A 57127-nucleotide genomic window follows, 5' to 3' on the forward strand; every position below is an offset into this window, starting at 1 on the left:
CCTTGAGCCGCGAGCCGGTCCAGTCGGGATGCTGCTGGGCCAGGATCGCCGCGGCTCCGGCGACGTGCGGGGTGGCCATGGAGGTACCGGAGACGGTGGTGTAGTTCTCGTCGACGACGGCGCCCATCGCGGTGCCCTGGGCGCGGGCCGCCGTGATGTTCACGCCCGGAGCGGCGATGTCGGGCTTCAGCGCGCCGTCCACGCGAGGTCCGCGACCGGAGAAGTCCCCGAGCTGGTCGGACTTGTCGGTGGCGGCCACGGTGAGGGCGGCGTCGGCGGCGCCGGGGGCGTTGATGGTGCCCGCGGTGGGGCCGTCGTTGCCGGCGGCGATCACGAACAGTGCGCCGGTGGCGTCGCTCAGCTCGTTCACGGCCTCGGAGAGCGCATCGGTGCCGTCGGAGGGCTGGCCTCCGAGGCTCATCGAGACGATCTCGGCGTCGGCCTCGCCGACCGCCCACTCCATGCCTTCGATGATGCCCGAGGTGTCACCGGAGCCGGAGTTGTCGAGGACCTTGCCGATGGCCAGCTTGGCTCCGGGGGCAACACCCTTGCGCAGGCCGTCGGAGGCGGCGCCGGAGCCGGCGATGGTGGAGGCGACATGGGTGCCGTGGCCATGACCGTCGGCGACCTCCTCGCCCGGCACGAAACTGCGGCTGGTGGTGATCCTGCCGGCCAGGTCGGGGTGGCCGGCGTCGATGCCGGTGTCCAGCACGGCGACCGTGGTGCCGGAGCCGTCCAGGCCCTTGCCCCAGGCTTCCGGCGCGCCGATCAGCGGGACGCTCTCGGCGAGGTTCACCGTGACCCTGGCGTCCAGTTCGACCCTGCGGATGCCCCCCTTCAAGGTCTTCGGGAGCAGATCGCGGCCGGTGGACGCGGCCGTGTCGGCGTCCAGTGTCTTCCAGAAGTCGCGCGCCCCGTCCTTGTCCAGGCGCAGGGCGGCGCCGTTGATGCTGGACAGCGACCTCTTCTCGGTGGAGGCAGGCAGGGCGCGCGCCTCGGCGGTGACTTCGGCCTGCGGGGTCTTGCCCGAGTACCGGACGATCAGCGGCAGTTCACCGGTCGTACTGTCGGCGTACCCGTGCTCGGCGAGGTACTTCACGTCGAACAGCCGGCGCTCCACGATTCCGGCGTCGACGGCCGGCTGGGCCTCGGCGGGGATGACGAAGACTCCGCCGGGACCTGCCTGGGTCCGGAAGAGCGGCATCCCGCCGCCGGGTCTTTCCGTACTGGTCACGGCGTAGGTCCCGGCGGCGTCACGCGTGAGGTGGACGGTGTCGCCGGTGATCAGGGTGACGTCCCAGGTCCGGGGTGCCTGTGTGCCGGTGAAGCGCTTCACATCGGCGTCCGGGGACGGCGCCGGCGCGTCGGCGCCCGCGGCGGGCGGTACGAGGAATCCAGTGGCGAGGGCCGCGAGCGTGACCGCACCGGTCATCAGCCGCCTGCGCGGTCTCGGCCGATGGCGGTCGCTCGGGACGGAGCGGGTGGGACGGGGCATGGGGGGAGTACCTGCCTTCCTGCGCGGAGTGCGCGGTGCGGGGAGACGGTTCGGGGCAACGGGTGGTGACGCCGTTCAGGCGGGCACCCAGCCGTCGTCGTCCGACGGGTCTTCCGGGTCCACGGCTTCGCCCGTGGTGTGGCCGTAGTCGGCGGGGGTGACGTCCGGCGGATCGGCGAAGGCGGCCGTCGTCGCCTCGCTCCGCGGACCGGATGCCTCGGCCGGTGTGGTGGAATCGCTCACGCCTTGCAGCGTCGCAGCGCACGTACGGGTGTGAACACGCGTGAAACCACGTGTTGTTGGGGCCGCGCTACGTGCTCCTGTCCGTGCCGGCTCCCGTACGCGCGCCGCCGTTGTTCGTCCGGCCCAGGTGATGGGCGAGTTCGGTGCGCGAGCGCAGGCCCAACTTGCGCAGCACGGAACGCAGATGGCCCTCCACCGTGCGTACCGACAGGAACAGCGCCTCGCTGATCTCCCGGTTCGTCCGTCCCGTCGTGGCGAGCTCGGCGACCTGCCGCTCGCGCGGTGACAGCCCGTCGCCGTAGCCACGCCGGGTGCGGCGGTGACGTGGGGTGGTGGCCAGCCCGTGATCGCGGGCCGCCTGCGTGGCACGGTCGTGGTCCCAGTGCGCGCCCAGTGCTTCGAAAGCGGCGATCGCCTCCCCCAGCCGGGCCGCTCCCGCCGTATCGCCCGCCGCCAGGTACATCCGGGCCGCCTCCTCCCGGACCTGCGCGGCCGCGTACGGTCTCGGGAATCCGTCGTAGCTCCGGGCCGCCTCGTCCAGGAGACGGGCCGCCGCCGCGAGATCACCGGTACAAGCGGTCAGCAGGCCACGGGCGTGCTGGATCGCCGCGCCGGCGAGGGGCGCCCGGAGAGGCCGCAGGGCTGTGGCGAATTGACGCAGGCGCCGGTCCGCCTCCGCCGTCCGGTCCGCGGCGACGAGCGCGCGCACCAGCGCGGGCAGCGACTGCACCGCCAGCGGCCAGAGGGCCTTCAGTTCCCACAGCCGGAAGGCCTCCGCGGTGTCGTCCACGCCCTGTTGCGGTCGCTCCCGGAGTACGTCCAGGCGCAGCAGGTCCGTCACGATCGGCGGGATCACCTCGTAGGCGTTGGCCGACAGAGCCGTGCCGAGCGCCTCGATGAGGCGGGGCCGCACTTCGCTCGACCCGCTGCGGGCCAGTCGGAGGCTCGCGGCCACGGACTCGGCCGCCACCCACATGTAGCGGCGGTCGCGCAGGTCCTCCAGCAATGCCGCGGCCTCGTCGTCGATGTCCTGCCAGGCGCCCGACGCGTAGTCCAGGAGCAGCGTGATGGCTCGTCGGGCCAGCTCGGCCTGGGACCCGATACGGGCATCGGGCACGATCGCCAGGACCCGGCGCGCGAAATCGTCGTGGCCGGCCAGACATGCCTCGCCCAGCGAGTACAGTGCGCTGCCCTCGGCAGGATGGGTGGGAGAGCCGTCGATGCGGGCCAGGACCAGGTCGGCGGTCTCCTGCCAGCGCGGGTCGCCCCGCAGTACGAGCTGCATCGCCGTCTTCCCCCGGACGAGGGTGGCGGCGCGGGGATCGTCGAGTACCGCTGCCGACGCCAACGCCCGGTCCAGCCAGGCGGCATGCTCGGTGGCGGGTACGTCGGTGCCGATCGGGAAGCCCAGGCCCGCCATGGCGTGTGCCGCCTGCTCCGAGCGGTCCCCGAGATTCTCCACCGCCGCCTTCAGGGCTCCTCTGAGCAGTTCCGGAGCGGCTCCGGCCGCCTCGTACTGGAGGGCGGTCCAGAAGTGCAGGCGGCCTCGTACGTCCCGTGGCACATCGAGAGCCTGTGCCCGCTGGAGCAGGTCGAGGATGTCGGGCGGACGTCGCGCGATGATGGCGAACTGCCCCAGCTTGTCCGTGAGCGCACCACGCCGCTCCGGTTCCGGTTCGGCGGTGCGCAGCACGTCCTCCAGGAGCTGGGCCGCCTCCGTGTGGTCGCCGAGCGCGGCTGCCTGGTCGGCGGCGCGCTCGGCGACGTCGCTCCAGACGTCGTATCGGTGCGCCTCACGCAGATGATGGGCCAACTGGCCGAGCAGGACGGGCGATTGTTGGGCCACGGCGTCCGCGGCCCGGCCGTGCAGGGTCTGGCGACGCGGCAGGGGTATCTGATCGTAGACGGCCTGCAGGGCCAGCGAGTGGCGGTACGCGATCTGGGCGCCCTGCTCCCGTATCAGGCCGGCTGCCAGAGCTTCGGTGAGCCCGTCCGCCGTCGCGTCGGCCGTGAGTGGGCTGGCCGCGGTCAGGGTGCGCAGAGGTACCGGCTCGCCCAGGACCGCGGCGACCTCCGCGACGGTGCGAGCCGTCTGCGAGAGGCGCCCCGTGCGTTCCAGGACCGAGTCGCGTACGCCCACGGGAACATCGAGGGCGTCCAGGGTGCGGCGGGCCCAGCCGCTGCCGCGCCTGACGAGGGTGCCGCGTTCGCTGAGCAGGGCGATCAGTTCACGGATCGCGAAGGGAAGGCCGGACGTGCGTACGCACAGGTACGCGGCGAACTCGTCGGTGATGGGCCGGTCGGCGCCGAGCAGGGCGGTGGCCAGCGCGCCGGTCTCGTCGGCGGTCAGGGAAGGCAGCTCCAGATGGACGTGGAAGAGGCCGTCGGGAAGGCGGGCGGTCACGGTGCGCAGCGTGGCGTCGGCCTCCTCGGAACGGTAGGTCACGATCACGGAGAGCCCGCCCGGAGCGTCGTCGAGGAGATAGCCGAGGAAGTCGACGGTCTGTTCGTCGGCCCAGTGGGCATCGTCGATGACCAGGAGGGTGTCGCCCAGTGCGCCGAGCAGGTCGGTGAGACCGCGGAAGACACGGTGGCGTGCGGCCGCGCGGTCGTCCAGCGGCTCGGGGCCCGGCGGAAGCCGGTGAGCCAGTTCGGGGAGCAGCGGGCGCAGGGCACCGGTGACGGGTGACAGGTCGCGCGCGTCGAGGAGTTCACCAACGGAGCGCAGGGCGTCGAGGATCGGTCCGAGGGGAAAGGGCTCGCGGATGCGGCGGCCCGCACCGGTGAGAATGCGATGCCCGGCCAGACGCGGGTCGGCGAGGAGTTCGGAGACCAGGCGGGTCTTGCCGATCCCCGCCTCACCTTCCACCACGGCGACGCCGGGTGCCCGGAGCACCGCCTCGGTCAGCCGGCGAAGCTGCTCGTCCCTGCCGACAAGAATGGAATCGGCTCGGTGCGCTGGGGTCGGCGGAAGCGGCATCGCGGCAGATCACCTTCACACGAGAGCGGACAGCGGTACGGGGCACGCGGGTCCAGCATCGGCGAGGAGCACGTGCAGGGGGCGAGAGGGAGCGGTGCACCGCTGTGGGGCGCGCCCGCCGCGTCCCAGCAGACCACGCCAGGCGGAGGCGCATTGGCCGAATCCCCTTTCCCGTCGGCCACATGCCTCTTCGCCTCACCGAGGCCACTGTTTCGTCGGGTCGTCGGGAGGCCGGCCTGTCGTCGTCACGGAACGGCCCGGACGCACCTGTCGGAGTGGCCCCACGGACACTCGGCCCGTCCCCGTTCCCGTCCCCCGACCGCCGGAAGTGGTACCCATGGCCGACGCAGCATCCGCTCCCCCGCCTCCCTCGCACCTCCGGCGCATCGTCGCCGCCCATATCCCTTGGCATAATTCGCGCATGTCGAGCCGTGACACCATCCAGTACGCCCCTGACGTGGGCCTCCTCATGATCCCGGGCGACCCGGCGAAGGACCACTCCCCGGGGTTCGCGGTCTTCGACGACTCCGTCCCCGCCCTGCGCGCGTTCGTCCTGGAACGGCTACGGAGGGAGAACATCAGGCCGGTGGCGCCCAAGGCGAAGGACGGTGCCGTCGTACCGGTACGCGTGGGTCTGGTCCCCCGGCCCGACAACGACTACGACACGCGTGCCGTGTCGGTCACCGCCCCGCCCTGCCACGGCGGGTCCGTCCTCGACCGGCACATGGGCTACCTCTACAGCAGCGCCCTGCACGTCACGAGCGAGAGCATCCGCGAGCTCACCGAGGAGACGGGGATACCCGTCGGCTGTCACGGATGGATAGAGCTCTACGACCTCGAGGACGACAGCCGCTTCTACGACGACGAGGGCGGTGAGGACGAGGACGACGCGGACTGGGAACCCAGCCGCCACGAGCTGGTGTCGTGGGCGGAGCAGAAGGCGTTCGGGTACGCGGTCGGTTCGGTCCGGGTCCTGCTGCCCGAGCGTCAGACCGTGCGCGCCCTGGTGGACGACTACCTGACCGCTCACCGGCGGGAGGCCGACCGGTGCGCGGAAAGGGGGCCGGTCCCGTCCGGTGTCGAGCGGGACCTGCGTCGGGCGCTCGCCGAACGGCTCGCCGTCCGGCTGCGCACCGGTCTGAGCCACCGCGCCGCCGGCGGGGCCTGGGGCCGGGAGACCGAGCGCGAGCGCGCGCGTCGGCGCCGGGACGCCGAGGCACGGCCGCTTCTGGATGCCTGGGAGGCGTACCGGACCTCGCCACACGGTTTCCGTGACCTGCGCGCCGTCACCCGGTCCGTCTTCCACCACACTCGGATCCTCATCCTGGACGGATCAGGCGTGGAGGTGGGGCAGTACCACGAGCCGGACGGCCCGCTCACCCTGGTGGATGAGCGGGTGCGCGCCGAGGCGCTCGACGCGCTGCGCGCGCACGGGGTGGACGTGGACGCTCCCGAGGACCTGGAGTCCCTCGACGGCTTCCCGGACGCCGTGGTCGTCGCGGGCGGGGACAAGTGGTCGATCCGGCTCTCCAGGCCAGGTGTGCCCCGGAGTCGACTTCCCGAGGCCGGCTGGTTCGACCCGAACTCGGGCTCGCTCACCGTGTACGCTGCGTCGCTCGCCGAGCCGTTGACGGTGTTGCTGCACCGGCACGGTGTGCGTCCCCTGCTCGTGACCTGGGGCACTCCGCACGAGGAGGTGGAACGGCACAACCTCCGTGCCGCGGTCGCGCCGGCCGAGATCAGCCCCCTCAGCAGCTACAGCCGGGTGACGGCCGCCGCGCAGCGGTTGATCCCGGAGCTCCATCGCCGGTGGCTCAACGCGAAGCCCGACGACGGGGAGGCGCTCGCCGCTCGGGCCGGCAGCCTGCTGCCGCCGCTCATCGACGACGCGGCGGAGAACGCGTACTACCGGCGAGCCCTGGAGGCGCTCTTCGGCGCGGCCGTGAACCTGGCCGAGCGCGGGCCGTGCCGGCTCTGCGGGCGCTCCGCTCAGTCGGCCCGCCCAGGGCTGTTCTACTGCCACGGCTGCTGCGCCCTGGCGAGGGGCGGAGTGCTGCGGGACACCGGAGTGGACGGGGCATGGACGGAGGCGACCGCGTACGCGCTGCGCAGGCTGGCGGAGGCCGAGTTCTCCGGGCCGCCGTCCCTCACCCAGCTGGACCGTGTCGGAGTTCCCTTCGAGGACCACGCCCTGGTCGACGAGGTGCTGCTCTGCCGTTTCCTGCTGCCGCGCCCCGGCTCCGCGGTGCTGAGCGCGCGCCCGCTCCGCCCGGCCCGCACCTGGACGGAGTGGCTGGCGCACGCGGGGCTCCTCACGGACGGGGTCCGTACCTCGTTGGGTACGACGACCAGGGCCACGGACGGGCATCTGTGCCGCTCCCTGTTCGAGCGGCACGTGGACGACTTCCTCCACCACCGGGGCGTGACGCACGAACCGGAGCCCGCCTATCCGCGGCACCCGGAGCTCAACACGACCGGTCTGCGGGCGGACTGGCGCCTGGCGGACGGCACGTTCGTCGAGGCCCTGGGCCTCATGACGCAGGATGCGTACGCCGCGAAGGTCGCCCGCAAGCAGGAACTGGCCCGCCACCACGGTCTGCGGCTCGTCACCGTCACGGCCGAGGACCTGAACCGCCTGCCGGAGATCTTCGCGGACTGGCTCCCCAAGGGCACGGTCGGCTGAGGACGGAGAAAGCCGGTTCCGTCGACTCGGAAGAGAGCCCGAGGCAGCAATCCGACCAATGAACCCCACCATGGCAGGGAACGTCATCGCTCACCGTGTGTCGCCCTCACCAGGGCACTGCATGTTGCCCTGGTCGTCCGACAGCCAGGCACGGCTACCTGATCTCGTTGCCGAGCCGGAGCCCACCTGCCAGTGGTGCGAGACGAAGGAGAATGCGTCATGACTCACCGATCGCGCCCCCGCGTGCACCTACTGACCGGCGGGTCCGACTGGGAACAGCGGCAAGCCACCGTGAAGTCGGCACCGTTCAGCAGACGGCAGAAGGAAGCTCGCAAGCCGCTGCTGGCGCTGATGGAGGAGCTGCGCGAAGCCGTCGAGAGAGGAGACTGGGCCTCCGCCCGCGCGGCCCGGTCGGCGGCCTGGGGCGAGGTGAACCGCCTCGCGGACAACCTCACGACGGAGGAACGCAAGCATCTGTGGCGGTACAAGCGACGCATCGTCGCCGGTGACCAGCATTAGCTACTTTGTGCAGGTCCTTACGGGCCTTCTTGTACGAGGTGGTGCCCCAGTGTGCGCACCATGCATGCGAACACAGGGCGGTACTCGGGTGAGAGCACCTTGACCTTTGATTGGACCCTGGCCGGATCTCGGTTTCGGGTTCGTGAAGATGGCCGGCGGCCACCCTGTCGGGGACGTAGGCCATGAGCTCGGACGTCCGGGGAGATCTCGAGCGCCTCCCGGATCTGCTGCTCGGTGTGGAGCGGGCCGCCGAAGTCGTTGGACTGCTCGGCACGGGCGTCAGCAGCACCCACCCCGGCACGGTGACCGCCACCGACATCCCGGTCGCCCTCTCGAATCGGTGGAGCACCGCCGCCAGTGGCGACGCCCAGCTAGCTATCACCACCGCCAGCTGGAACCGACCGCCGGCGACACCCTCGGCGACCACGGAGTCACCCGCCGGCAAGCTGGGGGCAAGGAACCCGGTGTTGACAAACACCGGGGTTCTGGGACGCTCCGAGAAGGAGATGGACAAAGCGACCGTGAGGCCGCCGGAAGCTGTCTCGGGTGGGTGCCACCGAGTACAGGAGTCGGGCATGAAACGTGTACTGCGGCTCGTCGTCGCGACCTTGGTCATGTGGGCCGGTTCGGTCGCCTTCCTGGCCCCGCCGGCCAGTGCGGGCGTGCTCGACATGACATGCACTCCGCCGACGAGCGTCCTCAACAGCTACAGCCCCGCGCTCACCCTCACGCCGCAGACCGTGACCGTTTCGACGACCGCCCTCTACGGGCCCTGCGTCTCGGCCTCGCATCCGGACATCACCTCAGGAACGCGCAGCGCGTCCGCGCTGACCACGACCAGCTGCGCCGACCTGCTCGGGCCAGGCACGTTCACATACACGATCACCTGGAACACCGGGCAGACCAGCACCCTCAGCACCAACTACACCCGGGTCGCGGCCGGTGGCGTCTACACCGTCACCGCCACCGGAGTCGTCACCGCCGGAGTGTTCGCCGGAGATACCGTCGTGGTCAACTACACCGGAGTGTCCACCGACATCACCCTGTGCACCCTCGGTCTCGGGACTGTCTCCAGCCTCTACCTCCCGGCGGGCACCCTGGAGCTCACGTCGCTGTGAAAGGGCCGGGCCACTGAGAGGCGGACGCAGCGGTGCGGGTGGCAGGGCCAGCGCCTGATGAACCGGCCGTTGGCCACGGTGCAGTTCGCGCCGGCGCTGTCGTTGGTGTCGTCGGGATTCGCCGGGCTGCTGCTGGTGCGAGTGGCAGTGGCCGGAAGGGCGCCCGCGGTGAGGACGCCGGTCTTCGCGGTGAAGGTGCTGGACGTCGTGGCGGTGGGGATGTGTGCGTGAGGCCGTTTGCCGACCTGCATGCAAGGCAGCGAGAGTACGGCCCCACGCACAGGATGTGTCAGCTGTCCGCGCTGCTGCCGGCCACGACGCAGGACTGGCTGTTCTCCCAGCCCCAGCCGTCACCATCGGGGTCCGACGAGCTGCCGTTGACGCAGTACGGGTAGCCATTGGGAGCTCTGCCGTCGTCGGTCCCGCCACCGCTGTCGGCGCTGCTGCCCGGGACGACGCAGGACTGGCTGTTCTCCCAGCCCCAGCCGTCACCGTCGGGATCGGACGAGTTGCCGTTGGCGCAGTACGGGTACCCGTTGGGTGCGGTGCCGCTGCCTGTGTCGCCGTCACCCGGCTCACCACCGTCGCCGTAGACGGTGGCAGTCTTGGAGGTGGCGGCGATGCCGTTGGCACCATTGATGAAGCGGTCGCCCCAGGTGGTCAGAGAGTCCGCGTCGAAGCCGTTGACCATGTCGAGGTACTCGACGCCGCTGCCGTTCCCGCTCCAGGACCAGCCGATGTAGCCGACGCCCAGTGACTGGGCTGTCGCCATGATGGCGTCCTCGTCCGGGTTGCCGTCGCTGTGCTGGTCGCCGAACTCGCCCACAACAACGGGGAGTTTGTTGTCGGTGAAATGGTGCAGGTAGTCCTGCACCTCGGCGGCGGTGTCGTACACGCCGTACATGTGAATCGAGAAGATGGTGTTGCGATCGGGGTCGGACGCGAAGACCGAGGCCGCGTTGTCCCTCATGGTCCCCGACCAGTCCTGACCCCAGTTGGGGGCGTCCACCATCAGTGCGTGGTTGATGCCGGCGTTTCGCAGCTTGCTGATCGCGTTCTTGGTGGCACCGGTCCAGGCTGCGGCGTTCGTGTTGCCGTACGGCTCGTTGCCGATGTTGACGACGACGTAGTCCTCCTGTCCCTCCAGCGCGCTCTTCACGCCGATCCAGTAGTCGGCGGCCTTGTCCAGGGTGGTGGCGGCGCCGTCCTCGCCGTAGCCGGTGGTGTCATGCACCTCCAGCACGCAGATGACCTTGGCGGCCTTGCACTGGCCGATGAGGGTGGAGACCTGCGATGCGGTCGTCTTCGTCCAGCGGTCGCCGCTGCCGAGGACGACGCGGACGGTGTTGGCGCCCGTGGCCGCTATGTCGGCGATGGCGGTCGTCTGCTCGGGGTACCAGGCGTAGGCGTGGTTGACGCCGCGCATGACGAACTCGTTTCCGTTCGCCTCGACCACCTGTCCGTTGCTGACACGAATGCCGGTGGGGGCGGCCTCAGCCTCGCCGGCCAAAGGGCCGGTTATCGAGCCCAGCAGGCCCAGGGCGGCGGCGAACGCCATGCCCGCCGTGGTGATCAGGGTGCTTCTCGGCTTTCGCATTTCTCTCCTCGGATACGCATGCGGGTGCGGAGACAGGTACGAAACGGGACGAGGTCACGGGGCGGGCGTCACCCCGTGACAACGATGTCCGACGACGGCATGCCCATGCGGGCGCGCTGGGTGAGCGCCGCCCGCCCTCCGGCGGTGATGTCACCGGAGGACAGGCTTCGCAGACGTCGTGATGGTGGGGGGGCAGCGCCGGGCAACAGACGTCGTCCAGCTGCGACTTCGGCCAGACATGGCTCGAACGGGCCGTCGCCACACCATGAGGCACCGGGTGTTACGTCCCTGTCAATAGCGAGTTCGCGATCCGTCCACCATGCATGAAACCCCTCGTTAAACTAAACCGCTAAACGCGCTGGCCAGACCCGCCACACCCCAAGAGAAAGTCATGGACCTGCGAAAATAGGGGCGGTTGGATTGATTGACAGCCACACGTCATCGCCTTACGTTCCTGCTCGATAAACCGGTACAGGGCAAGAGTTCCCTTGGTCGAGCCGCCGAAGCCGGCCCCGTCCCCCACCGCGCCCTCGAGGCTGCGGACCGCTCCCTTCGGACGAAAGAGACGCCATGCGCAGTCATCCCCCCGCTCGGGCCAGGCGGTACTGGCCCCAGGTGTTCCTGCTTCTGGCCGCATTGGCAGGCACCTGCCTGTCGCTTGTGCGCCCCGCCCCTGCCTCGGCCGCCACGGACTCCTTCGCGACACGGTGCGGGATCCGCTTCTGCCTGGACGGCAAGGAGTACTACGTCGCCGGGGCCAACGCGTACGACCTGTTCACCTTCGGTTCGGGCTCCGGCGACACCGAGACGGAGTACATGGACAAGGCCCGTATCGACGCCCACTTCGCCCGCATGCGCAACGACGGTGTCGACGTCGTCCGGCTCTGGATGTTCAACCACGAGGACTGGCACGGCTTCGAGAAGGCCGAAGGCGTCTACGACGAGCAGCAGTTCGCCCAGTTCGACTACATCATCGAGTCCGCCCGAACCCACGGCATGCGCCTCATGCCCGTGCTGGAGAACTACTGGGAGGCGTACGGCGGGATCGACACCCGGCTCAGGTGGGAGGGCCTGTCCGGCGGGCAGCCGGCCCGCGCCGCCTTCTTCGACAAGGACCGCTGCCCCGGGTGCCTCTCCTCGTACAAGAACTACGTGAGTTATGCACTGAACCGGACGAACCACTACTCCGGCGTCAAGTACAAGGACGATCCCACCATCTTCGCCTGGGACCTGATGAACGAGCCGAGGTACGAGGCCCAGAGCCCGGAGGAGAACGTCGAGGGCACCACGCTGCGGGCCTGGGTCGACGAGATGGGCGCCTTCGTCAAAAAGATCGACCCGAACCATCTGCTCGGCGCCGGCATTGAGGGGCACGGCACCCGGTACGGGTTCGGCGGCGACGAGGGCAACCCCTTCGTGCACCTCCAGCAGTCACCGTATCTGGACTTCACCTCGGCCCACCCGTACCCGACCGAGTCCTGGGCCGACCTGACGCTGGAGGAGACGAAGGAGCTGATCCGGACCTGGATCAGCGACTCCCATGAGAAGGTCGGCAAACCCTTCTTCATGGGCGAGTTCAATGTGCACAACGTGGATCGCGCCGCGTGGTGGAGCGAGATCTACACCGACTTCGAGGCAGCCGGCGGTGACGGGAGCGCCTTCTGGTGGTATCAGGACCGGGAGGTCGACGGAAAGTTCGGCGTCACCCAGGGCGACCCCGAGCTCGAGGTCTTCCGCGCCCACTCCGCCAACATGGCCACCAAGAGCGGACGCACCCCGGCCACCACTCCCTCCCCCACGCCGACCGGCTCCGCGGAACCTAGTCCTACCCCCACCCCCACTCCCGCCCCCACAGCCGCTGCGCCGTGCAAGGTGAGCTACAAGCTCTCCGATTGGGGGACTACGTTCAACGCGGACGTCACGATCCGCAACAGCGGCACCACCGCGGTCGATGACTGGGAACTCTCGTTCGCCTTCCCCGGCGATCAGTCCATCACCCAGATCTGGAACGCGACCCGCGCCCAAGTGGGCCGGAAGGTCACGGCGACCCATCCCACGGGCTACAACACGTCCATCACGCCGGGATCCACTGTGAACTTCGGCTTCAGCGGCACCTCACAGACCGGAACCAACGGCGTCCCGACGGGGTTTGCCCTCAACGGCAGTGCGTGCACCTTGGCCTGAGATCCGGGCGCTCCCTCGCGTTCAACACCAGGACCCGGTTGAACCGAGGAGGCCCTTCATGAGCCGTGTGCCTACGAATTCCGTCGGCACACGGCTCGGCCGCACCTCGCGCGGGTTCCACTCCCTACGCTCGATTTACTAAACATTGACCTTAACTAAACCGTTTACTAGACAACGTTGTCATGAGGGGTCAGAGTGTCCTCCGGAATGACGAATCCCATTGCTAGGAAAGGTGTGTGACGACTGTGTACGCAGCACTGGACATCGGCGGCACGAAGATCGCCGGAGCGCTCGTGGACGGCGCAGGCACGGTGGTGGTGCGTGCGCAGCGGCCGACTCCGGCACGGGAGTCCGCCGGTGAGCTCATGACGGCAGTGACCTGTGTGGTCGACGAGCTGGCGGCCCATCCGATGTGGGACGAGATCGCCTGCTTCGGTATCGCAAGTGCGGGTCCGGTCGACACGGCCGCAGGCACGGTCAGTCCGGTCAACATCCCTGCCTGGCGGCACTTTCCACTGATTGACGAGGTTGCCGCCCGCTCACGGCTGCCGATGGGGCTGAGGCCGGTATTGACCGGGGATGCGGTGGCAATGGCGGCGGCGGAGCACTGGCTGGGCGCGGCGCGGGGGTTCGAGAATGCGCTGTGCATGGTGGTGTCCACTGGGGTGGGGGGCGGCCTGATCCTCGACGGTCGGCCCCACACCGGCCGCACGGGGAACGCCGGCCACATCGGGCACATCACGGTTGACCTGGACGGTTCGCTGTGCCCCTGCGGCGCTCCCGGCTGTGTCGAGGGCTTTGCCAGCGGTACGGCAATAGCCGCACAGGCGCAGGCGGCTGGGTGGTCCGCGCCGGCGGGGGTGGCCCCGACTGCGGCTGCGGTTGCTGAAGCCGCCCGGGCGGGGAACCCTCAGGCGCTGGCAGCATACGAGCGGGCGGCCCAGGCCCTGGCGGCGGCCATTGCGGCGACAGCGGCCATCGTCGAACTGGACATCGTGGTCGTCGGCGGTGGTGTAGCGCAGGCAGGTGACACGCTTTTCACCCCCCTGCGCCGGCACATGGCCGACTATGCGGTTCTCGATTTCACTCGAGGATTGACCGTGGTGCCGGCGCTCCTGGCCCTTGACGCCGGTCTCATAGGGGCGGCGGCTGTCGCGTCTTCGCAGCCGGGCGCGTCCGTCCTGGCGGCGGGGAGGCGACCGTAGCCCTTTCCGCATTGCTTCATCCGTAGAGCTCACGAAGAGAGTGTGGGGGCTGCGCCGCGACCATGGGGTCCGGTCGGCGGGGCCCCGTGAGGGGACCACCGTATGGACTACATGATCAACACCATTCGCAACTACAGCTGGGGATCCACCACAGCCATCGCGGAGCTGACCGGAGTCGAACCGGACGGGACACCACAGGCCGAACAGTGGATGGGAGCCCATCCGACGGCCCCGTCCATAGTCCGTCGACGCGGGGCGAGTCGGCCTCTTGACCAGGTCATCGAAGAAGAGCCGGCTGCCGAACTGGGTGAGCACGTCCTGCGGCGCTTCGGTCCGCGCCTCCCCTTTCTGCTCAAGCTGCTGGCAGCCGAGGCTCCGCTCTCCCTCCAAGTGCACCCGGATCTGGCCGGGGCCGCCGCCGGCCACAAACGGGAGAACGCTCAAGGGATTCCCCTCGACGCCCCGCACCGCAACTACCCCGACAGCAACCACAAGCCTGAAATGATCGTCGCGCTCGGCACGTTCGAGGGTCTCTGCGGTTTCCGCACCCCGTTGGACTGCGCCGGACTGCTGAGTGCGCTGAACGTTGACCTGTTGGATCAACACTGCGCGACGCTGCGGTCGGCGTCGGAGGAGGCCGCGCTGCGGCAGGTCTTCTCGACATTCCTGGCCGAGGGGCCCTCGCTCGTGGACGCCATCACACGTGCTGTGGCGCGCGAAGCGCGAAGGTCCGGCCCCTACCAAGCTGCCTTCGACAGCTACTACTCCATCGCGAAGGCGCACCCGGGAGACCCCGGGCTGCTGCCCGCGTTGCTGCTGAATCACTTCCGTCTCACTCCGGGCGAGGGTCTGTTCCTCGGAGCCGGAATGCCGCACGCCTACATACGGGGCCTGGGAGTGGAGGTCATGGCGGCCTCCGACAACGTCCTGCGCTGCGGGCTGACTTCAAAGCACGTGGACTCCCAGGAACTCCTTCGCGTGATCGCGTTCTCCGCAGCTCCCGTCCGCGCTTTGCGGCCTACGGCCACGGCAACAGGCGAAGAGGTATTTGCCACCCCCGTGGACGACTTCCGCTTGTCGGTCGTCCGGCCTGGTCGGCATGGGGGCGCCGTGAGGCTCGACGCTTTTGCCCCACAGATCCTCCTGTGCACAGCGGGCGCAGTCTCCGTGACTGGTCCGGAAGGCGAACTGCCGCTGCCCGTCGGCAGTTCGGTCTACGCACCGGCCGGCGAACAAGTGACGGTCAGAGGGAGGGGGACCATCTACCGCGCCACCGTCGACGTGAGCTTCCCGTGAGTCACTGGCACGGCACGACCGCCAATTAAAACGAAGCTAAACTCAACCGGTTTCTTCAAGAATGACGAAGTTCCCAGCTCCTTCAGCCTCAACGGTGTCGCCTGTACCACGGGCTGATCCCGTTCTCGGCGTCACAGCCTGCGGAAAGGCTTCGTACGGCGAGGAGCTGTCTCTTTCCGCGCCCCCGATCCGCGGCCTCCCCGCACCGGACAGCACTGCGGCCTCCCCGCCCGGCCCCGGCGGGGAGGCCGCAGTGTGTCGCAGATGTCCTCTCAGCTCCGGGAGGGTGCCTGTGCGGTGGAACCGCGCGGAGTGAGGGACGGGGTCGGCACCTGTACGGGGCCGGTGTGCGCACCCTCTATGAAGGCGAACAGGGTGCGCGCCACCTGGGCCCCGAAGCCGTGCACGTCGTGGCTCATGGCCGACAGCGTGGGATGCGTGATCCGACAAAGTTGGGAGTCGTCCCAGGCGAGCAGCGAGACGTCGTCGGGGACTACGAAGCCCATCTCCGCGGCGACCCCTGCTCCCGCCACGGCCATGATGTCGTTGTCGTACACGATGGCCGTCGGACGGTCAGCAGACATCAGCAGTGAGCGAGTGGCCCGCGCTCCCTCGCTCCCGTCAAAATTTGTCGTAAGCTGCCGGCCCTCTTCCAGCCCCAGTTCCCGGATCGTGGCCGTGAAGGCGCTGGACCGGATGGCGCTGTGGCCGAGACTGACCGGACCTCCCACGCGGGCGATACGCCGGTGGCCGAGTGCCGCCAGGTACCGGACGGCCTCGGCTGCGGCCGTGGCGTCGTCGGTCCACACCGCGGGAAAGGAACCGGTGAGAGACGGATGCCCGACAGCCACCGCCGGCAGCCCGATGGCTTCCAGCGCTGGGACCCTCGGATCGTCTTCGTGGAAGTCGACCAGAATGGCCCCGGCGATCGTCTGGCTGCGCCACCAGGACTTGTAGAGGTCGATCTCCTCGTCGAGATCCCGCACCAGCCGCAGAAGCAGGGAGTACGACCGTTCGGCCAGGACGCTCTCGATACCTGAGATGAAGTCCATGTAGAAGGGTTCAAGGCCCAACAGCCGGGCCGGACGGCACAGAGCAAGACCGACGATGTCCACCCGCTGGCTGGAGAGGCTGCGCGCGGTGAGGTTCGGCGCCCACCCCAGCTCCTTCGCAGCCTCGAAGATCCGCTCGCGGGTGGCCTCCGAAACGCCCCGCTTCTTGTTGAAGGCCAGGGACACGGCCCCCTTGGAGACTCCGGCCCGGGCCGCTACGTCTTTGATGGTGACGCGTGCCGGACTGTTCACTTCGTATCCGCGCAGAACAGGGCGGCCCGAACGTCGTCGGCGGTCACGTCGCCACAGCCGTCGACTCGGATCCGCACCTGCTCACCCGGCAGCAAGGTGGTAAGACCGCGGTCGGCGGACGCGCTGGGGCTCAGCCGGTCCACCTGAAGGAGAAGGTCCCTGACGAGGGTGTGCGCGTTGACCACGACGTCAAGCTTACTGCCGCTGCCAGGGACGGGCTCCACCACTACGTCGAATGCGGGCTGTACGTAGCTGAACTCCTTGTCGGGGACCGGGAACCAGGTGGCCCGCAAGCCGTCCGCGTCGGCGACGAGGAACTCCTTGGCGGTGCATTCGTCCGGCACCAGGCCGGGGAGCACCTGGAGTCTGGCGACGGAACGCGCGGCAACGGTCACCTCGTGAGTGCCGTGGCCGACGGTCGTGCCGTCGGCCTCGACGCGGCGCAGGGTCACCTCGGTACGCCAGGGCGTCGCGGACTGATTGATCACCGCGAGCACGGGCCCCTCGTCGCCCGCGCCCGCGGGTTGCAGCGTCAGCAGCCGGTCCGCGTAAACCCGGCGCAGCTCGTGGTGGAGCGGCTTGAGGCGGCCGTCCCCGTCGATCGCGGCCCAGGAGCTGACCGGCCAGCAGTCGTTGAGCTGCCAGACGACGGTGCCGGCGCAGACCGGCCAGTGGGAGCGCCAGTGCTCGATGCCGGCGGCCACGGCACGGGCCTGGACGACCTGTGTCAGGTAGTGCCAGCGGTCGAAGTCGCCCTCGGGCAGGGCGAAGTGGCGGGCGACCCCGCGGTCGAGCTTGCCGTTGCCGTCCTCGGCCTTCTGGTGGTGGAGCATGCCGGGCGAGTCGGGGGCCAGCTCCTCGTCGGGCAGGGCGCGCCTGAGCGTGGCCAGGGCGGGCGGGGCCTGCCAGCCGAACTCGGAGACGAACCGGGGGACGTTCGCGCGGTACTCGGCGTAGTCCTGGCGGTTCCACACCTCCCAGGAGTGGTAGGTGCCGTGGTCGGGGTCGTTGGGGTGGTGGTCCCACGATCCGGACCAGGGGCTGCCCGCGCTGTAGACGCGGGTGGGGTCGAGTTCGGCGACGATACGGGGCAGCAGGCCGAGGTAGTAGCCCTCGCCCCAGGAGTCACCGGCCAGGCCGGGCTCCCAGTCCCAGTCGCGGAAGCCCCAGAGGTTCTCGTTGTTGCCGTTCCAGAGCACCAGGCTGGCGTGCGGCATGAGCCGGACAACGTTGTCGCGGACTTCGGCCTCGACCTCGCCGCGCAGCGGCTGCTCCTCGGGGTACGCGGCGCAGGCGAAGAGGAAGTCCTGCCAGACCATGAGGCCCAGCTCGTCGCAGGCGTCGTAGAACGCCTCGTCCTCGTAGATGCCGCCGCCCCATATGCGTACCAGGTCGACGTTGGCGTCGGCCGCCTGGCGCAGCCGGGTGCGGTAGCGCTCGGGGGTGATGCGCGAGGGGAAGACGTCGTCGGGGATCCAGTTGACGCCCCGGGCGAAGATCCGCTCGCCGTTGACGACGAGGGTGAAGCCCGTGCCGTGCGCGTCGGGGGTGCGGTCGACCTCGACGGTGCGGAAGCCGATGCGCCGGTGCCAGGTGTCGAGCGGGCCGGCGTCACCGAGCAGGGTGACGTCGAGGTCGTACAGGGGCTGGTCTCCGTACCCGCGTGGCCACCACAGCCGCGGGCCGTCCACGGTCAGCCGCAGCACGGCCTCGTCGCCCTCGAACCGAACCTCCGTCTCCTGCCCCGCCACCGTGGCCCGCGCTCGCAGGACGGTTGCGGTCCCGGCTTCCGTGCGCTCGACCCGGAGGCGTACCTCGACGCTGCCACGGTCCTCGTCCACGGTGACGAGGGGGCAGACGGAGGCGAGGCGGGCGGTGGACCAGTGCTCAAGTCGTACGGGGCGCCAGATGCCGGCGGTGACGAGCGTCGGGCCCCAGTCCCAGCCGAAGCTGCACGCCATCTTGCGGATGTACTGGAAGGGCTCGGGATACACGTTGGGGCGGTCCCCGGTGATCGCGCGGACCGCCTCGGCCTCCTCGTATGCGGAGGTGAAGTGCACCTCCAGACGGCCTGTCAGCCCGGTGGCGTCGAACCGGTAGGTGCGGTGCATGTTCCGGGTCGCCCCCAGTTCCCGGCCGTCGAATGCGATCCGGGCCGCGGTGTCCAGGCCCTCGAAGACGAGGTCGGTGCGCTCGTGTCCGCTCTCGTGGGACACGTCGGTGGTGTAGGTCCAGGAACGCCGGCCGACCCAGGAGACCTCAGTCTCGTTGCGGTCGAGGAACGGGTCCGGGATGACCCCGGCTGCGAGCAGATCGGTGTGGACACAGCCGGGGACCCGAGCCGGGAGCTGATCCTGACCGTGACGCAGGATCCAGCCTTCGGTGAGTGGGGTGATGTCCTTCATGTGCGGCTCCAATCGGCCCAGTACGCACGCTGACAGATGTACGACGCGGCACAACTTAGCCCGCAGATCGATCACTGTCTATAAACCGGTCTAGTCACCCATCGGTAACACGCAGACCCCGTCAAGTACGCGTGACCTGCACACCAACGCCGTTCAGTAACGATTCGGCATCGCCGAGGAAACAAGTGCTTTACCGGTTCACCCCCTCCCTGCCATAGTGCCGACATCCGGCGCAGACCCGAGCCGCCGTCCAAAGGAGCAGGGCACATGGGGAAGACCAGGACACTCGCAGGTACGTTTTTGGCCATCGCGACCATGACGGTCACCGGCTGCAGCGGCAGCGGTTCACCGTCCACCGAGACGGCATCCGCCCCCGCTGACGCCAGCAAGGCGAGCGGCACCATCACGGTCCTCACTCAGCGGACGGACCTGATCAAGAGCGGGGCGATGAATGCCTACGCGGCGGAGTTCAACAAGGTCTACCCCAAGATCAAGGTGAAGTTCGAGGGCCTCACCGACTACGAGGGCGAAGTCAAGATCCGAATGAACACCGACAAGTACGGTGATGTCCTGATGATCCCGGCGGCGGTCGCCAAGAACGACTACCCCAAGTTCTTCGCGCCGCTGGGTTCGTCCATCGAGATGGCGAGCAAGTACCGCTTCAGCGACAAGTCGGAGGTCAACGGCAAGACCTACGGCATCGCCCAGTTCGGTACGGCCAACGGCTTCGTCTACAACAAGGCCCTCTGGAAGAAGGCCGGCATCACCGCCTGGCCGAACTCCCCGGAGGAGTTCATCGCGGACCTGAAGACGGTCAAGGCAAAGACCGGGTCGACCCCTTACTACACCAACTTCAAGGACGGCTGGCCCCTGGTCCAGTGGTCCGCCAACATCGGCTCCGTAACCTGCGACAAGGAGGCCAACAACAAGTTGGCGGGCGCCGTCTCGCCCTGGAAGGCGGGCAGCGAACTCGGAGTGATCGACCACCTGCTCTTCGACATCGTCAAGGACGGCCTCTCGGAGAAGGACCCCAGCACCACCAACTGGGAGGCGTCAAAGAGCAAGCTCGCCAGGGGCGAGATCGGCTCCATGATGGTCGGCTCCTGGGCCATCAGCCAGATGCGGGACGCCGCCGAGAAGGCCGGGAAGAACCCGGACGACATCGGCTACATGCCGGTCCCCGTCCAGCAGGACGAGGGGCAGCAGTGCGCGACGCTCGTCTCGGACTACCAGCAGGCCGTCAACATCCACTCGGACCACAAGGAAGCCGCCCGGGCCTGGATCGACTGGTTCACGGAGAAGTCCGGCTACTCCGCCAAGGAGGGAGCCGTGCCCACCCTGAAGACGGCCCCCATGCCCGAAACCCTCAAGGAATTCGTTGACAACGATGTCACCTTCGTCGAACGCTCCGAGCGCAAGACGGGCGCGGTGAACGACATCGACAACGCCGCCGAGATCGGCCTCAACAAGCCCGACTACCGGCAGAAGCTGATCGACATCGCCCGCGGGGCGCAGAAGGGCAACGCCGAGAGCTACTTCGGCGAGCTGAACAAGAAGTGGAACGACGCCGCGAAGACCGCCGGTTCCTGACCCGGCACGGGCCCCGGCCGGGGGGAGACCGGCCAGGGCCCGTCCCGCGCACACCCGCATGACCGACGCGGACGACGAAAGGCCCGACATGACCGAGACGACCGAGGCGGTGAGCGTGAAAACGCACCGTGCGACGCCCCGCCGGCGCCACCCCTCCCCCAACGGCTTCGGCCCACGGACACGCGGCACCCGGGGCTGGTCGCTCCGCCGTGCCACGCCCTGGCTGTTTCTGGTGGCGCCCCTGGCCCTCCTGATCACGTTCACCTACGTGCCCGTAGGAAACATGATCTATTACAGCTTCACGGACTGGGACGGGGTCAGCCCCGACCGGAGCTTCACCGGAGCGGACAACTACGTCCAGATCTTCACCCGGCCGGAAATCTTCCGGGTGTTCTTCGTGAGCTTCTACTACCTGGCGGCCTCCGCGGTCCAGATCGTGATCGCGCTGTACTTCGCCACGGTGCTCAGCTTCGACCTGCGGTTCCGCAACCTGTTCAAGGGGCTGCTCTTCTTCCCCTACCTCATCAACGGCGTCGCCATCGGATTCGTCTTCCTGTACTTCTTCCAGGACGGCGGCACCTTGGACACCGTGGGCAACGTCCCCGCCAAACGTCCGGAAGTGGTGCCCATGGCCGCCCCAGCAACCTCCCCACCAGCACCCTCGCACCTCCGGCGCATCGTCGCCGCCAGCCTCATCGGCACCACCATCGAGTGGTACGACTTCTTCCTGTACGGGTCGGCGGCCGCGCTGGTCTTCAACAAGCTGTTCTTCCCGGACTCCGAACCGCTCGTCGGCACGCTGCTGTCCTTCCTGACGTACGCGGTCGGCTTCGCCGCACGGCCGATCGGGGCGCTGGTGTTCGGCCACTACGGCGACCGGCTCGGACGCAAGAAGCTGTTGGTGCTGAGCCTGCTGATGATGGGCGGGGCGACCTTCGCGATCGGGTTGCTGCCGACGCACGCGACCGTCGGTGTCGCCGCGCCCGTGCTGCTCACCCTGCTCCGGCTGATACAGGGGTTCGCGCTCGGCGGTGAGTGGGGCGGGGCCGTGCTGCTGGTGTCCGAGCACGGGGACGCGGAGCGGCGCGGGTTCTGGGCGTCGTGGCCGCAGACGGGTGCGCCGGCCGGTCAGCTGCTGGCGACCGGGGTCCTCTCGGGGCTCACCGCGCTGACCTCGGACGCGGCCTTCGAGTCGTGGGGGTGGCGCATTCCGTTCCTGCTGTCGGGGGTGCTCGTGATCCTCGGTCTGTGGATTCGTCTCTCTGTCGATGAATCGCCTCTGTTCAAGGCGGCCCTGGCCCGTGCCGACGAGCGCAAGGCCGCCGCGGGGGCCGCCGAGAAGATGCCGGTCGTGGCGGTGCTGCGGCACCACTGGCGCGATGTGCTGGTCGCCATGGGGGCGCGGATGGCGGAGAACATCAGCTACTACGTGATCACCGCGTTCATCCTCGTCTACGCGACGACCGCGGCCGACCTGAGCAAGCAGACGGCGCTCAACGCCGTGCTCATCGCGTCGGCCTTCCACTTCGCCGTGATCCCGCTGTGGGGCGCGCTCTCCGACCGGGTGGGACGCAAGCCCGTCTATCTGGTGGGCGCGGTCGGTGTGGGCCTGTGGATGTTCCCGTTCTTCGCGCTGATCGACACCCGGAGCTTCGGCAACCTGCTGCTGGCCGTCACGGTCGGGCTGTTCTTCCACGGGGCGATGTACGCACCGCAGGCGGCGTTCTTCTCGGAGCTGTTCGCGACCCGGATGCGCTACTCGGGCGCGTCGATCGGCGCGCAGTTCTCGTCCGTCGCGGCGGGCGCGCCCGCACCGCTCATCGCCACGGCCCTGCTCGCCGACTACGACAGCTCGACGCCCATCGCGCTGTACGTCATAGCCGCCGCGCTCCTCACCGTGCTGGCCCTGGTCTGCGCGAAGGAGACCCGCCACCGGGACCTCGCCGAGGTCGGGGCCGGTGCCACGTCGGAGGCGGAGGTGGAGGCGCCCCGGGACGCCGCGCGCACCGTCTGATCCGGGGTCCGGAAAGCGTGGGAGCCGGGCGGGCGGCCCGGCTCCCACGCTGTAGTCCCTACTGCGGGGCGGTGGCCTCGAACCAGGTGGGTCCGTCGGTCAGCGCCTGCTTGATCCGCAGCAGCGCGAACTCGGCCAGCTCGGGCAGCGCGTCCACGGAGAACCAGCCCACCTCCAGCGACTCGTCGTCGTTGACGCGGGCCGTGCCCCCGGTGGCGCGGCAGCGGAAGGTGATGTCGAGGAACTGGCAGCGGTCGCCGTTCTCGTACTGGATGGGCGGCAGTGCCTGGGTGAGGACGACCCGCTCCGCCACGCAGCGCACGGCTGTCTCCTCGTACACCTCTCGCTCCGCCGTCGCCGCGGGCTGTTCGCCCGGCTCGGAGATCCCGCCGATCACGGACCACTCGCCGGTGTCGGCGCGCCGGCCGAGGAGCACTCTGCCCTCGGCGTCGAAGACGACGGCGGTGACGCCGGGCAGCAGGAGCAACTGCTGCCCGGCGGTGGCACGGATCTCGCGGATGAAGTCAGGAATGGCCATGTGCCGACCCTACGTGGCGTGCCACCCGTTCAGCTGACCCGCCGGGCGCGCACCGCACGGACGCCCGCCCAGCCGAGCGCGCCCAGCGCGAGCAGGATCAGGATGCCCTCGGGCAGCGGCCCCATCCGGGTCGCGGGGGTGAGCGAGGAGCGCAGCGGCACCTCGTCCACCAGGGCGTCCGGGGTGAACATCTTCGTCTTCTCGGCCACCGTGCCGTCCGGGCGGATGATGGCGCTGACGCCGCTGGTGACGGGGACGACGACGGCCCGGCTGTGCTCGACGGCCCGCACCCGGGACATCGCGAGCTGCTGGTACGTCATCTCGCTGCGCCCGAAGGTGGCGTTGTTGCTGGGGACCGCGATCAGCTGGGCGCCGTGCTCGACCGTGTCGCGCACGGCGTCGTCGAACGCGGCCTCGTAGCAGGTGACGAGCCCGGTGTAGGTGCCCGCGAGGTCGAAGACGCCGACCTTCTTGCCGGGGCCGAAGTCGCGCTGCACCCGGTCGACGTCCGAGCTGAAGATGCGGACGAAGGAGCGCATCGGCATGTACTCGCCGAACGGCTGGATGTGCCGCTTGTCGTACGTGGCGACGGGGCCCTTGGCCGGGTCCCACTGGATCAGGGTGTTGCGCAGGGGGCCCTCGTCGGGCTCGACCACGGCGCCGATGACAGTCGGCGCGCCGATGGCCTTGACCGCGTCATCGATGACGATCCGCGCGTCGGGGTTGCGGTACGGGTCGAGGTCGGAGGAGTTCTCCGGCCACAGGACGAGGTCCGGCTGCGGGACCTTGCCGGCCTTCACGTCCCGGGCCAGCTGCTCCGTACGCTTCGCGTGGTTGTCCAGGACCGCGCGGCGCTGGGCGTTGAAGTCGAGGCCGAGGCGGGGCACGTTGCCCTGGATCGCGGCGACGGTCGCGGTGCCGTCCTCGGCCGAGTCGTCCACGAGCGGCAGCGAAGCGAAGGCCGCCGCCACGGGGACGAGGACGGCCGCCGCGGCCACGGCGGCCGCCCCACGGCGCAGCTGACCGGCGGACCGGTAGCGGGCGAAGCGGCGCACCGCCTCGAAGAGGCCGAAGCCGCAGAGCACCACGGCGAAGGAGAGCAGCGGGGTGCCGCCGAGCGCGGCGAGCGGCAGGAAGACGCCGTCCGCCTGGCCGAAGGCGATCTTGCCCCAGGGGAAGCCACCGAAGGGCACCCGGGCGCGGACCGCCTCGTCCAGGGTCCAGACCGCGGCCGCCCACAGCGGTCCTCCAGGGAGCCAGGAGACGGCCGAGATGCCGATGCAGCCGACGGCGACGAACAGCGCCTCGGCCGCGGCGAGGGCCAGCCACGGCACCGGGCCGACCTCCTCGCCGGTCCAGTGCAGCAGCGGCAGCATGAAGCCGAGCCCCGCGAGCAGCCCGAGCCCGAACGCGGCACGGGCGCGGCGCTCGAACAGCACCCAGCCGAGCAGGGCGAAACCGGGCAGAACCAGCCACCACAGGGGCCGGGGCGGGAAGCTGAGGTACAGCATCACGCCGGAGAGGACGGCGGCCCCGGGCCGCGCGAGGCGCTTCGGCAGCCCGCCCGGCCGAGGAGTGGGGGCAGGGCTCTGCGGTTCGCCGACCTGGGCGATGGTGGTGCTCACCCGGCGGAGTCTACGGTGACGGCCGGGCCACGCGGGAGCCCTGTCCCGATGGCGGAATCCCGACCACCGCATCATTTCTCCGCATCTTCCGCCCATATGACCGATGCGGCCGTTAACCTGTGCGCCAGTCCCCCGCCGACGGGCCGGCCCCGGCCCTCGCGTACGGGACGGTCACAGGCCGGGGGACGGACGTGATGGCTGAATCAGCGGGGCGGGGGCCCGAGCGGGGGAACGCCTCCGATGCCGCCGGCGCGCTGATCCTCGCCGCCTGCGCGGTCTGGTCGCTGGTCAGCGCGGCGGGCCGGGAGACCCGGCCCGAAGGCGTGCTGCTCGCGCTGCTGGCCGTCGCGGCGGGCTTCGCCTGCGGGCGCATCTGCGGCACGCTGCTGCCGGTGGCGACCGCCGCGGGCGCCGCGCTGACGGCCCTGCTCCTGGCCCTCCTCTGGCGGCACGGCATGCCGGGCGCGACGGCCGCCGCGGAGCACGCGCCGGGGCAGACCGGGGGCGCCGCGGCGCTGCTGGTCCTCGCCGCCGGGGCGGCGTGCTGCGCGGCGGCCGGGGCCGGGAAGCGGGTGCCGCGTGCGGCCCTGCGGCTGCTGGCGCTGGGCACCGCGGGTGCCTCGCTGGCGCTGGGTTCCGTAGCCGGCTTCGCGGCGGCGCTCGGGGTCCTGGTGTGCTCGCTGGCCGCGGCCCGGACGCCCCGCCGGCTGCTCGGGCTCGGCGCCCTCGCGCTGGTGGCCGGACTGGCCGTCGGCGCCTCGTGGGCCATGGCCGAGGAAGTGCTGCCCGACGGGCTCACGGTCTCGCTGGAGGGGCCGCTCACCCGGAACCGGGTCGAGCTGTGGCAGGACGCCGCCCGGCTCGCGAAGGAGCACCCGGTGCTCGGGATCGGCCCCGGCCGGTTCGCCGAGCTGAGCCCGACCGCGCGGCAGAGCCTCGGTTCGGACGGGAAGCCGCACTCCGCGCCGTGGCAGCAGGCCGCCGAGCAGGGGGTCGTGGGGGTGGTGCTGCTGGGCGCCGCGTTCGGCTGGCTGCTGTACGCGCTGTGGCGCTCGCCCCGGCCCACGGCGGTGGTCCTGGCGGCGGGGGCCACACTCACGGCACTGGCCCTGCTGGCGAGCGTGGGCAACGCCCTGAGCTTCACCCCGGTGACGGCGGGCGCGGGGCTGCTGGCCGGGCTGGCGTCGGCGCGGCGGCCGATCGGCGCGGACGAACCCTGCGAGCCGGACGGGCCGCAGGGCGAGGGCGGGGTCAGGCCCCGGCCGGGAAGCCCGAGGACGGCAGGTGCAGCCGGGCCCGGATGAAGCGCACGCCCGCCTCGGCGTCGTCCACGGTGATGGTGAACGTACGGCCGTCGCCGAGCCGCAGCACCAAGCCCTCGCCCCGGCGCACGACCACGGCCGTGCCCTTCTCGGGGCGCCAGCGGTAGCCCCAGCCGCCCCACTGTCTGGGGTTCACCTGGGGCGCGAAGTCGGCGGCCACCACATGGGTGAGCAGGATGCGGCGCCGTGGGAGGCCCATGTGTCCGCAGCGGACCTCCAGGGCATCGCCGTCGACGCGCACGGCGACGTTCACGAAGGCGAGGGTGCCGAACAGCATGAGCAGGCCGGCGGCCACGCAGCCGATCACCGACATCAGCAGCGGGGCGATGCCTGAGGTCCAGTTGGAGCTGACGGCGAGCTGGATGCCCAGGGCCAGGCAGGCGGCGCCCAGGGCGGCGAGGACCCACTGGGTGCGGTTGGTGGCCCGCCCGACCCAGACCTGCGAGTGGGTGCCGGTTCCGGTGCGCTTCGGTTCTCCGGGGTGCTCCCTCATGCCGAGCAGCGTACTGAAGAACGCGCGTCCGGGGAGGGCTCCGAAGGCTCCGGCCGGCCCCTCGGGAGGTCAGCGGACGGAGCCGACGGCGGCCAGTCCGCGCCCTTCCGGGTAGGCCAGAGCCGCCCGCGGCAGCTCCGAGACGCGCCCGCTGAGGATGACCGCGATGGAGGAGGAGGGTTCGGCCGACGGAGCGGGTTCGGCTCCGATCCGGCGCAGCGCCTGCGCGGCGACGGCCCCGGCGGACCCGTGCAGGACGACCGGGCGCCGGCCGGGCCCGCCGACGGCGTCGCGGATGCGCTCGGCGACGAGCTCGTAGTGGGTGCAGCCGAGGACCACGGCCCGGACGTCGGGCGGGGTGAGCGCGGCGGCGGCGGCGATCGCCTTCCCAATGGCTTCCTCGTCCGCGTACTGCACGGCGTCGGCGAGGCCGGGGCAGGGCACCTCGGTGACGGCGGCGGACCCGGCGAACTCGGCGATCAGTCCGCGCTGGTACGGGCTGCCGGTGGTGGCCGGGGTCGCCCAGATCGCGACGGAGCCGCCGGCCGCGGCGGCGGGCTTGATCGCGGGGACGGTGCCGATGACGGGCAGGCCCGGTTCGAGCTCGGCCCGCAGCAGCTCCAGCGCGTGCACGGAGGCGGTGTTGCAGGCGACGATCAGCGCGTCGGGCCGGTGCGCGGCGGCGGCCCTGGCCACCGCGAGCGCGTGGGCCTGGACGCCCTCGGGGGCGCGGCCCCAGGGCATGTTGTCCGGGTCGGACGAGAGCACCAGATCGGCGTCCGGCCTCAGCCGGCGTACTGCGGCGGCGGCGGCGAGCAGTCCGATTCCGGAGTCCATGAGCGCGATCTTCACCCGGTCACCATAGTCGACCGCCCTTGCGGTCCCCGCTCAGTGGTGCAGACTTCCGCCAATGAGCGCCGTTGCCTGGATCGCCGTGGGTTCGCTTGTCGCATGGGTGTGGCTGCTGCTGGGCCAGGGGTTCTTCTGGCGGACCGACCAGCGGCTGCCGAGCCGGGCGGCCCCGGAACGCTGGCCCTCGGTCGCCGTCGTCGTCCCGGCCCGCGACGAGGCCGCGATGCTGCCGGTGAGCCTGCCGTCGCTGCTGGCGCAGGACTATCCGGGGGCCGCCGAGATCTTCCTCGTGGACGACTGCAGCGAGGACGGCACGGAGGACGTCGCCCGCGCCCTGTCCGTGCGGTACGGGGGCCTGCCGGTGACCGTGGTGTCGCCGGGCGAGCCCGAGCCCGGCTGGACGGGCAAGCTCTGGGCCGTACGCCACGGGATGGCGCTGGCCCGGGCCCGGGAGCCGGAGTATCTGCTGCTCACGGACGCCGACATCGCGCACGAGCCGGACAGCCTGCGGGAGCTGGTGGCGGCGGCGGAGACGGGGGGCTTCGACCTGGTCTCGCAGATGGCGCGGCTGCGGGTGGCGAGCGTCTGGGAGCGGCTGGTCGTGCCGGCCTTCGTCTACTTCTTCTCGCAGCTCTATCCGTTCCGGTGGATCAACCGGAAGCGGGGGCGGACGGCCGCCGCGGCGGGGGGCTGTGTGCTGCTGCGGACGGAGGCGGCGGTGCGGGCGGGGGCCCCGGACTCGATCCGGCAGGCGGTGATCGACGACGTGTCGCTGGCCCGGGCGGTGCGGCGCTCGGGGGGCCGGATCTGGCTGGGGCTCGCGGACCGGGTGGACAGTGTGCGCCCCTATCCGTGCCTGGCCGATCTGTGGCGGATGGTCTCGCGGAGCGCGTACGCGCAGCTGCGGCACAATCCGCTGGTGCTGCTCGGCACGGTGCTCGGACTGGCGCTGGTCTACCTCGCGCCGCCGGTGACTCTGGCCGCCGGGCTGCTGGGCGGAAGTGCGGTGGCGGCGTGGGCGGGGGGCGTCGCGTGGGCGGTCATGGCGGGGACGTACATGCCGATGCTGGGCTACTACCGGCAGTCGCTGTGGCTGGCCCCGCTGCTGCCGTTCACCGCACTGCTGTATCTGCTGATGACCGTCGATTCGGCGGTGCAGCACTACCGGGGGCGCGGTGCGGCCTGGAAGGGGCGTACGTACGCCCGTCCCGAGGCCGCACCGGATCAGTGACTCACCGGCTCCCGGACGGGTTCACTTGCGGCCCGGGGTCCAGTTCATGCCCCAGCCGTAGGCGTAGTCGATGGTGCGCTGCGGGCTGACTCCGCGCTGCGGCACCAGATAGCGGGCCTCGCGCTGCACGGTGAGGTCGTTGCCCGTGTTGGTGATGAGCGCGAGGGCGCAGACCGTCGACGGGACCGTGCACTCGTCCAGCGAGAAGTCGATCGGCGCGCCGTGCTGCGGCTGGAGGGTGACGGTGGCGTGCAGGTCGGCGAAGCTGCGGGCGCCCTCGTAGATGGTGACGAAGATCAGGACCCGGCGGAGCTGCGCCTTGTGGTCGAGGTTGATCGTCAGGTTCTCGCCGGTGGCGACGGCACCGGTGCGGTCGTCGCCGTCTAGGTGGATGAACGGCGGCTGGTGGAGCGCGCCGAAGGCGTTCCCCAGGGCCTGCACGACTCCCTTGCGGCCGTCGGTCAGCTCGTACAGGGCGCAGAGGTCGAGGTCGAGGTCCGAGTGGTTCGCCACGGCGCGGCCCAGCTTGCTGCCCCAGCCCTTGAACTGCTTGCGCACCTCCCAGTTGAGGTTGACGCGCATGGCGCCGGACGTGCCGCCCTGCTTGGTGAGGGAGACGGACGGCGCCTCCTTGGTGAGCGTCACCTTGGTCAGCCGTACGGGCTGGGTGACGGGCGGGGCCGGAGGGGCCGGGGGCGCCGGCGGGGCCATCGGGGGCGCCATGGGCGCGGCGAGCGTCGGCTGCTGCGGCTGCGGGTACTGCGGAGGCGGCGGGGTGGCGGTGACCCGGGGGGGCTGGTGGGGCTGGGGGGCCGGCTGCGGCTGCTGGGGTTCGTCCACGGAGATCCCGAAGTCCGTGGCGAGCCCTTCGAGCCCGGAACCGTATCCCTGGCCGACCGCCCGGAACTTCCAGGCGCCCTGGCGCCGGTAGAGCTCACCGAGGATGAAGGCCGTCTCCACGGTGGCGTCGGAGCTGTCGAAGCGGGCCAGTTCGGCGCCGTTCGCCGCGTCCAGGACGCGTACGTACAGTCCGCTCACCCGGCCGAAGGTGCCGCCGTCGGCCGAGGCGGCCAGCACCACGCGGTCGATGGCCGGCTCCACCCGTGCCAGGTCGACCGCGAGGGTGTCGGTCGCCGCGCCGCCCGCGTTGCGCTTGCCCTCGTGGCGCACCGTGCCGGAGGAGTGGGACGGCTGGTTGTAGAAGACGAAGTCGCCGTCGTTGCGCACCTTGCCCGAGCCGAGGAGAAGAAGCGCGGAGGCGTCCACATCGGGTGTCCCCGGGGCCGTGCGCCACCCCATCTCGACACGCACGGCCTGGGCCGCCACCGGGACATTGGTTCCCTTTTGCATGGTCATGCTCGCCCCCATCACGAGTCCGCTTCCGAGACCTTTCCGGGTCAACCTACTGCCGGGCCCGCCACGGGACCCACCGAGGTACGGATACGGGCGCCCGGACCCGCGGACGCGGCGCCCGCCCGTACGTCGGCCGGATCAGGCGTCGGTGTCCTCCGGCCGCGTGCCCTCCTCGTCGTGGTGGACGACGCCCTTCGCGTCCAGGCGGGGGTGGAGGGCCATCGGCTCCACCATGGTGGCGTCGGAGGGCCGTTGGCTCTCCGGGCCGTCGAGCCCCCAGCGCACGAGGCGCCGTGAGCGGGCGATCCGGCACACGGTGTCGCCGACCACGACCTCGTTGAGCCGCCCCGCGCGCAGCCGGTCGGCCGCCTCGGCCAGGACCTTCATGTCGGCGAGGTCGGGGTGGGTGCCCTCGGCGACGACGCTGCGCGCGTCCACGTCCGGCCCTGCGGTGACCGGGATGGCGCCCGACTGCCGGGGCCTGAACCAGGTCAGCGAGAAGTCGAGGGCACGGCGCGCGTCCTGCGGGGTGGCGTGCAGGCCGCCACCGACTCCCCAGCGCTCGTCGCCGGTCCGTTCCACGACGACGAAGGAGGTCGGCAGGAGCAGGACGTCGGGGTGGGTGTCCACGGCGCGCGCGGAGTCGCGGAGGACCTTGTCGGGATACCGGCTCCCCTTGTACGCGAAGGAGCGCATCGTCAGCATCTCCGCCGCCTGGAGGGGCGTCACGGGTGCGTCCGGGTCCAGGACCAGTCCGTCGTCGACCGCGGCGGTTTCCGTGACGCGGGTCCACTCGGGCAGGGCGGGCTCGGGGTCGGTGGGGCGCGGCAGTTCCACGCCGCCGTCGGGGGCCAGGCCCGCGTACTCCTCGGCGCGCACCACCCGGTAGCGCGTGCCGAGGACATTGACCTCGGACGGCTTCCCGGTCTCCAGCCGGGCCACCGCGCCGAGCAGGGCCCGCCGCTCCGCCTCGGTCTCCGTCTCGTCCTTGGCCCGGAACCACAGCTTGGACTGCAGTTCGTCCCTGGCCTGCTGGGGGCAGCCGCTCGTGATCGGGATGATCACCTTCCACCGCTGTCCGTCGCCCTCGGACTGTGTGGCCACGCCGAACAACGGGCCGCGGACCGCCAGTCTGTTGCGTGACGCGGCGTCGAAGGCGTCGGCCTCGATCGCGGCCTCGACGGGCTCCACCGGAATCCTCACCAGCACCGGCCTGGCAGCGGGGCGCACACCGTGTTTCTTCATGGCCTCATCCTGGCGTCAACGGAGGGCGCGTACGCGGCTTTCGCCGGATCGTCCACCGTAAGTGCCGCCCTGGGTCGACGCGTTGCCCCGCCCGGTCGACAGGGTGTGAGGCTCGGGGCCGAGCCTCGGCTCTCCCGTTCCCTTCATTGCCGCCCGGTGGGCGCACTCACCGGAATTGCAGTCCGGAAATCAGCGGGGCGCTGGAAGCGTGCAAGATCGGCAGTGAATCAAGAGGGGATTCCCCCGGCTCCCACCCCCTGAGGACAACGATGTTTCGCCAGGTCAGACAGGTAGGGCGAGGGTAAATCCGATGACCGCAAAATTGGGACTCCCCAATCTGCACATCGTGGGCTTAACTTAGGTGTCATGACCTCCCCCCGCTCCACCTACGGTGGCGGCTACTACGCCGCGCCGTCGTTTGCCGACACCCCGATCTACGACTCCCTGGTCGCGGAGCGGGGCACCCCTCAGATCGCTCCGATCCGAGTGCCCGCCGCCTACGACACCGGCAACAGCTACCTGCCGGCGCTCCCGTCGGCCCTGCCAGCGCTGCCCGCGGCCCCCTCCCAGCCCCAGCAGTCCTACGGCTACCCGCAGCCGGCGGCGCAGCAGGGCTACACACCGATGCAGCCCGCGCAGCTCCAGCACGCGCCGGCGCCGTACATCCCGCAGCAGCCCGCCGGTGGCCGCGGCATGTACCAGACGCCCCCGCCGCAGCAGCAGCGCCCGGCGCCGACCTCGGGCTACGAGTCGATGCGTCCCGCCGCGCCCCGCCCCGTCCCGGCCCAGTCCCCGTACGAGGACCCGTACGGCCGGCCCTACCAGGGCGGCCGGGGCTACTAGACGCTTCGGATCAGGCGGCGCACGGCCCGGGGCGGGGTGCCCGGCAACACGGGTCCGTGCGCCTTTCCGCGCTCCGCGTGACCGGCCCGGGAGGCGCCGGGAACTCACGGGGACGGGCCGCGCGTTGAGCACGGTGGGCCGCCCACACCGCGCGGCCCGGCGCGTGGACGGCACCGTACCGGCGGGGACGGGGGCGGAAGGGGGTGCGGGGACTGTGCGAGCGATGGCGGGTGTCTGGCGCTGGCGCCACAATCCGCTGCGCCGGGCGACGGACCGGTGCGAGGCGTGGCTGGCCCTGACGGCGTTCCTGATGCTGATGCTGGCGGCCCCTGCGGTCGGCTGGCTCTGCGGGGCCCGGACGGACGCGGCGCTCCAGGCGTCGGTGCGCGCCCAGCGGGCGGACCGTCACCTCACGACGGCCGTGGTGGTGCGGCGGGTGGCCGGCGCCCGCTATGCCGCCGATCCCGAGATATCCGGCGGCGCCATGCGGCGGACCGAGGTGGTGGCCCGGTGGCACACCCCGGACGGCGCGGCCCGCACGGCGACGGTGACGACCGCCTCGCGCAACGCGTCGCCGGGCGCCCGGGTCCGGATCTGGACCGACGGCGAAGGCGCCCCGGCGCTCCGGCCGATGGACATGCCGACGGCGCACACGCACGCCGCGCTCGCCGGCTTCGGGGCCGCGATGCTGTCCGCCCTCCTGATCGAGTGCGTCCGCCGCCTGATCCTCCGGCGCATGACCTGGCGGCGGTACGAACGGATCGACCGGGCCTGGGCGGCGGTCGGCCCGGACTGGGGCAGGACGGGCACCGGCAGCTAGGCCGGGAGCCGCGCATCGGGTCAACTCCCAAGGTCCGCGCGCGCTACGGTGGACCGGCCCGCCCGTCGCTCTCCGGCAGGCGGACCCCGGCTGGTCGCTGCCGCGAGGCCGGTGACACGGGCATCACACACGCACGAGGCGGGGGCACGACAGCGCCATGGCACAGGGCACGGTCCAGGTGACGCACACCGGCACATCGCGGTGGCGGCGCCGCACGGGCGAATACGCCTCCCTCACCGCGGCGCTCGAAGCGGCGGCGGACGGTGATGTGCTCACCGTCGCGCCCGGCACCTACCGGGAGAACCTGGTCATCGCCCGCGCGGTCACGCTGCGCGGCCCCGAGGGCTCCGTCGGCTCCGTGCGCATCGCCCCCGCCGACGGGGTGCCGCTGACGCTGCGCGCCTCCGCCGTCGTCCAGGACCTCCACGTGGAGGGGCAGGACTCGGCGGCCCCGGCCGTGCTGGTCGAGGACGGCGCACCGGAGATAGCGGACGTCCGCGTCGTGACCCGCTCGGCGGCCGGTGTCGAGGTGCGCGGCGCGGCCCGGCCCACCGTGCGCCGGTGCACCGTCGACAATCCGGCGGGCGTCGGCATCGCCGTGCTCGACGGCGCGGGCGGCGTGTTCGAGGAGTGCGAGATCGTCTCGGCCGGGCAGTCCGGGGTCGCCGTGCGGGACGGCGGGCATCCCCGGCTGGAGCGCTGCCGGGTCCACCACGCCTCCGGCGCGGGCCTGTCCGTCACCGGCGAGGGCAGCGGCCTGGAGGCGCTGGGCTGCGAGGTGTACGAGATCAAGGGCAGCGGGATCCAGCTGACCGCCCGCGCCTCCGCGCATCTCACCGACTGCACGGTGCACCGCACCTCGGCGGACGGCGTCACGCTGGACACCGACGCGGTGCTCACCCTCGCCGACTGCGACATCCACGACATCCCGGAGAACGCGGTGGACCTGCGTTCGCGGGCGGTGCTGACGCTGACCCGTTCGACGGTGCGCCGCTTCGGCCGCAACGGGCTGTCGGTGTGGGACCCGGGCACCCGGGTGGACGCCAACCAGTGCGAGATCCATGACAGTACGGGCGACTACCCGGCGGTCTGGGTCAGCGACGGGGCGACGGTGATACTGGATGCCTGCCGGGTCCACGACGTGCCGGACGCCCTGTTCGTCCTGGACCGGGGCTCGCGCGCCGATGTCGTGGACAGCGATCTCTCCCAGGTCCGGAACACCGCGGTCTCGGTCAGCGACGGGGCGACCGCGCAGCTGGACGACTGCCGCATCCGGGAGGCGTCGACCGGTGCCTGGTTCCGGGACCACGGCAGCGGCGGCACACTGAACAACTGCACCGTGGACGCCGCGCAGACGGGCGTGATCGTCACCAAGGGCGCCGACCCGGTGATCGAGCGGTGCACGGTGACGTCCCCCGCCGAGGCCGGTTTCTATGTGTCCGCCGAGGGCCGGGGGACGTTCAACGGCTGCCGGGTCACGGGCAGCGAGGGCTACGGCTTCCATGTGATGGAGGGCTGCCGCACGACGCTCACCCGGTGCCGCACCGAGCGGTGCGCGCGCGGCGGTTACGAGTTCCCGGAGGGCACCGGGTCCGGGAACGGCACGGGAAGCGGGCCGGTCGTCGAGGACTGCACGAGCGACGAGAGCGGGCTGCGGACCGCCACTCCCCCGCCGGCCCCCGTCCTGACGGCCACGCAGACCTCGCCCGGGCTGCTCGGTGCGGTCCCCGCGCCGCGCCCCGCGGACCCGGCGCCGCCCGCCGACCCCGCACGCACCTCCGGGGAGGTGCTGGGCGAGCTCGACGCGCTGGTCGGCCTGGACAGCGTCAAGCGGGAGGTGCGGGCGCTCACGGACATGATCGAGGTGGGGCGCAGGCGCCGGGAGGCGGGCCTCAAGGCCGCGTCGGTCCGCCGCCACCTCGTCTTCACGGGTTCCCCGGGCACCGGCAAGACCACGGTGGCCCGGCTCTACGGCGAGATCCTGGCCGCGCTCGGGGTGCTGGAGCGGGGCCATCTGGTCGAGGTGTCCCGGGTCGACCTGGTCGGTGAGCACATCGGCTCGACCGCGATCCGTACGCAGGAGGCGTTCGACCGGGCGCGCGGCGGGGTGCTGTTCGTGGACGAGGCGTACGCGCTGTCGCCCGAGGACTCCGGCCGGGATTTCGGCCGGGAGGCGATCGACACGCTGGTGAAGCTGATGGAGGACCACCGGGACGCGGTGGTCGTAATCGTGGCCGGGTACACCCAGGAGATGGAGCGGTTCCTGACCGTCAACCCCGGGGTCGCGTCGCGCTTCTCGCGCACCATCACGTTCAGCGACTACGAGCCGGCCGAACTGCTGCGGATCGTGGAGCAGCAGTCCCAGGAGCACGAGTACAGCCTGGCGTCGGGCACCGGTGAGGCACTGCTGAAGTACTTCACGGAGCTGCCCAAGGGGCCCGCCTTCGGCAACGGGCGCACCGCCCGCCAGACCTTCGAGTCGATGGTCGAGCGGCACGCCGGCCGGGTCGCCCAGCTCGCCGAGCCGAGCACGGACGACCTCACTCTGCTGTATCCGGAGGACCTCCCGGAACTGCCCTGACGTCCTCGCCGACGGGCTCCGCCTGCTGGGGCAGGACGGGGCCGAGCCGTTCCAGGAGGGCGGCGCGCTCCTCGGCGAAGACGGGGTCCGCCTGGTAGTCGGAGTGGCCGAGCACCGGTTCGGGCAGCGGGTGTTCGGGCGTCCGTCCGTAGACCAGGGGGTCCCTGAGCGGGCCCCGGTCGACCTCGGGGCCGGATTCCTCGCCGAGCCGGATCTCGCCGCCGATGGGGTCGGTGGCCCGCCACAGATTGCGCCAGCAGTGCACGGAGCGGTGCAGCCCGTGGAGCTGCCCGGCCCCGAAGTAGGCCGGGAACCAGCGGGCGTAGAGCCGTTCGATCGGCGATCCGTACGTGAGCAGGGCGACCCGGGAGCGGGTGCGGGCGGGCAGCTGCCAGACGGCCGAGGCCGCGAGGACGCTGCCCTGGGAGTGGCCGGAGATGACGAGCCGGCCCCGGGTGCGGCCGGTCCAGCCGGACATGCGGGACGCCAGGTCGGGGACGGCACGCTCCGCGTAGCAGGGCGGGGCGAAGGGGTGGGCGGCGCGCGGCCAGAACGTACCGACGTCCCAGAGGATGCCGATCGTGCGCCGGGCCGACGGGTCCCGGTAGGCGCGTCTGCCGCAGGCGACGAAGACGAGGAAGCCGAAGCCGATCAGCCAGGAGCCGGTGGACTGCGCCGCCTCGGCCAGCGATTCGAGGAACGGGCCGCTGCCGTCCAGCGCGAGTCCGGGGACCTCCCCGGTGGCCCAGGACCCGGCGACCGCCCCCGCGCCCAGGAACAGGGTGGCGCCGGAGACGATCCCCACCACGCGGGGCGCCGAGTCGGTCAGCGCCGCGGTGGCCCGGATGCGGGCGATCCGCTTGGTCCGCGAGGGATCGGGAAAGGGTTCGCCGTACTCGGCGTCGACCACGGGTTCCAGCCGCCGGGCCGCCAGCCAGGTCCGCAGGCCGAGGACGGCGCCCGGGACCAGGAGCAGCGCCAGGAGGACGGGGATGACCGAAGCCTGCCAGCTCAGCAGCACCGGCGGTCCCTCTATCAGCGCGCTGCGCCCCATGCCCGGGCTGCCGGGTCCGTCGAGCCAGTCGGCGACGCGCTGGGCGACGCCGCCGGTCATCACGCCGCCGAGCGCGCAGGCGAGCATCGCGACGGCCGGCCCGCCGAGGCCGCGCAGGACGGTGCGCGGCTCCGGGCAGCGGCGGTACAGGTGGAGGGAGATCGCCGCGAGGAGGACCACCAGGATGCCCTCGGCGACGCTGACCGCCCGGAACAGCGTGGTGTCACCCGGCAGCCTCCCGGAGGACGTCCAGCCGGGGCGCGACCAGGCGGCGTGGACGGCGGAGAGGACGAGGAGGGTCAGCGCGGCGCCGGGCAGCCAGGTGATGACGGCCCGGTCGAGCCGGTTGTCGAGGCGCCGTTCGCTGCGGCCCCGGCGGCAGACCACCCAGAGCACGGCGACGAGCCCGAGGGCGAGGGCCCCTTCGATGAGCCGGCCCAGGACGGGGGCAACCGGTCCGGTGACGGCGCGGTCGTGACGGGCGGCGGCCTCGGTGACGGCGGCGGCGACGGTGAGGAAGCCTGCCGCGGTGTGGGCGGCGCGCAGCCGGGCGACGAGGCGGCGCCCGTACCAGAATCCGGGCCGTCCGAGCGCGGGGCGGACGGGTTCGGCGGCGGGCGCGGGGCCGCCGTCCTCCTCCTCGTCGTCGTCCGGGTCCGCCTCGGTCAGCGGGCGCTGGGACTCGTAGGCGCTCCAGGTGCGGTTGGACAGGAACCAGAGCAGCCCGACGAGCGCGGTCGGCACCAGCGCGGCCAGCGCGAGGCGGCGGCCGGGCTGGGACCACCAGCCGCCCTGCTCGGCGGAGAGGAAGCCGAGCCAGGAGCGCTTGTCGGAGCAGGCGGCGACGCCCGCGCACTGCCAGGCGGTGAGGTCGAGGGCGACCTCGCAGGCCGCGGCGGTCAGCAGCACGGTGAGGCTGAGCGCGATGAGCCGCACGAGGACGCCGTAGAGCCGGATGGCGCGGGGGCGGCGCCGGGCGGTGGGGCGCATCCAGTGGGCGAGGTTGACCACCATGAACGGGAGCAGCACCAGCCACAGCGCCCGGGAGCCGTTGCCGGAGGTGAGGTTGGACCAGCAGTACGCCTCGGCGATGGGCCGCTCGCTGTACCGCTCGGGGTGCTGTTCGGCGTCGACGTCGGCGGAGCGCCGGTAGATGGCGGCGGTGGCGTCACCGGTGACCCGGACCGTGCGCGGGTCGGTCAGCATGTCCTGGGGGGTGGTCCCGCCCACCCCGTGGACCAGTAATTCCAGCGCGGGGCCCGGGCTGCGCGGGGCAGGGGTGGGAGGGGGCACGTGCGTCTCGCTCTCGGAGGGGGAAGGCGGCTGATGGCCGGTCACCGTTACTGACGACTCTCCCCCGGGCAGCGGCCCGCGACACCGGGCGTGGCAGGATGACTCCGTCGATACGGACTCCTGTACGGCCAGAGGAAAGGGCGAGGCCCGGCGTTGAGCGAGAATCAGAATCTGCTCGCGGAGCAGCGGCGCGCGCTGATCCTTGACGAGGTGCGCCGGCGCGGCGGGGTGCGGGTCAACGAGCTGACCCGGAAGCTGAACGTCTCGGACATGACCGTTCGCCGGGATCTGGACGCGCTGGCCCGGCAGGGCGTGATCGAGAAGGTGCACGGCGGTGCCGTGCCGGTGGTCGAGGCGAGCACCCACGAGCCCGGTTTCGAGGCGAAGTCGACGCTGGAGCTGACGGCCAAGGAGGACATCGCCCGGGCCGCCGCCGCGATGGCGGTGCCCGGCAGTGCGATCGCCCTGTCCGGGGGCACCACCACGTATGCGCTGGCCCAGCATCTGCTGGACGTGCCGGACCTGACGGTGGTGACGAATTCGGTGCGGGTCGCGGACGTGTTCCACGCCGCGCAGCGGCCCGGCTCTCCGGGCGGCCGGCCGGGTGCCGCCACGGTCGTCCTCACCGGCGGGGTGCGGACGCCGTCGGACTCGCTGGTCGGTCCGGTCGCGGACCGGGCCATCGCGGAGCTCCACTTCGATGTGCTGTTCCTCGGGGTCCACGGGATCTCGGTGGAGGCAGGGCTGTCCACGCCGAACCTCGCGGAGGCGGAGACGAACCGCCGGTTCGTCCGGTCGGCGCGCCGGGTGGTGGTGGTCGCCGACCACACCAAGTGGGGCACCGTCGGTCTCAGCTCCTTCGCCTCATTGGACGAGGTGAGCACGTTCGTCACGGACGCGGGGCTGCCCGCGGGTGACCGGGCGGAGATCGAGGAGTATCTGCCGGGGCTGCTGGTGGCGGGCGACGCCGCGCCCGCCGAGGGCTGAGCGTTCCGCTCCGCTCGCTCCACCGCTCCCACGTTCTAGGATCGCGGTGTGGCCGTGTTCCGGATCGAGCGTTTCTCCTCCTTGCCCGCCGCCGAGTCCTGGCGCCGGGTGACGGACTGGGAGCGGCATGCCGCGCAGGTGCCACTGACCACGATCACGGTCCCGACGGGACTCCCGACCCGGGTCGGTACGGTCTTCGTGGCGCGCACCGGGGTGGGTCCGCTGGCGTTCGACGATCCGATGGAAGTGGTCCGCTGGTCGCCGCCGGCCGGGAGCCGGGCGGGCATGTGCCGGCTGGAGAAGCGCGGCCGGGTGGTGCTGGGCCGCGCGTCGATCGATGTGTATCCGAACCGGGCCGGCTCCCATGTGGTGTGGGTGGAGGAGCTGAGCGTACGGCTGCTGCCGCGCTGGGCCGATCCGGTGCTGGCCGGTGCCGGGAAGCGGGTGTTCGGCCGGGTGCTCGACGCCATGCTGGACCGCCCGACGGGCCCGTACGGCTGAGCGGTCACTCCTTCGGCCAGCCGCCGGTGGCCAGGAACCGGTCGATGGTCCGGGTGTACGGGGCGATGTCGAGGCCCTGCGCGGCCAGCCAGGCGTCGGAGTAGTACTTGTCGAGGTAGCGGTCGCCGGGGTCGCAGATCAGGGTGACGACGCTGCCCCGCTCGCCCCGGGCGACCATCTCGGCGATCAGTTTGAAGGCGCTCCACAGCCCCGTGCCGGTGGAGCCGCCCGCCTTGCGGCCGATGGCCCGTTCCAGGGCGCGCACGGCGGCGACGCTCGCCGCGTCCGGGACCTTCATCATCCGGTCGATGGCGCCGGGGACGAAGCTGGGCTCCATCCGGGGCCGGCCGATGCCCTCGATGCGGGAGCCGCAGTCGCTGGTGGCGTCGGGGTCGTGGTGCGTCCAGCCGTCGAAGAAGCAGGAGTTCTCCGGGTCGGGCACGCAGATCCGGGTGTCGTGCTGCATGTAGTGCACGTAGCGCGCGATGGTCGCCGAGGTGCCGCCGGTGCCGGCGGTGGCGACGATCCAGGTGGGCTCGGGGTAGCGTTCGAGCCGCAGCTGCTGGTAGACGGACTCCGCGATGTTGTTGTTGCCCCGCCAGTCGGTGGCCCGCTCGGCGTAGGTGAACTGGTCCATGTAGTGGCCGCCGGTCTCGGCGGCGAGCCGCGCCGATTCCTCGTACATCCGGCGCGAGTCGTCCACGAAGTGGCAGCGCCCGCCGTGGAATTCGATGAGCCGGCACTTCTCCGGGCTGGTGGTGCGGGGCATCACCGCGATGAACGGAACGCCGATGAGTTTGGCGAAGTACGCCTCCGAGACGGCGGTCGAGCCGCTGGACGCCTCGATGACCGGCTTGCCCGGTCTGATCCAGCCGTTGCAGAGTCCGTAGAGGAAGAGCGAACGCGCCAGCCGGTGCTTGAGGCTGCCGGTGGGGTGGGTCGATTCGTCCTTGAGGTAGAGGTCGATGCCCCAGCTCTCCGGCAGCGGGTAGAGCAGCAGATGGGTGTCGGCGGAGCGGTTGGCGTCGGCCTGGACCTTGCGGACGGCCTCCTTGAGCCAGGCCCGGTAGGCCGGGTCGGAGCGGTCGACGTCGACGGTCGGCGCGGCCGCGCCGCCGTGCCCCTGCTCGGTGGTGTCCATCTGCGCGCTTCTCCTCGTACGACGGGTCTCGGCGGGGCCCACGATATGCCCCCCACCTGCACAAACGTTGACTTTGATGGTCCATAGCAGTGCCTTGGTGTCGCGGCCGGACGCCTGCGCCCCCGCACGGCCCGAATGCGCCGTTTACGTACCGTCCCGCTCTGGTGCGCGGGCTCCGGGATGGGCACACTTCGTCTCAGAGGCATGACGAAGGGGGCGAAGGGGCCATGTCGGAAACGGAGTTCGGCACGACAGGTGTGACGGAGTTCAGCGCGACCGGTGTGCGCATCGACCGGTGGGCGCGCTCGGTCACCAGGGCGGGGCAGGTGACCGTGAAGGACGGGCGGGTGGCCCTCCTGACGAGCTACGGGCGGGAGATCGACAGCGCGCCGGTGGACACGGTGAGCGCGGGCAGACCGTGGTTCGCGGGGGCGGACGCCACGGTGGCGCGGGTCAACGGGACGCGGTACCGGCTGACCATGCGACGGCCGGACGGCAAACCCGGTGACGCCGCGCCCTCGCACCGGTTCCTGGAGGTGCTGTACAGCGCGGGAGGCCGCCGCTCCTGAGCCCGGCGGGGCGCGGGACACCGCGAGTTGCGGAGCCGTATGCCCTGAGCGACATTGGAGTCACGTCACTCATGGTGTACCGGCGGTGACACTGTGATCCAGGCCGCCGGCCCGGACTCAGCAGCAAGTCATGTGCTGGATCCGTTCCTTCGTCTTCTTCCGGACCTATTTCGGGGAGTCGCAGCCGTGATCAGCGAGCCAAGCAGGCACTGCACGGTGGAGCTCCAGGCCCTGCCGTCGCGGATCGGTCAGGTCCGCAGAATCATCTCGGCGCAACTGCGCTACTGGCATCTCGATTCTCTGATCGACCAGACAGCGCTGGGCGTCACCGAGCTCCTCACCAACGTCCACCGGCACGCGCAGCCGGACAAGTCATGCACCGTCGAGATCGAGCTGCTGCTCGAACGGCTCACGGTGTCCGTCCACGACCACGATCCACGGCTGCCCACCGTGCGCGAGGCCGACGACTCCAGTACGTCGGGGCGCGGGCTCGCGCTGATCGCCGCGGTCAGCGAGAGCTGGGGGGTGCGCCCCCGGGGCGGCGCGGGGAAGGTCGTGTGGTTCACGCTTCCCGCACCGGCACCGCTCGCCCCGCCGTCGCACGTGGTGTACGGGGCGACGACGGACGGGCCGTTCGACCTGAGCGTCCTGAAGCATCTGGAGGGCTCACCGCCCTCGGCGTCCCGGTCGGCCGTGGTGGGCTGACGCGAACGGCCACGACAGAGCGGGGCATCCCCACCGGGGTGCCCCGCTCGCGCATGCGCGACACCCCTCGCCTTTCTGTACCTACTAGTATGTACACTGCCCGTATGAGCACTCCGGACCGTCTGATCGAAGCCACCCGGGAGCTCCTGTGGGAGCGCGGCTACGTGGGCATGAGCCCCAAGGCCATCCAGCAGCACGCCGGTGTGGGCCAGGGCAGCATGTACCACCACTTCACCGGCAAACCGGATCTGGCCCTCACCGCCATCCGCCGCACGGCCGACGAGCTGCGGGAGTCCGTGGACCGGCTGCTCGACGCGCCCGGATCGGCGTACGAGCGGATCTCGGCCTATCTGCTGCGCGAGCGCGACGTGCTGCGCGGCTGCCCGGTGGGGCGGCTGACCATGGACCCGGACATCGTCGCGAGCGACGAGCTGCGGGAGCCGGTGGACGAGACCATCGCCTGGCTGCGCGACCGGCTCGCCGGCATCGTCCGCGAGGGCGTCGACCGGGGCGAGTTCGGCCCCGGCGTGGTGCCCGAGGACATCGCCGCCTCGATCGTCGCGACGGTGCAGGGCGGCTATGTGCTGGCCCGCGCCTCGGGTACGACGGACGCCTTCGAGGCGGGCGCACGAGGACTGCTCAGCCTGCTCACCCCGCCCGCCTGACCCACCGACCGCTTCGGGAGCAAAACGCACATGCGCATCACCAGGAACCGCCCCGACACCGAACCGGGCCCCTCCGCACACTTCAACGGCACGGTGTGGCTGGACGAGATCGCCGCCCCCGAACCGCCCTCCCGGCTGCGGATGTTCAGCGTGCACTTCGCACCGGGCGGCCACACCTCGTGGCACACCCACCCGCACGGCCAGGTCCTGCACGTCACGGAGGGCGAGGGCCTTGTGCAGCGCAGGGGCGGCCCGGTCGAGACGATCCGGGCCGGCGACACCGTATGGATCGAGCCGGACGAATGGCACTGGCACGGGGCGTCACCGCGCACGTTCATGACGCATCTCGCCGTGGTCGAGGCCGCTGCGGACGGCAGCACCATCCACTGGCACTCCGACGCACACGTCGCCGACTACCCGGCGTCCTGAGGAGCCCTTCGATGCATGCCACGCAGTACGAGATCACCCTGCCCGCCGATTACGACATGGACGTCATCCGCCACCGGGTGGCGACCCGCGGCCATCTCCTGGACGACTTCCCGGGGCTCGGGCTCAAGGCGTACCTGATGCGGGAGCGGGGCGCGGACTCCCCGGTCAACCAGTACGCGCCGTTCTACCTGTGGACCCGGCCGGAGGGCATGAACGCCTTCCTCTGGGGCTCCGGATTCCAGGGCATAGTCGAGGACTTCGGCCGTCCCGAGGTGCAGCACTGGACCGGTCTGTCGTACGAGGACGGGCCCGCGTCGTCGGCGCTCCCCCGCTCGGCGACCCGCCACCGCTCGCCCGTAGCGCCGTCGGTCGCCCCGGCGGACGCGGTGGAGGCGGCGCTGGAGGAGAGCCACCGGCTCGCGAGGACACCGGGCGCCGTCGCTTCGGCGCTGGCGGCCGATCCCCGTCACTGGGAGCTCCTGCACTTCACACTCTGGGACCACGAGGCCCCGGCCGCGCCCGGCGAGCGCTACCAGGTGCTCCACCTCAGCCGCCCCGAGCAGGACCGGATCACCAGGGGGCGGCAGTGGTAGCGGTCGTCCGCACCGTCCTCGGGGACATCGCTCCCGGGGAACTGGGGGTCTGCGACGCCCACGACCACCTCTTCCTGCGCAGCCCGGTGCTGCCGGGCCAGGAGCTGGACGACCCGGAGTGGGCGGCCGGCCGGCTGCGCGCCTTCCACGAGCTGGGCGGCCGGGCCGTGGTGCAGTGGACGCCGCACGGCATGGGGCGCGGGGCCGGTGCGCTGGCCGGGCTGTCCCGGGCGACGGGCACGCACGTGGTCGCCGCGACGGGGCTGCACCAGGCGGTGCACTACCCGCCGGAACTGCTGGACCGGATCAAGGACGACCTCGCCGCGCTCTTCGTCACGGAGCTGACCGAGGGCATCGGCGCCACCGGGGTGCGGGCCGGCCTGATCAAGGTGGCCGGCGCCTTCCACACGATCGACGCACACGCCCGGCTCACCATGACCGCGGCGGCCGGGGCCCATCACCGCACGGGCGCGCCGATCGCCGTTCACCTGGAGCTGGGCACGGCCGCGCTCGACGTCCTGGAGCTGCTGTGCGGGGAGTTGGGCGTGCCGCCGCACCGGGTGGTCCTCGGCCACCTCGGCCGCTCCCCGGACGGGGCGGTGCAGCGGGAGGCGGCGCGGGCGGGGGCCTTCCTGGCGTTCGACGGGCCGTCACGGGCGAACCACGCCACGGACTGGCGGCTTCCGGAGGAGCTGGCTGAGCTGGCCGGGGCGGGGTTCACCGGGCAGTTGCTGCTGGGCGGCGACACGACGGTGCCGGAGACGCCGGGCATGCCGTTCCTGCTGCGCCGCCTACGGCCCCGGCTCCAGGAGGTGCTGGGCGCCGACGTCATGGAGACGGTGCTGGTCGCCAACCCGGCCCGGGCGTTCGCGTTCGAGGCGCCGGGGGGCTGAACTCCTCAGGCGAGCGCCCCCAGCGGGTCGTCCAGGACCGGCTGCCAGGCCAGCTCCGCCGCCCCGACCAGGCTGTTGTGGTCGAGGGTGCAGGGCAGGATCGGCACGCTCCCGCTGCGCCCCCACAGGCTGCGGTCGGCCACCACCGCCCGCAGCCGCTCGGGGTCGGCGTCGAGCAGGGCGCGGTGGAGCCCGCCGAGGATGATCCGGTCCGGGTTGAGGATGTTGACGAGACCGGCGAGCCCCAGTCCGAGCCGGTCGATCAGCTCCTCGGCGGCGGTGCGCACGGCCGGGTCCCCGTACTCGTTGCGCAGCAGGTCCCCGGACTGCTTGAGCAGGGACTCCTCGGGGCCCGGGGTGCGCCCCGCGGCGGTGAGGAAGGCGAGTGGGTCGGTCTCCACGTCGAGGCAGCCGCGCCCGCCGCAGTGGCAGGGGCGGCCCTCGGGGTTGACGGTGAGGTGGCCGACCTCCAGGGCGAGGCCCGAACTCCCGGTGTGCAGGCGGCCGTCGAGGACGAGCGCCCCGCCCACGCCCCGGTGCCCGGTGGCGACGCACAGCAGGTGCTGGGCCTCGCGACCGGCGCCGTGCCGGTGTTCGGCGAGCGCGGCGAGGTTGACGTCGTTGCCGGTGAACGCCGGTCCCTCGATGCCCGCTTCGCGCACGCAGGTGGCGAAGATCTCGCGGACCGGGGCACCGGCGGGCCAGGCGATGTGCAGCGGATTGAGGGCGGTGCCCTCCGGCTCGGCGACCGCCGACGGCACCGCGAGCCCGGCCCCGACGCACCGCAGCCCGCTGTCCCGGAGCAGCCGTGCGCAGTGGTCCACGACCTCGCCGATGACCTGGGCCGGGTCTGCGGTGATGGTGACGCAGCCGGGGGCGGTCGCGACGAGCCGGCCGCCGAGGCCGACGAGCGCGGCGCGGAAGCCGTCCGCGTGCACCTGGGCGGCAACGGCCACCGGGCCCGATTCCCGTACGGCCAGCCGGTGCGAGGGCCGGCCCTGCGAACCCGCCGCCGAACCGGGGCTGGAGTCGACCCGGATCAGGCCGAGGGCCTCCAACTCGGCGGCGACCGCGCCCGCCGTCGCCCGGGTGACCCCCAGCTCGGAGGTGAGGACGGCGCGCGTGGGCGCGCGTCCGGTGTGGACCAGTTCCAGGGCGGGTCCGAGCGCGGTGCGGCCCCTCTCCAACTTCGTCCGGGTGGTGGTCGCCTTGCCGTTCATGGGGGCGAGTCTCCCATGATCCGGAGGTGCTTCCGACGCCGTGGTGGCCGACTTGCCCCGGGCGGCGGGCCTCGGTGCGCCCCGGGACCCAGCGCCGGGGACCGGGCGGGGCATCCGTCTTGCACCGGCCGCCGGGCCACCCCTATGCTGAGTTTGTGCCGCAACTAAACAAACTGCGGACGGCACTCCCGGGGGGACTTGGCGGCAACACCGCCCCGCTCTCGTCGGCCCGTCTCCGTACCGCGCTGACCGTGTTCTTCGCCCTCGACGGTTTCCTCTTCGCCGGCTGGGTGGTCCGCATCCCGGCCATCAAGCACCAGACAGGCGCCTCGGCCGCCACCCTCGGCCTCGCACTCCTCGGCGTCTCCGCCGGTGCCGTGATCACCATGACGCTGACCGGCCGGCTCTGCCGCCGGTACGGCAGCCACGCGGTGACCGTGGCCTGCGGCGTTCTCCTCTCGCTCAGCATCGCGCTGCCCGCCCGGACGCACTCCGCCCTTTCGCTGGGGCTCGTGCTGCTGGTCTTCGGTGCCGCGTACGGCGGGATGAACGTGGCGATGAACAGCGCGGCGGTGGACCTGGTCGCCGCCCTGCGCCGCCCCGTGATGCCCAGCTTCCACGCCGCGTTCAGCCTCGGCGGGATGCTCGGCGCGGGGCTCGGCGGACTCGTCGCGGGCGGCCTCTCGCCGTCCGTGCACCTCTCTCTTCTGACCGGAATCGGACTGCTCGTCACCGCGCTCGCCGGCCCGGTCCTGCTGCGGCACCCGGCGCCCGTGACCCCGGAGCGGGCGGATGCCCCGGCCACCCGCTCCGCGCAGCGGCTGTCCGGCCGGGCCCGCAGGGTGGTCCTGCTGTTCGGCCTGATCGCGCTCTGCACCGCGTACGGGGAAGGCGCACTGGCCGACTGGGGCGCCCTCCACCTGGAACAGGACCTGCACGCCCGCCCCGGGGTGGCCGCCGCCGGATACTCGCTGTTCGCGCTGGCCATGACGGCGGGCCGGCTCAGCGGCACGGCCCTGCTCGAACGGCTCGGACAGACCCGCATCCTGGTGGCGGGCGGCGCCACGGCGGCCGCCGGGATGCTCCTGGGCTCGCTCGCCCCGACGCCCTGGCTGGCGCTGCTCGGCTTCGCGGTCACCGGGATCGGCCTCGCCAACATCTTCCCGGTGGCGGTCGGCCGGGCCGGCGAGCTGGCCGGACCCGGCGGGGTCGCCGCGGCCTCGACGCTCGGTTACGGCGGCATGCTGCTCGGGCCGCCCGCGATCGGCTTCCTGGCCGACTGGTTCTCGCTGCCGGTGGCCCTGACCACGGTGGCGGTGCTGGCGGGTGCCGCGGCGGCCCTGGGGTACGGGGCGCGCAGGGCGGCGCAGACCTGACCGCCCGGACCCGGCCGGACGTCCCCCGGGACGCCCGGCCGGCTGGCACAATCCGTCCATGAAGATCACGGATCACATAGCGGCCCTGGCCGCCGAGGGCCGCCTGATGGCGGACGCGGCCGAAGAGGCGGGGACCGGGGCCCCGGTGCCGACCTGTCCCGACTGGCGGGTGGGCGATCTGCTCCGGCACACCTCGATGGTCCACTCCTGGGCCGCGGCCTTCGTGCGCGAGGGCCACACCTCGTACGTCCCCGACGCCGGGGAACCTCGGCTGGACGGCCCGGAGCTGCTGGCCCACTTCCGCGAAGGGCACCGGCTCCTGGTGGAGACGCTGGAGAACGCGCCGCAGGACGTGGAGTGCTGGTCGTTCCTCCCGGCGCCCTCGCCGCTCGCCTTCTGGGCCCGCCGCCAGGCCCATGAGACGACGATCCACCGGGTGGACGCCGAGTCCGCTCGCGGTGGCGGCCTCTCCCCCGTCGACGCCGGACACGCGCTGGACGGCATCGACGAACTGCTGCGGGGGATGCACGCCCGCCCCAAGAGCCGGGTGCGGACCGGGACCCCGTGCACGCTGCGGATCCGGGCGACGGACACGGACGCCGCGTGGACCGTACGGCTGTCCGCCGAGCCGCCGGTGGCGGTGCGCGAGGAGGCGCCGGACCCGACGTCCTCCGTGGACTGCGAGCTGAGCGGCCCCGCCGGGACGCTCTACCTCGCCCTGTGGAACCGGCTTCCGCTCTCGGAGCTCACGGTGACGGGCGACGAGGCGCCGGCCCGCCTCTGGCGCGACAACTCCTCGATCACCTGGTCGTGACCCCGTAGCGGGACTCAGCCGCGGCGGCCCAGGAGGCCCACGGTGCGGGCCAGTTCCGTGACGGCATGGCGGAAGAAGACCTCCCTCGCCTCCACCACCCCGTTGAACTGGCCGAACACCTCGAAGGAAATCAGCCCGAACAGCTGGGACCAGGCCGCGACGATCGGGGCGGCCACCGCAGGAGCCAGCCCGGGGGACACGTCCGCGGCGATCCGTTCGGCCTCGGGGCGCAGCTCGTCCGGGAGCGGCGGGAGCGCCAGGCCCTCGTCGCGGCGGGCCTCCTCCACGATGGCGATCAGCACCATGCCGACGCGTGCCGCGGGGCCGACGGTGTCCTGCGGCGCCGAATAACCGGGCACCGGCGAACCGTAGATGAGCGCGTACTCGTGCGGATGCGCCAGCGCCCAGTCGCGCACGGCGCAGGCGACCGCGACCCAGCGGGTGAGACCGGTGGCGGGGGCACCGGGTGATCCGGCGGCGCGGTGGGCGCGCTCGGCGGCCTCGCCGACCGCGTCGTAGGCGTCGACGATGAGAGCGGTCAGCAGGTCGTCCCGGCTCGGGAAGTAGCGGTAGAGGGCCGAGGAGGCCATGCCCAGTTCGCGCGCGACGGCGCGCAGCGACAGCTTCGCCGCGCCCTCGGCGGCGAGCTGTTTCCTCGCCTCGTCCTTGATGGCGGCGGTGACCTCGATACGGGCCCGTTCCCTGGCTCCCCGGATGGCGCTCATGGGGCTCAGTCTGCCACGCGTGCAGAGCGGCGACCAATAACGAGAGCACTGCTCTTGCTTTTGAGCGGCGCTCCCTACACACTGATCTCAAGCGAGAGCACTGCTCTCGAAAATGCTTTCTCCACCGTGGGGGTCACACACCATGTCTTCGACGCAGACGCAGCCGTACTACCTGCAGGGCAGCCCGCTCAACGTCCGCTTCAACAGCCTCGTCGGCTGGCTCGCACGCCATGGAATCAGCCTGCTCGGTTCGCAGGAGCTCTCCGTGCGGGGCCGCAAGAGCGGCCGCATGCAGCGCGTCCCGGTCAACCCTCACACCTACGAGGGCGAGCGGTACCTGGTCTCCGCCCGCGGCCACTCGCAGTGGGTGCGCAACATGCGGGCGGCGGGCGGCGGGGAGCTGCGCCGCGGCCGCCGGACGCGGGCCTTCTCGGCCGTGGAGATCGCGGACGACGCGCACAAGGCGGCCGTCCTCCGTACCTACCTGAAGCGGTGGGGCTGGGAGGTCAACCAGTACTTCCAGGGCGTCACGGCGAAGTCCACGGACGCCGAGATCCTGGCGGCCTGCCCGGACCACCCCGTGTTCCGGATCACCGATGCGGGCTGACGCACCGGACGGCGCGTCAGCCCCCGAAGGCCCGCGCTCTAACGGTCCATCGCCGAGAGCGCCCGCTGGGCCAGCGGGTGCGAACGGACCAGTTCGGCCAGCGAGGTCGTGCCGCGCGTGATGCCGGCGAACGCGTTCCACGCGGGGCGGAAGCCCGTCAGGACGGCGTGCAGCAGGCCGGGACGCCGCTCGAACAGCTTCAGCATGCGGCGGCCCACGCTCATCTCGACGCCGAGCCCGGCCTTGATGGCGAAGGCGTAGTTGAGCGCCTGGCGGCGGGCGTCCACCGCGTCGTGCGCCTCCGCGACGCGCACCGCCCACTCACCGGCGAGCCGTCCCGAGCGCAGGGCGAAGGAAATGCCCTCGCGGGTCCACGGCTCCAGCAGGCCGGCCGCGTCACCGCACACCAGCACCCGGCCGCGCGAGAGCGGCGAGTCCTCGCTGCGGCAGCGCGTGAGGTGGCCGGAGGAGATCTTCGGCTCGAAGCCGGCGAGGCCGAGCCGCGCGACGAAGTCCTCCAGATACCGCTTGGTGCCGGCGCCGTCGCCGCGCGCGGAGATCACGCCGACCGTCAGGGTGTCGCCCTTGGGGAAGACCCAGCCGTAACTGCCGGGCATCGGGCCCCAGTCGATGAGGACGCGGCCCGCCCAGTCCTCCGCCACGGTGGGCGGCACCGGGATCTCCGCCTCCAGGCCGAGGTCGACCTGGTCGAGCTTGACCCCGACATGGGCTCCTATCCGCCCGGCACTGCCGTCCGCGCCGACCACCGCGCGGGCCAGGACGGTCTCGCCGCCGGCCAGCACCACGGCGACGGTGCGCCGGTCCGGCACCGCGGCACCGTGCTGCTCCACCCGCGAGACGGTCGCCCCGGTGCGCAGTTCGGCACCGGCCTTCTGCGCCTGCTCGACCAGGCCCGCGTCGAACTCGGGGCGGTTGATGAGGCCGAAGAGCATTCGCTTCGAGCGGCGGGTGCGCGCCAGCCTGCCGTTGAGCGAGAAGGTGACCGCGTGGATCCGGTCCTTCAGGGGCAGTTCGAACCCGGGCGGCAACGCGTCGCGCGAGAATCCGATGATGCCGCCGCCGCACGTCTTGTAACGGGGCAGCTCCGCCTTCTCCAGGAGCAGTACCTTACGGCCGGCGACGGCCGCCGCGTATGCCGCGGAGGCTCCCGCCGGTCCGGCGCCGACTACGACGACGTCCCACACGGACGACTCTTCGTGCTCATGTCCGGCGTCTGCGTTCTCGCTGCTCACGATGTGCTTCTGCTCCCGATCCCACCAGTGGCCCAAGCTGCTCCCGGCATCCTACGGCGCGTTGTGGCCGAGAACCGCTGTGGGAGGATCGGCCGAGTCTCCGACGTGCCCGCGACGCCGCACTCCAGGCGGGCGAGTAACCGGAAACGTACACATAACGTCGCACCTACCAGGAGCGTGCCCCATGACCGGCCACCCGATTCCCGAGACCGTCGCCTCGCTGATGCCCCGCGCCAAGGCGGAGCTCACAGAGCTGGTGGCCTTCCAGTCGGTGGCGGACCCCGCGGTCTATCCGAAGAGCGAGTGCGAGGGCGCCGCCGAGTGGGTCGCCGCCGCGCTGCGTGCCGAGGGCTTCCAGGACGTCGCCCTGCTCGACACCCCGGACGGCACCCAGTCCGTCTACGGCTTCCTGCCCGGGCCCGAGGGCGCGCCGACCGTGCTGCTGTACGCGCACTACGACGTGCAGCCGCCGCTGGACGAGGCCGCGTGGATCTCCCCGCCGTTCGAGCTGACGGAGCGTGACGGGCGCTGGTTCGGCCGGGGCACGGCCGACTGCAAGGGCGGCTTCATCATGCATCTCCTCGCGCTGCGCGCCCTGAAGGCGGACGGCGGGGTGCCCGTATCGGTCAAGGTGATCGTGGAGGGTTCGGAGGAGCAGGGCACCGGCGGTCTGGAGCGGTACGCCGAGGCGCACCCCGCACTCCTGGCCGCCGACACCATCGTGATCGGTGACACCGGCAACTTCCGGGTGGGGCTGCCGACCGTGACCTCGACGCTGCGCGGCATGACGATGCTGCGGGTCCAGCTGGACACGCTGGAGGGCAACCTCCACTCGGGGCAGTTCGGCGGTGCCGCCCCCGACGCGCTCGCCGCGATGATCCAGCTGCTCGCCTCGCTGCGCGCCGAGGACGGCTCGACCACGGTCGACGGTCTGACCGCGGACGAGGAGTGGGACGGGCTGCAGTACCCGGAGGAGGAGTTCCGCAAGGACGCCAAGGTCCTCGACGGGGTGGGGCTCGTGGGTACGGGCACGGTCGCCGACCGGATCTGGGCGCGGCCGTCGGTGACCGTGATCGGCATCGACTGCCCCGCGGTGGTCGGCGCGACGCCCTCCGTGCAGGCGAGCGCCCGTGCGCAGATCAGCCTGCGGGTGCCGCCGGGCCAGGACGCGGAGCAGGCCACGAAGCTCCTGACCGCGCACCTGCTCGCGCACGCCCCGTGGGGTGCGAAGGTCTCCGTCGAGCAGGTCGGGCAGGGACAGCCGTTCCGCGCGGACATCGCGAGCCCGGCGTACACCGCGATGGCCGACGCCATGCGGATCGCGTACCCGGGCCAGGAGATGCAGTCCTCCGGCATGGGCGGCTCGATCCCGCTGTGCAACACCCTGGCCGGGCTGTACCCGGACGCGGAGATCCTGCTGATCGGGCTCAGCGAGCCGGAGGCCCAGATCCACGCGGTGAACGAGAGCGTGTCGCCCGAGGAGCTGGAACGGCTCTCCGTGACCGAGGCGCTGTTCCTGCGCAACTACGCGGCGTCAAAGGCGGTCTGAGACCTCGCCGGGGCCCGGGCTACGCGTTGAGCGAAGCTCGCGGAGAGCGTAGATCCATGCGGTGGCCGGGCGCGTCGTCCTAGGTTCGCCGCATGGATCTCGTAGAGGTGCTTCCGCAGTTGCACATGTTCCGCTTCCCGATCGGCCAGGCGTATCTCTGGCGCGACGGAACGGAGCTGACCCTGATCGACGCGGGCGACGTGAACGCGGCGTCCGCCATCGAGGAGGCGGTGCGGGGCCTCGGCCTCGACCCCGCCGGCATCACCCGGATCGTCATCACCCACGGCCACCGGGACCACTACGGCGCCGCCCAGGAGCTGGCCGACCGCCACGGTGCCGAGATTCTGGCGCACCAGCTGGACGCGCCGGTGGTCCGGGGCGAGGAGGAGGTCGGGGAGCCGGTGCTCCTGGACTGGGAACGCCCGCTGTACGAGCACGCGTTGACCGTTCCCCCGGCTCCCCCGACCCGGGTCGACACCGAGCTGTCCGACGGGGTGGTGCTGCCGTTCGGGGGCGGGGCGCGGGTCGTCCACTCCCCCGGGCACACGCCGGGCTCCATCGGTGTGCATCTCCCCCGGCACGGCGTGCTGTTCACCGGCGACTGCGTGGCCGGGGTGGGGCAGGTGATGCTGGGTGTCTTCAACATCGACCGGGAGCAGGCCGTGGCCTCGTTCCGACGGCTGGCCGAGCTGGCACCGGCCACGGTCTGCTTCGGCCACGGCGACCCCCTCACCGAGGACGCCGCCGCGGTCCTGCGGGCCTCAGCCGACAGGGACGCCGGCCTCCAGGTTGAGCACGGCTGAGCGTTCCCGGGCCCGCAGTGCCCAGCACAGCCGTTCGTAGCGGGTGGGCGGCAGCAGGGTGGCCGCCTCCGCCTCGGTGACGAACCGCCAGCCGCGCAGCTCGGAGCCGGGGAGCAGCAGCCGTTCCGCGTCCGCCCGGGGCAGCAGTCCGCCGTCGAAGAGGAGGCGCAGCCCTCCGTATCCGGGCGGGTCGGGCGCCTCCCAGTCGATGACGAGCAGCTTGGGCACCCGGTCGAGCTGGATGCCGATCTCCTCGGCGACCTCCCGGATGCCGGCCTGTGCGGGGGCCTCGCCCGCCTCCACGACGCCGCCGGGGAACTCCCAGCCGGGCTTGTACGTGGGGTCGACGAGCAGGAACCGGTCGTGCTCGTCGAACAGGAGCACCCCGGAGGCGACCGTCTCCGCCGTGGGCTCGGGGGTCTGGACGATCTCGCAGGCGGGGGCGGCGTCGGTGCGTACGGCCTCCGCGATGCGCTCCGCCGTCTCGCGCGGGGTGAGCGCGCCGTTGTCGATGGTGTGGGCGTCCCCGGTGATCCAGCCGAGGGCCGATCGGTAGGGTTCGATGCGGTCGTACGCCCAGCGGCCGGTCGGGTCCACGCCCTCCGCGTCTCCGGGGAATTCGGCCCGGTGGGCGATGCGCTCGCGCAGGATCGTTTCCTCAGGTGAGAGCAGTACATGGCGCACCGGTATGCGCCGGGCGGCCAGGCCGCCGAATATCTCGTCGCGGTACTCCTGCCGCAGGAGCGTCATCGGCACGACGAGGACGCCGCCCAGCTCGGCGAGGAGCGCGGCGGCGGTGTCCACCACGAGGCGGCGCCAGATCGGCAAGTCCTGGAAGTCCGTCACTTCGGCGAGCTTCTTCTGGGGCAGCAGGCTTCTGAGCCCCGTCCCGGTGAGTTCCGGGTCGTACAAGGTGCTGTTCGGGATCAGATCGATCAGTTCACGCGCGGCGCTGGTCTTTCCGGCGCCGAACGCACCGTTGATCCAGACGATCACGGTTCCCCCTCTTCCGTAGCAGCCCCCTGTGGCTTGCCCGCAACACCCCGCTGCGAAAACCCGCCCGGGGCGATGCGTTACGCGGACGGGCCGGCGGACGCCCTCCCGGGGCTACGGTGTATCGCCCCGCCAGTCCCACTTGTCCGGCTCGTCCGGGCGCGGCCCGTACTCGGCGCGGCCGCCCGGTCCGTACGCACCGATCTCGGTGACCAGGGCGGAGCCGTCCGCGAGGGCCACCTCCGTCCACCCCGTCACGTCGAGGAGCAGGCCGTCCAGGGGTCCGCCGACCAGTTCCCGGTACTGGCGGCCCGGCCGGGGGCCCGGGTCGGGGTCCTCGTGGTCGGCGCCGTACACCCGCCGTCGCATGATCTCGTCCATGCACGCAGGATCGCACCCGCCACTGACAACGGCGGGCCCGCGCGGACCGTGGCGGGCCTCCGGCTTCACGCGATGGTCACAACTCCATCACTTGCGGAGGATTGCCCTCCCATGCGTCCGGCGCCCTGGTTACGGTCGTCCCTCCACACAACCCGGGGGGTCCCATGTCGCACAACCCGTCACCGCAGCCGCCGCCTTGGGGGCCGCCGCCGCAGCCGTCCCCGTTCGGCCCGCAGGGGCCCGGCGGCCCCGGGGGCGGCGCGCCCCGCTGGGCGAGGAAACGCGTCGTCATCCCGGCGGCGACCGTTCTCTTCTTCATCGGCGTGGGCATGGGCGCCGCCGGCGGGGACTCCGGCGGCGCGGACAGGAGCGAGGCCGCGGCGAAGTCCTCGCCGGCGCCGACCGTCACCGCCACGGTGTCGGTCACGCCCGCGCCGGAGCCCGCCGTGACCGAGACGGTGACCGCGAGCCCCAAGGCGGTGCCGACCGTCACGAAGACGAAGACCGTCAAGGTCACCGTCGCGCCCGAGGCCCCCGTCGGCGGCTCGGACGACTCCGCTTCGGACGACTCCGGTTCGGGCGGGGGCGGCTCGGCGTACTACGCGAACTGCACCGCCGTCCGCGCGGCCGGTGCGGCCCCGATCCGCCGGGGCGACCCGGGGTACGGCCGTCACCTCGACCGCGACGGGGACGGCGTGGCCTGCGAGTAGGGCGTGGTGACGGGGTGCCCGGCGGTGCCGCCGGGCGCCCCGTCATCCCTTGCCGGACCCCAGCGTGAGTCCTGCGATGAAGTGCCGCTGGAGCAGCAGGAACACGATGAGCGTCGGCAGCGCGACGATCACCGAACCGGCGGCGAGCAGGTTGTAGTCGGTGAAGAACTGCCCGCGCAGGTTGTTCAGCGCGGAGGTGATGGGCAGTTTGTCGCCGTCGGAGATGAAGACCAGCGCCCACAGGAAGTCGTTGTACATCCAGGTGAACTGGAGCGTGCCCAGCGCGGCGAGCGCCGGGCGGCACAGCGGCAGGGTGATCCGCCAGAACCGCGTCCACACCCCGGCGCCGTCCACCACCGCCGCCTCCAGGATCTCCGGCGGGAGGGTGCGCATGAAGTTGGCCAGGACGAACACGCAGAAGCCGATCTGGAAGCCGATCTGCACCAGCACGACGGCCCAGTAGGAGTCGAACATCGTCATCGAGTCGGACATCCAGTACGGCAGCGGAATCCGGTTGAAGACGACGTACAGCGGGGTGACGATCACCTGCTGCGGAAGCAGGTTTCCGGCCGTGAAGAGCATCAGCAGGACCAGGCCGCCGCGCATGTTCAGCCGGGCGAGCGCGAAGGCCACGAACGAGGCGAGGAACAGGGTGATCAGGACGCCTGGTACCGCGATGATCAGGGTGTTGACGAAGTACTTCGTCATGCCGGAGTCGGTGAACGCCTGCCGGTAGTAGTCCAGTGAGAGATGGCGCGGCAGCGAGAAGTAGCCGTACTCGGAGGTCTCGGCGTACGGCCGCAGCGAGGCGTAGACCGCGAGGAGCAGCGGGGCGAGGAAGGCCAGCGAGACCGCGGTCAGGAAGACGTGCACACCGAGCCGGCCGGGGCGGAGCCCGCGGCGGGCCGCGACGGGGGCGGCGGGTGCCGGGCGTACGGGGGTGGCCCGCGTGGTGGTCATCGGTCTTTCTCCCCTCGGAGCTCCTGGACCAGGTACGTCACCACGAATCCGAGGGAGACGGTCAGCAGGACGACGGCGATCGCGGAGCCGAACCCGATCCTGCTGGCCTCGCCGATGATGTTGTCGGTGACGAGCACGGAGAGCAGTTCGAGGCCGTTGCGGCCGTGGTTGACCGCGTACACGATGTCGAAGGCGCGCAGCGACTCGATGACGGTGATGACGCCGACGATGACGTTGACCGGCCGCAGGGTCGGGAAGACGACGCGGAAGAAGGTCTGCGCCTCGCTCGCCCCGTCGATCGCCGCCGCCTCCTTGAGGGACTGGTCGACGGCCTTGAGCCCGGCGAGGTAGAGGATCATCACATAGCCGGTGTGCCGCCAGGCGGCTGCCAGCAGGACCATCCAGATGTTGAGGTCCGGATCGCCGAGCCAGTCCGTCGGGTTCTCCGTGTCGCCGATGACGGCGTTGAGCGCGCCCTGGTCCCGCGAGAACACGAGCTGGGCGATGAAGCCGACCACCGCGAGCGAGAGCACGACGGGCATGTACAGCGTGGACTGGTAGAAGCGGCTGAATCGCACGCCCCGGTCGATCAGTACGGCCAGGAGCAGCCCGAACGGGGTGGCGACGAGGCCGAGGAAGGCGAGCCAGAGCAGATTGTGCCGGGCGGCCGGCCAGAACTGCGGGTAGTTCGTGAAGAGGTCCGCGTAATTGCGGGTCCCGACCCACTCGATGTCGCCGATCCCGTCCCAGCTGGTGAACGAGAGGACGACGGAGGCCAGGGTCGGGCCCCAGACGATGGCGAGGTCGAGCAGGACGGGCAGACCGAGCAGCACAGCGAGCACGACGAGGTCGCGGCGGGTGTACCGCCGCGTGCCCCGTCGTCGGGTGCGCCTCCCCGAGATGAACGGCACGGTGCGTACTCCCGGTTCAGTCCGAGGCGAAGATGGTCTTCTTCTGCCGTTCGATGTCGTTGACCAGGCCGTCCACGTCGTTCGGGCTGCTGATGAACTTCTGGATCGCGGGGATCATGACCGTCGACGCGAAGTCCGGACGGGTGTCCCGGTCGAGGAACTGCGAGATCTGCTTGGCGCCCGAGACGAGTGCGACGGCCTTCTTCTGGATCGCGGAGTACCCGGAGGTGTCCGCCTCCTCGCTGACCGCGATGTTGTTGGGGTCGCTCTTGAGGTAGATGTCCTCGGCCTTGCCGGTGGCGAGCCACTTCACGAGGTCCTTGGCGCTCTCCAGCGTCTTCTTGTTCTTCAGGTTCTTGGACTTCTTGGCCAGCAGGAACCCGTCGATGGGCGCCTCCACCGCGTCCTGGCCGTGCTCGGGGCTGATCTCGGGGAACGGGAAGAAGTCCAGGTCGCCCT

General features: G+C 71.6%; 49 protein-coding genes and 1 pseudogene (2 of these 50 cut by a window edge). 28 read left to right on the forward strand and 22 right to left on the reverse strand.

Annotated features, from left to right (window positions below):
• The 3 genes from AB0L33_RS26565 to AB0L33_RS26575 all read right to left on the reverse strand — a co-directional run.
• Window positions 1-1495 carry the 5' portion of a S8 family serine peptidase gene (locus tag AB0L33_RS26565; RefSeq protein WP_365685459.1) on the reverse strand. The gene continues 2402 nt to the left of window position 1, outside the view, so only the first 1495 of its 3897 coding nucleotides appear in the window; the start codon lies at window positions 1493-1495; its stop codon lies beyond the left edge, outside the window.
• A 75-nt stretch (window positions 1496-1570) separates the two neighbouring features.
• Complete coding sequence (locus AB0L33_RS26570; RefSeq protein WP_365685461.1) at window positions 1571-1738, reverse strand: hypothetical protein; 168 nt, start codon at window positions 1736-1738, stop codon at window positions 1571-1573.
• 67 nt (window positions 1739-1805) lie between these two features.
• Complete coding sequence (locus tag AB0L33_RS26575; protein ID WP_365685462.1) at window positions 1806-4718, reverse strand: AAA family ATPase; 2913 nt, start codon at window positions 4716-4718, stop codon at window positions 1806-1808.
• A gap of 421 nt (window positions 4719-5139) precedes the next feature.
• On the opposite strand from AB0L33_RS26575, the gene AB0L33_RS26580 reads away from it, so the two are divergent.
• The 4 genes from AB0L33_RS26580 (at window position 5140) to AB0L33_RS26595 (ending at window position 9269) form a co-directional block, all read left to right on the forward strand.
• Window positions 5140-7401, forward strand: a complete 2262-nt coding sequence (locus AB0L33_RS26580) for a hypothetical protein (RefSeq protein WP_365685463.1) — start codon at window positions 5140-5142, stop codon at window positions 7399-7401.
• A gap of 219 nt (window positions 7402-7620) precedes the next feature.
• The gene (locus AB0L33_RS26585; RefSeq protein ID WP_365685464.1) at window positions 7621-7920 is read left to right on the forward strand and encodes a hypothetical protein; all 300 of its coding nucleotides are present in this window, start codon (window positions 7621-7623) and stop codon (window positions 7918-7920) included.
• A gap of 575 nt (window positions 7921-8495) precedes the next feature.
• Window positions 8496-9038 (forward strand): hypothetical protein, encoded by a 543-nt coding sequence (locus tag AB0L33_RS26590; protein ID WP_365685465.1) that lies wholly within the window; start codon window positions 8496-8498, stop codon window positions 9036-9038.
• 69 nt (window positions 9039-9107) lie between these two features.
• On the forward strand, window positions 9108-9269 hold the full coding sequence (locus tag AB0L33_RS26595; protein ID WP_365685467.1) for a hypothetical protein: 162 nt from the start codon (window positions 9108-9110) through the stop codon (window positions 9267-9269).
• Window positions 9270-9327: 58 nt separating this feature from the next.
• Here AB0L33_RS26595 and AB0L33_RS26600 read toward each other — a convergent pair whose 3' ends face one another.
• A complete protein-coding gene (locus AB0L33_RS26600) occupies window positions 9328-10635 on the reverse strand; it encodes a cellulase family glycosylhydrolase (RefSeq protein WP_365685468.1) in 1308 nt (435 codons plus the stop codon).
• Between the two features lie 570 nt (window positions 10636-11205).
• Between AB0L33_RS26600 and AB0L33_RS26605 the strand changes: the two genes are divergently transcribed.
• The 3 genes from AB0L33_RS26605 (at window position 11206) to manA (ending at window position 15320) form a co-directional block, all read left to right on the forward strand.
• Window positions 11206-12819, forward strand: coding sequence for a cellulose binding domain-containing protein (locus AB0L33_RS26605; RefSeq protein WP_365685470.1), 1614 nt, complete (start codon window positions 11206-11208; stop codon window positions 12817-12819).
• Between the two features lie 236 nt (window positions 12820-13055).
• Window positions 13056-14024: an ROK family protein gene (locus tag AB0L33_RS26610; protein ID WP_365685471.1), complete on the forward strand. Its 969-nt coding sequence runs from the start codon at window positions 13056-13058 to the stop codon at window positions 14022-14024.
• Between the two features lie 102 nt (window positions 14025-14126).
• Window positions 14127-15320, forward strand: coding sequence for a mannose-6-phosphate isomerase, class I (gene manA, locus AB0L33_RS26615; RefSeq protein ID WP_365685472.1), 1194 nt, complete (start codon window positions 14127-14129; stop codon window positions 15318-15320).
• A 272-nt stretch (window positions 15321-15592) separates the two neighbouring features.
• Here the strand turns inward: manA and AB0L33_RS26620 are convergent, their stop codons facing one another.
• Together AB0L33_RS26620 and AB0L33_RS26625 are read right to left on the reverse strand one after the other, a co-directional pair.
• Complete coding sequence (locus tag AB0L33_RS26620; RefSeq protein ID WP_365685474.1) at window positions 15593-16624, reverse strand: LacI family DNA-binding transcriptional regulator; 1032 nt, start codon at window positions 16622-16624, stop codon at window positions 15593-15595.
• A complete protein-coding gene (locus AB0L33_RS26625; RefSeq protein WP_365685476.1) occupies window positions 16621-19029 on the reverse strand; it encodes a glycoside hydrolase family 2 protein in 2409 nt (802 codons plus the stop codon). The genes AB0L33_RS26620 and AB0L33_RS26625 overlap by 4 nt, the downstream gene beginning before the upstream one ends.
• A gap of 267 nt (window positions 19030-19296) precedes the next feature.
• On the opposite strand from AB0L33_RS26625, the gene AB0L33_RS26630 reads away from it, so the two are divergent.
• Window positions 19297-20619 carry an ABC transporter substrate-binding protein gene (locus tag AB0L33_RS26630; RefSeq protein WP_365685478.1) on the forward strand — a complete coding sequence of 441 codons (1323 nt, stop codon included), beginning with the start codon at window positions 19297-19299 and terminating at the stop codon, window positions 20617-20619.
• A 628-nt stretch (window positions 20620-21247) separates the two neighbouring features.
• Window positions 21248-22633 (forward strand): MFS transporter, encoded by a 1386-nt coding sequence (locus AB0L33_RS26635; RefSeq protein WP_365685540.1) that lies wholly within the window; start codon window positions 21248-21250, stop codon window positions 22631-22633.
• Between the two features lie 58 nt (window positions 22634-22691).
• On the opposite strand, the gene AB0L33_RS26640 is transcribed toward AB0L33_RS26635, so the two are convergent.
• Complete coding sequence (locus tag AB0L33_RS26640) at window positions 22692-23171, reverse strand: NUDIX domain-containing protein (protein ID WP_365685479.1); 480 nt, start codon at window positions 23169-23171, stop codon at window positions 22692-22694.
• Window positions 23172-23200: 29 nt separating this feature from the next.
• Window positions 23201-24796, reverse strand: coding sequence for an apolipoprotein N-acyltransferase (lnt, locus tag AB0L33_RS26645; RefSeq protein ID WP_365685480.1), 1596 nt, complete (start codon window positions 24794-24796; stop codon window positions 23201-23203).
• A gap of 194 nt (window positions 24797-24990) precedes the next feature.
• Between lnt and AB0L33_RS26650 the strand changes: the two genes are divergently transcribed.
• On the forward strand, window positions 24991-26100 hold the full coding sequence (locus tag AB0L33_RS26650) for an O-antigen ligase family protein (protein ID WP_365685481.1): 1110 nt from the start codon (window positions 24991-24993) through the stop codon (window positions 26098-26100).
• Here AB0L33_RS26650 and AB0L33_RS26655 read toward each other — a convergent pair.
• Together AB0L33_RS26655 and AB0L33_RS26660 are read right to left on the reverse strand one after the other, a co-directional pair.
• Window positions 26048-26611: a hypothetical protein gene (locus tag AB0L33_RS26655; protein WP_365685482.1), complete on the reverse strand. Its 564-nt coding sequence runs from the start codon at window positions 26609-26611 to the stop codon at window positions 26048-26050. The two genes, AB0L33_RS26650 and AB0L33_RS26655, sit on opposite strands and share 53 nt — an antisense overlap.
• Window positions 26612-26680: 69 nt before the next feature.
• Window positions 26681-27463, reverse strand: coding sequence for an aspartate/glutamate racemase family protein (locus tag AB0L33_RS26660; RefSeq protein ID WP_365685483.1), 783 nt, complete (start codon window positions 27461-27463; stop codon window positions 26681-26683).
• 58 nt (window positions 27464-27521) lie between these two features.
• On the opposite strand from AB0L33_RS26660, the gene AB0L33_RS26665 reads away from it, so the two are divergent.
• Window positions 27522-28694, forward strand: a complete 1173-nt coding sequence (locus tag AB0L33_RS26665; RefSeq protein ID WP_365685485.1) for a glycosyltransferase — start codon at window positions 27522-27524, stop codon at window positions 28692-28694.
• 21 nt (window positions 28695-28715) lie between these two features.
• On the opposite strand, the gene AB0L33_RS26670 is transcribed toward AB0L33_RS26665, so the two are convergent.
• Together AB0L33_RS26670 and AB0L33_RS26675 are read right to left on the reverse strand one after the other, a co-directional pair.
• Window positions 28716-30062 carry a TerD family protein gene (locus tag AB0L33_RS26670; protein WP_365685486.1) on the reverse strand — a complete coding sequence of 449 codons (1347 nt, stop codon included), beginning with the start codon at window positions 30060-30062 and terminating at the stop codon, window positions 28716-28718.
• Between the two features lie 123 nt (window positions 30063-30185).
• The gene (locus AB0L33_RS26675) at window positions 30186-31292 is read right to left on the reverse strand and encodes a DUF5954 family protein (RefSeq protein ID WP_365685488.1); all 1107 of its coding nucleotides are present in this window, start codon (window positions 31290-31292) and stop codon (window positions 30186-30188) included.
• A gap of 366 nt (window positions 31293-31658) precedes the next feature.
• On the opposite strand from AB0L33_RS26675, the gene AB0L33_RS26680 reads away from it, so the two are divergent.
• The 3 genes from AB0L33_RS26680 (at window position 31659) to AB0L33_RS26690 (ending at window position 35536) form a co-directional block, all read left to right on the forward strand.
• The gene (locus AB0L33_RS26680; RefSeq protein WP_365685490.1) at window positions 31659-32135 is read left to right on the forward strand and encodes a DUF6643 family protein; all 477 of its coding nucleotides are present in this window, start codon (window positions 31659-31661) and stop codon (window positions 32133-32135) included.
• Window positions 32136-32358: 223 nt separating this feature from the next.
• Window positions 32359-32955, forward strand: coding sequence for a hypothetical protein (locus AB0L33_RS26685; RefSeq protein WP_365685491.1), 597 nt, complete (start codon window positions 32359-32361; stop codon window positions 32953-32955).
• A 157-nt stretch (window positions 32956-33112) separates the two neighbouring features.
• Window positions 33113-35536, forward strand: coding sequence for a right-handed parallel beta-helix repeat-containing protein (locus AB0L33_RS26690; RefSeq protein ID WP_365685493.1), 2424 nt, complete (start codon window positions 33113-33115; stop codon window positions 35534-35536).
• On the opposite strand, the pseudogene AB0L33_RS26695 reads toward AB0L33_RS26690, so the two are convergent.
• Window positions 35509-37883, reverse strand: a pseudogene (locus AB0L33_RS26695) (hypothetical protein); the annotation flags it as partial. The gene AB0L33_RS26690 and the pseudogene AB0L33_RS26695 sit on opposite strands and share 28 nt — an antisense overlap.
• A 153-nt stretch (window positions 37884-38036) precedes the next feature.
• On the opposite strand from AB0L33_RS26695, the gene AB0L33_RS26700 reads away from it, so the two are divergent.
• Complete coding sequence (locus AB0L33_RS26700; protein ID WP_365685494.1) at window positions 38037-38870, forward strand: DeoR/GlpR family DNA-binding transcription regulator; 834 nt, start codon at window positions 38037-38039, stop codon at window positions 38868-38870.
• A gap of 48 nt (window positions 38871-38918) precedes the next feature.
• A complete protein-coding gene (locus AB0L33_RS26705; protein ID WP_365685496.1) occupies window positions 38919-39371 on the forward strand; it encodes an SRPBCC family protein in 453 nt (150 codons plus the stop codon).
• A 4-nt stretch (window positions 39372-39375) separates the two neighbouring features.
• Here AB0L33_RS26705 and AB0L33_RS26710 read toward each other — a convergent pair whose 3' ends face one another.
• Window positions 39376-40512, reverse strand: coding sequence for a PLP-dependent cysteine synthase family protein (locus tag AB0L33_RS26710; RefSeq protein WP_365685498.1), 1137 nt, complete (start codon window positions 40510-40512; stop codon window positions 39376-39378).
• 227 nt (window positions 40513-40739) lie between these two features.
• On the opposite strand from AB0L33_RS26710, the gene AB0L33_RS26715 reads away from it, so the two are divergent.
• The 6 genes from AB0L33_RS26715 to AB0L33_RS26740 all read left to right on the forward strand — a co-directional run bounded on the left by AB0L33_RS26715 (window position 40740) and on the right by AB0L33_RS26740 (window position 44366).
• The gene (locus AB0L33_RS26715; RefSeq protein ID WP_365685500.1) at window positions 40740-41081 is read left to right on the forward strand and encodes a hypothetical protein; all 342 of its coding nucleotides are present in this window, start codon (window positions 40740-40742) and stop codon (window positions 41079-41081) included.
• A gap of 186 nt (window positions 41082-41267) precedes the next feature.
• A complete protein-coding gene (locus tag AB0L33_RS26720; RefSeq protein WP_346342031.1) occupies window positions 41268-41786 on the forward strand; it encodes an ATP-binding protein in 519 nt (172 codons plus the stop codon).
• Window positions 41787-41875: 89 nt separating this feature from the next.
• Window positions 41876-42451 (forward strand): TetR/AcrR family transcriptional regulator, encoded by a 576-nt coding sequence (locus AB0L33_RS26725; protein ID WP_365685501.1) that lies wholly within the window; start codon window positions 41876-41878, stop codon window positions 42449-42451.
• 30 nt (window positions 42452-42481) lie between these two features.
• On the forward strand, window positions 42482-42880 hold the full coding sequence (locus AB0L33_RS26730; protein ID WP_365685503.1) for a cupin domain-containing protein: 399 nt from the start codon (window positions 42482-42484) through the stop codon (window positions 42878-42880).
• Window positions 42881-42891: 11 nt separating this feature from the next.
• Complete coding sequence (locus tag AB0L33_RS26735) at window positions 42892-43473, forward strand: DUF4865 family protein (protein WP_365685504.1); 582 nt, start codon at window positions 42892-42894, stop codon at window positions 43471-43473.
• Window positions 43467-44366 carry a phosphotriesterase gene (locus AB0L33_RS26740; protein WP_365685505.1) on the forward strand — a complete coding sequence of 300 codons (900 nt, stop codon included), beginning with the start codon at window positions 43467-43469 and terminating at the stop codon, window positions 44364-44366. Before AB0L33_RS26735 ends, AB0L33_RS26740 begins: the two co-directional genes overlap by 7 nt.
• A 5-nt stretch (window positions 44367-44371) precedes the next feature.
• Here the strand turns inward: AB0L33_RS26740 and AB0L33_RS26745 are convergent, their stop codons facing one another.
• Window positions 44372-45586 carry an ROK family protein gene (locus AB0L33_RS26745; RefSeq protein WP_365685507.1) on the reverse strand — a complete coding sequence of 405 codons (1215 nt, stop codon included), beginning with the start codon at window positions 45584-45586 and terminating at the stop codon, window positions 44372-44374.
• Between the two features lie 155 nt (window positions 45587-45741).
• Here AB0L33_RS26745 and AB0L33_RS26750 point away from each other — a divergent pair, with 155 nt between their 5' ends.
• Window positions 45742-46962: an MFS transporter gene (locus AB0L33_RS26750; protein ID WP_365685508.1), complete on the forward strand. Its 1221-nt coding sequence runs from the start codon at window positions 45742-45744 to the stop codon at window positions 46960-46962.
• 58 nt (window positions 46963-47020) lie between these two features.
• Entirely contained in the window at window positions 47021-47776 is a 756-nt protein-coding gene (locus tag AB0L33_RS26755; RefSeq protein ID WP_365685509.1) for a maleylpyruvate isomerase family mycothiol-dependent enzyme, read from the forward strand.
• Between the two features lie 14 nt (window positions 47777-47790).
• Here the strand turns inward: AB0L33_RS26755 and AB0L33_RS26760 are convergent, their stop codons facing one another.
• The gene (locus tag AB0L33_RS26760) at window positions 47791-48501 is read right to left on the reverse strand and encodes a TetR/AcrR family transcriptional regulator (protein ID WP_365685511.1); all 711 of its coding nucleotides are present in this window, start codon (window positions 48499-48501) and stop codon (window positions 47791-47793) included.
• A 142-nt stretch (window positions 48502-48643) separates the two neighbouring features.
• On the opposite strand from AB0L33_RS26760, the gene AB0L33_RS26765 reads away from it, so the two are divergent.
• Window positions 48644-49108 (forward strand): nitroreductase/quinone reductase family protein, encoded by a 465-nt coding sequence (locus AB0L33_RS26765; protein WP_365685513.1) that lies wholly within the window; start codon window positions 48644-48646, stop codon window positions 49106-49108.
• 38 nt (window positions 49109-49146) lie between these two features.
• Here AB0L33_RS26765 and AB0L33_RS26770 read toward each other — a convergent pair whose 3' ends face one another.
• The gene (locus tag AB0L33_RS26770; protein WP_365685515.1) at window positions 49147-50361 is read right to left on the reverse strand and encodes a geranylgeranyl reductase family protein; all 1215 of its coding nucleotides are present in this window, start codon (window positions 50359-50361) and stop codon (window positions 49147-49149) included.
• Between the two features lie 184 nt (window positions 50362-50545).
• Between AB0L33_RS26770 and AB0L33_RS26775 the strand changes: the two genes are divergently transcribed.
• Window positions 50546-51910, forward strand: a complete 1365-nt coding sequence (locus tag AB0L33_RS26775) for a dipeptidase (protein ID WP_365685516.1) — start codon at window positions 50546-50548, stop codon at window positions 51908-51910.
• 92 nt (window positions 51911-52002) lie between these two features.
• On the forward strand, window positions 52003-52713 hold the full coding sequence (locus AB0L33_RS26780) for an MBL fold metallo-hydrolase (protein WP_365685518.1): 711 nt from the start codon (window positions 52003-52005) through the stop codon (window positions 52711-52713).
• Here AB0L33_RS26780 and AB0L33_RS26785 read toward each other — a convergent pair.
• Together AB0L33_RS26785 and AB0L33_RS26790 are read right to left on the reverse strand one after the other, a co-directional pair.
• Complete coding sequence (locus tag AB0L33_RS26785; protein WP_365685520.1) at window positions 52672-53709, reverse strand: NUDIX domain-containing protein; 1038 nt, start codon at window positions 53707-53709, stop codon at window positions 52672-52674. The genes AB0L33_RS26780 and AB0L33_RS26785 overlap by 42 nt on opposite strands.
• 111 nt (window positions 53710-53820) lie before the next feature.
• Window positions 53821-54087: a hypothetical protein gene (locus tag AB0L33_RS26790; RefSeq protein ID WP_365685522.1), complete on the reverse strand. Its 267-nt coding sequence runs from the start codon at window positions 54085-54087 to the stop codon at window positions 53821-53823.
• A 164-nt stretch (window positions 54088-54251) separates the two neighbouring features.
• On the opposite strand from AB0L33_RS26790, the gene AB0L33_RS26795 reads away from it, so the two are divergent.
• The gene (locus AB0L33_RS26795; RefSeq protein ID WP_365685523.1) at window positions 54252-54797 is read left to right on the forward strand and encodes an excalibur calcium-binding domain-containing protein; all 546 of its coding nucleotides are present in this window, start codon (window positions 54252-54254) and stop codon (window positions 54795-54797) included.
• Window positions 54798-54839: 42 nt separating this feature from the next.
• Here the strand turns inward: AB0L33_RS26795 and AB0L33_RS26800 are convergent, their stop codons facing one another.
• The 3 genes in view from AB0L33_RS26800 to AB0L33_RS26810 are tightly spaced (at most 16 nt apart) and all read right to left on the reverse strand, a layout consistent with a single transcriptional unit that may run on beyond the window.
• Window positions 54840-55757: a carbohydrate ABC transporter permease gene (locus tag AB0L33_RS26800; protein ID WP_365685524.1), complete on the reverse strand. Its 918-nt coding sequence runs from the start codon at window positions 55755-55757 to the stop codon at window positions 54840-54842.
• The gene (locus AB0L33_RS26805) at window positions 55754-56668 is read right to left on the reverse strand and encodes a sugar ABC transporter permease (protein WP_365685525.1); all 915 of its coding nucleotides are present in this window, start codon (window positions 56666-56668) and stop codon (window positions 55754-55756) included. Before AB0L33_RS26805 ends, AB0L33_RS26800 begins: the two co-directional genes overlap by 4 nt.
• Window positions 56669-56684: 16 nt before the next feature.
• A protein-coding gene (locus AB0L33_RS26810; RefSeq protein WP_365685526.1) for an ABC transporter substrate-binding protein crosses the window boundary here: on the reverse strand, window positions 56685-57127 show its 3' portion. Its footprint extends 847 nt past the window's final position; the window shows 443 of its 1290 coding nt (coding positions 848-1290); the start codon falls outside the window, past its right edge; the stop codon is at window positions 56685-56687.

This window comes from Streptomyces sp. NPDC052299, from assembly GCF_040679335.1.
In the GTDB taxonomy this organism is placed as follows: Bacteria; Actinomycetota; Actinomycetes; order Streptomycetales; family Streptomycetaceae; genus Streptomyces.

Bases quoted from the DNA above. Each gene is read 5' to 3' on its own strand.
- AB0L33_RS26575 (WP_365685462.1), bottom strand. From the start codon at position 4,718: ATGCCGCTTCCGCCGACCCCAGCGCACCGAGCCGATTCCATTCTTGTC.
- AB0L33_RS26580 (WP_365685463.1), top strand. From the start codon at position 5,140: ATGTCGAGCCGTGACACCATCCAGTACGCCCCTGACGTGGGCCTCCTC.
- AB0L33_RS26585 (WP_365685464.1), top strand. From the start codon at position 7,621: ATGACTCACCGATCGCGCCCCCGCGTGCACCTACTGACCGGCGGGTCC.
- AB0L33_RS26590 (WP_365685465.1), top strand. From the start codon at position 8,496: ATGAAACGTGTACTGCGGCTCGTCGTCGCGACCTTGGTCATGTGGGCC.
- AB0L33_RS26600 (WP_365685468.1), bottom strand. From the start codon at position 10,635: ATGCGAAAGCCGAGAAGCACCCTGATCACCACGGCGGGCATGGCGTTC.
- AB0L33_RS26605 (WP_365685470.1), top strand. From the start codon at position 11,206: ATGCGCAGTCATCCCCCCGCTCGGGCCAGGCGGTACTGGCCCCAGGTG.
- manA (WP_365685472.1), top strand. From the start codon at position 14,127: ATGGACTACATGATCAACACCATTCGCAACTACAGCTGGGGATCCACC.
- AB0L33_RS26625 (WP_365685476.1), bottom strand. From the start codon at position 19,029: ATGAAGGACATCACCCCACTCACCGAAGGCTGGATCCTGCGTCACGGT.
- AB0L33_RS26630 (WP_365685478.1), top strand. From the start codon at position 19,297: ATGGGGAAGACCAGGACACTCGCAGGTACGTTTTTGGCCATCGCGACC.
- AB0L33_RS26635 (WP_365685540.1), top strand. From the start codon at position 21,248: ATGGCCGCCCCAGCAACCTCCCCACCAGCACCCTCGCACCTCCGGCGC.
- AB0L33_RS26640 (WP_365685479.1), bottom strand. From the start codon at position 23,171: ATGGCCATTCCTGACTTCATCCGCGAGATCCGTGCCACCGCCGGGCAG.
- AB0L33_RS26650 (WP_365685481.1), top strand. From the start codon at position 24,991: ATGGCTGAATCAGCGGGGCGGGGGCCCGAGCGGGGGAACGCCTCCGAT.
- AB0L33_RS26655 (WP_365685482.1), bottom strand. From the start codon at position 26,611: ATGAGGGAGCACCCCGGAGAACCGAAGCGCACCGGAACCGGCACCCAC.
- AB0L33_RS26665 (WP_365685485.1), top strand. From the start codon at position 27,522: ATGAGCGCCGTTGCCTGGATCGCCGTGGGTTCGCTTGTCGCATGGGTG.
- AB0L33_RS26670 (WP_365685486.1), bottom strand. From the start codon at position 30,062: ATGGGGGCGAGCATGACCATGCAAAAGGGAACCAATGTCCCGGTGGCG.
- AB0L33_RS26675 (WP_365685488.1), bottom strand. From the start codon at position 31,292: ATGAAGAAACACGGTGTGCGCCCCGCTGCCAGGCCGGTGCTGGTGAGG.
- AB0L33_RS26680 (WP_365685490.1), top strand. From the start codon at position 31,659: ATGACCTCCCCCCGCTCCACCTACGGTGGCGGCTACTACGCCGCGCCG.
- AB0L33_RS26685 (WP_365685491.1), top strand. From the start codon at position 32,359: ATGGCGGGTGTCTGGCGCTGGCGCCACAATCCGCTGCGCCGGGCGACG.
- AB0L33_RS26690 (WP_365685493.1), top strand. From the start codon at position 33,113: ATGGCACAGGGCACGGTCCAGGTGACGCACACCGGCACATCGCGGTGG.
- AB0L33_RS26710 (WP_365685498.1), bottom strand. From the start codon at position 40,512: ATGGACACCACCGAGCAGGGGCACGGCGGCGCGGCCGCGCCGACCGTC.
- AB0L33_RS26715 (WP_365685500.1), top strand. From the start codon at position 40,740: ATGTCGGAAACGGAGTTCGGCACGACAGGTGTGACGGAGTTCAGCGCG.
- AB0L33_RS26725 (WP_365685501.1), top strand. From the start codon at position 41,876: ATGTACACTGCCCGTATGAGCACTCCGGACCGTCTGATCGAAGCCACC.
- AB0L33_RS26730 (WP_365685503.1), top strand. From the start codon at position 42,482: ATGCGCATCACCAGGAACCGCCCCGACACCGAACCGGGCCCCTCCGCA.
- AB0L33_RS26735 (WP_365685504.1), top strand. From the start codon at position 42,892: ATGCATGCCACGCAGTACGAGATCACCCTGCCCGCCGATTACGACATG.
- AB0L33_RS26745 (WP_365685507.1), bottom strand. From the start codon at position 45,586: ATGAACGGCAAGGCGACCACCACCCGGACGAAGTTGGAGAGGGGCCGC.
- AB0L33_RS26755 (WP_365685509.1), top strand. From the start codon at position 47,021: ATGAAGATCACGGATCACATAGCGGCCCTGGCCGCCGAGGGCCGCCTG.
- AB0L33_RS26760 (WP_365685511.1), bottom strand. From the start codon at position 48,501: ATGAGCGCCATCCGGGGAGCCAGGGAACGGGCCCGTATCGAGGTCACC.
- AB0L33_RS26765 (WP_365685513.1), top strand. From the start codon at position 48,644: ATGTCTTCGACGCAGACGCAGCCGTACTACCTGCAGGGCAGCCCGCTC.
- AB0L33_RS26775 (WP_365685516.1), top strand. From the start codon at position 50,546: ATGACCGGCCACCCGATTCCCGAGACCGTCGCCTCGCTGATGCCCCGC.
- AB0L33_RS26780 (WP_365685518.1), top strand. From the start codon at position 52,003: ATGGATCTCGTAGAGGTGCTTCCGCAGTTGCACATGTTCCGCTTCCCG.
- AB0L33_RS26790 (WP_365685522.1), bottom strand. From the start codon at position 54,087: ATGGACGAGATCATGCGACGGCGGGTGTACGGCGCCGACCACGAGGAC.
- AB0L33_RS26795 (WP_365685523.1), top strand. From the start codon at position 54,252: ATGTCGCACAACCCGTCACCGCAGCCGCCGCCTTGGGGGCCGCCGCCG.
- AB0L33_RS26800 (WP_365685524.1), bottom strand. From the start codon at position 55,757: ATGACCACCACGCGGGCCACCCCCGTACGCCCGGCACCCGCCGCCCCC.